Origin of the sequence: Legionella jamestowniensis (genome assembly GCF_001467745.1) — a bacterium.
In the GTDB taxonomy this organism is placed as follows: domain Bacteria; phylum Pseudomonadota; class Gammaproteobacteria; order Legionellales; family Legionellaceae; genus Tatlockia; species Tatlockia jamestowniensis.
The window spans coordinates 227,751-285,421 of record NZ_LNYG01000013.1; the positions used below are offsets into that span (position 1 = coordinate 227,751).

Sequence of the window (57,671 nt, forward strand, 5' to 3'; positions counted from 1 at the left end):
CTTGGCTGCTTGTACGTTTAACAGCATTAAACAACAGAAAAGGGCTGTTATGGTCGTAGTAAAAAAATGTCTTTCCTTTCTATGCATGATTTGTCCTTAAGCTAGATAATTTAGGTTAAACAATACCTCATTGTGTAGAGGTAATTAAGCGCTAATCCAGTATTCATGGTCTGCCCAAAAGCACGAGCTAATTCACTTCTACTCCAATCAGCAATTCATAACTCACCCTTTTCTGCCAGTGGTCGATATTATGGAATATTGAAAAACCATTTCAAATTAAGATACTTTGTTGCTGATTTAAAAGCAAAATCTTCCTTCACTTTTATTCTCCACCCCAGACATTTCACGATAGCGACAAGGTATGTTTTGTAATTGTTATCCTATTGACAACCATGCCAAACACTCGTTACAATGCAATATTGTTCTATTACGTTAATACGTTATTATGAAATCACATCCATACAAACAACATTCCATCCGTCATCTTATGCAAGCTATTAGTTCGATTAAGAATCAGGAAGAAGCGATTGCCTTTTTTACGGATCTCTGTACGCCTGCTGAAATTGAAGCAATGGCTGATCGGTGGGAAGTAGTACCGTTACTACGTAAAAATATTCCTTATCGAACTATTCATGAACAAACAGGAGTCAGTGTAACCACTATTACTCGTGTAGCTCGCTGCCTGACCTTGGGCAGTGGTGGGTATCAACTTATTGCAGATCGATTGGAGCAGTCGTGAAGAAACGTTTACGTATCGCCTTACAAAAAAAAGGCCGTTTGGCAGAAGAGTCCCTTAGTTTATTAAAACGCTGTGGTTTGAAATTTCGATTGAAAGAAAACGCCTTATTAACGCATGTAGAAAATTTTCCCATAGATTTGTTATTTGTTCGCGATGATGACATCCCTACCCTGATTTTTGATCAATTATGCGACGGAGGGATTGTTGGCGAAAATGTGTTATTTGAAGCAGCACTCGCTTCAAATGGGAGTTATGACGTTGTATTGCCTCTTGGCAGTTGTCGCTGCCGTTTAGCGATTGCTATTCCCGATACCTTTACCTATCAGGGTCCAGGAAGTCTCGAAGGTAAACGAATCGCCACCAGCTACCCTTATCTTCTCAATCAGTACTTGGAAAAACACAAAATTTGCGCAGAAAGTCTTGTCTTGTCAGGCTCTGTTGAAGTCGCTCCCAGAATGGGGATGGCTGATGTCATTTGCGATCTGGTATCAAGCGGCCAGACACTGGAAGATAATAAATTGGTTGAAGTGGATACCATACTGACAAGCCAGGCGACCTTTATTCGCACAACACTCCCACTGGAGCCACCCTTTCAAGACTTGTTCACCACACTTAAACGTCGCATTCAGGCGGTACAGCAAGCAATGGAACGAAAGTACATTCTTTTCCATGCCCCTAAATATGCGTTGGAGCGAATCTGTGAACGTCTCCCGGGTGCAGAATCACCAACTATCCTACCGCTATCCGCTAACCCAGATAAAGTTGCTGTCCATGTGGTTTCCAGCGAAGGGGTATTTTGGAACACCCTTGAAACAATTCAAGCCTTAGGCGCCAGTTCAATCTTGGTCTTGCCTATCGAAAAAATGTTGGAGTAATGTACATGTTGACTAGTTATTTTTGGAAAAACAGCGCATCCGATGAAAGAAAACGGTTACTTGCAAGACCACCTCAAAGCAAGCATTTTCAAAAGCAGGTTGAAACAATTATTTCTTGTGTAAAATCCCGGGGTGATGAAGCTCTGTATGCATTGACCCGTGAGTTTGATGGCATTGATTTAACCTCGTTACAAGTTTCACCATCGCTAGTTAATCGCGCCCAAATTAGTGCCTCTGCGATGGATGCCCTTACAACAGCGATAAATACAATAACCTCTTACCATCAAAGCCTATTACCTCAATCGTGTACGCTTACGACAATAGAGGGCGTCACCATCGAGCGGGTTTATCGGCCTATTAACAAGGTTGGCTTATATGTTCCCGGCGGTAATAACACACCCTTGGTCTCCTCACTACTTATGCAGGCCATTCCAGCCAGGGTTGCTGGCTGCCCTATTAAAGTGTTGTGTACACCTCCCAATTCAGCAGGCCAACTTGACCCTCACCTATTAGTTGCTGCCAAACTATGTAGCATCGAAGCAATTTATCAAGTAGGAGGTGCTCAAGCAATTGCAGCAATGGCCTATGGAACAGAATCCATCCCTAAAGTAGATAAACTGTTTGGGCCTGGCAACAGTTTTGTGACTGAAGCAAAAAGTCAGGTTGCAACAGATCCGCTAGGTGCTGCAATTGATATGCCTGCAGGCCCATCCGAAGTGATGATTGCAACAGATACACAGGCTAATCCCACTTTTGTCGCTGCAGATTTGCTGGCACAAGCTGAACATGGCGTTGATTCACAGGTAATTTTGCTTTGTGAAAATGAGCAATTTGCCAATCAGGTCAAAGAGGCTGTGGCGCAACAACTCGTCAATTTATCCAGAAAAACGATTATTGAACAAGCATTGAAGCACAGCCGAATTTTAATTTGTGAAGATATTGAGGAACAATGCAACATTATTAATAACTATGCTCCAGAGCATTTAATTATTAATCGGGCTGATGCCGTCTCTTGTGTACCGAATATCCAATCAGCAGGTACCATTTTTGTGGGTCAATGGGCCGCAGAAACACTGGGTGATTATGCAACAGGTAGCAATCATGTATTGCCAACCAATGGTTATGCCAGAAACCACAATGGTCTTGGCACAATGGATTTTCTAAAAACCATCAGTGTTCAGCATGTTAGTCCTCAAGGTCTAACTCATTTAAGTCATACCGCACAAACGTTGGCCTTCATCGAAGGACTGGATGCTCATGCAAATGCTGTTAAGCTTCGTATGGAAGCGTTGGAATAATTATTGATGGAGATGGCTATGTCTGTTTTAGATTTGATACGTCCTGATTTACTTGATATTAAACCTTATGTGCCAACTGGTGATGAGTTAACAATACGTTTGCACGCTAATGAACTTCCCTGGTCGCCTATAAATTTTAGTCACGTGCCCCTCAACCACTATCCTAAGGCATTAGAACAACAAGAAGTACAACAGCTTATGGCCAATTATTTTGAAGTTAAGCCAGAACAATTGGTGTTGACTCGCGGCAGTGACGATGGCATCGATTTGATCATGCGGCTATTTTTGCGCACGGGATTGGACAGTATTTTACAATGCCCGCCTACTTTCCCTATGTATGCTTTTTATGCTCGTCTACAACAAGCTCAAGTTATTAATTGCCCACTCGACATTGATAATAGTTTCGAGTTATCGACAGAAAAATTGATGGCGGCCTGGCGGACAAACTGCAAATTAATTTTTTTATGCCAACCCAACAACCCTACGGGAACTATCCTATCGCTAAGAAGCATCGCTCAATTATGTGATTATTTTACGGATAAAGCAGTCATTGTTGTTGATGAAGCTTATATTGATTTTTCTGAGACAAAAACAGCCGCAAGTTTACTTGACTCTTTTGACAACTTGATAATACTACGAACCCTCTCTAAAGCCTGCGGACTTGCTGGACTACGTTTGGGTGGTGTTATCGCCCAACCACAAGTTATTCAAGCCTTACGGAATGCCATGCCACCTTATACACTCTCCAGCGCAGTGATAGCATTGGCAAAAGAGGCATTAGCCAATCAAGAATGGTTCCATGGCAATATTAAGCGTATCGTTACGATGCGTAAAAATCTTGTTGCGCAACTTAAGGAATCACCTTGGATAGAAACCATTTACCCCAGCCATACCAATTTTATTTTAGTGGCAAGCCCTCATGCACCCGCTTTAAGTGCTTGGTTTTCACAGCATGAGATTGCTGTCCGCCATTTTGCAAACAGTCCTTTAGAACACATGATGCGTATTACTGTAGGCGATGAGCGGCAAAATATGCAGTTAATACACGTTTTAGAAAACTTTAACCCCGACAGGATCTAATGATGCAAAAAGTTTTATTCATTGACAGGGACGGTACCCTGATTGAAGAACCTGAGGATTTTCAGGTTGACCGGCTGGAAAAAATTAAACTGTGTAAAGATGTTATACCGAACCTTCTTGCCCTAAGCAATGCAGGTTTTCAATTGATCATGGTCACTAATCAAGACGGTTTGGGTACAGACAGCTTCCCTCAGGAAGATTTTCAACGTTGCCATGATTTTACTCTTAACCTCTTCCGCTCTCAGGGCATTCATTTTAGCGATATTTTTATTTGTCCACACACAGAAACCAATAACTGCAGCTGCCGTAAACCCAAAACAGGTTTATTGCTCGATTTTCTGCGCGACAATCCTGTTGACAGAGACAATTGCTGGGTTATTGGTGATAGGGAAACAGATAAGCAACTGGCAGAAAAAATTGGCGTAAATTTTTTACCGGTAGCGAACAACCATGGTTGGTACAACATAGCAGAGGCTATCTTGTTTCGCGAGCGAAAAGCCTATGTGAATCGTACGACGAAAGAAACAACCATCACCGTCCAACTAGCACTCGATGGTAATGCCTGTACACAGATTGAAACCCCTATCGGCTTTTTTAACCACATGCTGGAGCAAGTGGCTAAACATGGCGGATTTGGTTTACAGATAAAAGCGAAAGGGGATATGGAAGTTGATGAGCATCATCTTGTTGAAGACACCGCGTTAGCATTAGGTGAAGCATTGAAAAAAGCATTAGGTGATAAATGGGGCATTGCCCGCTATGGGTTCACCTTACCCATGGATGAATCATTAGCCACTGTTACCCTTGATCTTTGCGGTCGAAATTATTGTTGTTTTGAAGCGCCGTTCAAACGTGAATTTGTAGGAGACATGGCTACGGAAATGGTCTCGCATTTTTTTCATTCATTGGCAAGCAGCCTTGGCGCGACGATTCATGTAACCGTCACAGGAAAAAATCACCATCACATGATTGAAGCCTGTTTTAAGGCTTTAGGGCGCGCTTTACGCCAGGCTATTACCCGATGTGATAACAATCTACCCTCAACCAAGGGACTATTATGATTGCTGTAATTGATATAACAGGTAATAACTTAACGTCGTTAACCAATGCCATAACGCAATTGGGTTATCACAGCATCCTTACCCATGACAAGAACCAAATACAAGAGGCGAGTCATGTTATTTTGCCGGGTGTAGGTGCAGCTTCCACAGCAATGAATGCACTTATAAAGCACGAATTGATTGATGTGCTATCAGAGATTTCCCAACCTTTATTAGGCATTTGCCTAGGTATGCAATTACTCATGGAATATAGCGAAGAAGATAATGTTCCTTGTTTAAAACGTATTCCTGGCCAAATAAAAAAACTTGGCCACAGTGCAAATCATCCTGTTCCCCATATGGGATGGAATCAATTGATTTGGACAAAAGACTCACCTCTGGCGCAGGGATTAACAGCCCAAGACTATGTCTATTTTGTTCATAGTTATGCATTGCTTGAGGCAGAACATGCCATAGCACGTTGTCAATATAGCCAGGAATTTACGGCAATTGTGCAATATCAGAACGTTTTTGGCATGCAATTTCATCCGGAAAAATCTGCAACGGTGGGCTTAAAACTACTTAATAACTTTTTGCAGTTGGAGAATTTATGTTAGTGATTCCGGCAATTGATTTACAGCAGGGTCAATGTGTGCGTCTACGCCAAGGGAAATTCGAAGAGGTTTCCATTTACAACAATCCACCAACCATGCTTGCCAAACATTATTTAGAACAAGGGGCTTCTCGGCTACACATTGTTGATCTGGAAGGTGCTCAAGATGGGAAAGTGACACAGCTTTCTTTGATCAAACGATTAAAATTACCAGGATTATCCCTTCAGCTGGGTGGTGGGATTCGTAGCCTGGCTTGTGCTCAAGCTTGCCTTGATGGTGGCATTGATAAACTGGTTATTGGCAGTATTGCCATAACAAACCCCGACCTGACATCACAAATGATTAAATTAGTCGCGGCAAGGAACATTGTGTTGGCCTTGGATGTCAATATTCAAAACGGCACACCAAAAACGGCGATCCATGGATGGCAAACAACAACACAAAATAGCCTCTGGCAAGTCGTTAGTTACTATCAGCTGTTAGGTGTTCGAGAAGTCTTATGCACGGATATAGCCCAAGATGGGATGATGGCAGGTCCAAATTTTAAATTATACGAAGAGGCAGTTAACCGATTCCCTGCCATTTCCTGGCAAGCTTCTGGCGGTATCCGTCATGAAAAGGATTTAAAAGACTTAGAGTTCTTAGGTGTGTCAGCGGCCATTTTGGGGCGCATGTTGTATGAAACCGATTTTAATCTAGAGGATTATCTAAGGAGGAATACTTATGTTAGCTAAACGTATTATTCCTTGCCTGGATGTTCGTAATAATCAAGTGGTGAAAGGGGTTCAGTTTCGCAATCATCGTATCGTCGGAGATATTCTCACGCTTGCTGAAAGCTACTCTCAGCAAGGTGCAGACGAATTGGTTTTTTACGATATTACAGCCAGTAGTGATGGGCGATGTGTGTCTTTTGAATGGATAAACCAGGTTGCTTCAAAAGTGAATATTCCATTCACCGTTGCTGGTGGGATTCGCCATTTGGATACCGCTAAAGCGATTTTACATGCGGGAGCTGATAAATTATCACTCAATAGCCCTGCCCTCGAATCACCCGATCTGATTGATCAATTGAGTCGTGTGTTTGGTAGCCAATGCGTAGTGATAGGTATCGATACTCAATGGATTGAGGATGATTTTTACGTGTATCAATACACAGGCGATGAGTCTAAAAGTAGAAACTCGCGGCGAAAAACACGCGAGTGGGTGAAAGAAGTACAACAAAGAGGTGCAGGAGAAATTGTTCTTAATTGCATGCAAGCAGATGGTGTGCGCAATGGTTATGACCTTGAGCAATTACACTTTATCCGCTCAATAACCAATGTCCCTCTCATCGCTTCAGGCGGTGCGGGTAAATTGTATGATTTTATTGAGGTATTCAAGAAAGCAAACGTAGACGGTGCCTTGGCCGCTAGTGTCTTTCATGACCAACTTTTAAGTATCAATGAAGTTAAACGGGCGCTAGCAGAAAGCGCTATTGAGGTGCGACTGTGAATGAGAAAATTAACAATTTAAACTGGAAAAAAATGAAAGGACTTATTCCTGCAATCGTTCAAGACAATAATACAGGAAACGTACTCATGCTCGGCTACATGAATGAAGAAGCCTTATCCATCACGATGGAAACGAAACTGGTCACTTTTTTTAGTCGCAGTAAACAACGGTTATGGCGTAAAGGTGAGACCTCAGGAAACACCATGCAAGTAGCTTGTATTAAAACCGATTGTGATGGCGATAGTCTTTTAATCCTGGTTAAACCAGCAGGCCCTAGCTGCCACCTGGGATACAACTCTTGTTTTCAATCTACTTTTATGCCTAAATTTCTTTTTTTAGACAACCTGATTAAGGTTGTCGCAGAGCGGTCAATCCACCCTAAAGAAACCAGTTATACCACCCAACTACTTACCACAGGCATTAGTCGCTGCGCGCAAAAAGTAGGGGAAGAAGCCGTTGAAACCGTAATTGCAGCTGTAAAAAAGGACAAAGAGGAATTGATAAATGAAGCATCCGATTTATTTTTTCACTTGTTAGTTTTACTTCAGGCTTGTGGGTTAAATTTTTACGAGTTGTTAGCCTGTTTGCAACAGCGCTCTACTTTATGAGTGTTGACTTCCCCATCAGGAGAGATCCCTCACCATTTCGTTGATCGACTAAAGACTCAATTATTCCTGGGAGGAATCCCACTCTTCCCAAAATTTCGTTTAATAAATCAAAACAAATTGTTTAAAATTAAACCAGTTTTAATACTGGAGAAATAACCTTGAAAGCACGTACAGAAACTACGCAGCCTATCCCTTCACTGTTCCAATACATCTGGGTAGGTGGTCCAATTAATGCAGATGACTTAACTCAAATTTGTGAATTAGCGACCACGAGCCGCGATTCCCAGTTCAAAACCATTCTTTGGACAGATGACGAAAAAAATATACAGAAGACGCTTGAGAGGATCAATTTAGGCGCTTCGATATACCAACAAAAACGCTTCGGTCCCCGCTTATGGCGTAGAGGTCCAGACATAGCAAATCCTAATTCTGCTGCCTCTTTAGGGATTGAGGTCAATGCTAAACAATTCAACATTGAAGTAAAATCTATTCATGAGTTACTGGCACTTTTAAAAACAGATCCTATTTTTTCTGATGAAGAAACGAACCAGTTCATGTTTAATGTTTTGCGTGAAGCAATTGGACATCGGAATTTAGCATCCGTTAGTGACTTAATCCGTTATTGTAGTTTGTATTATTTTGGTGGTTATTATTTAGACACAGAGCTGAGAGCGCACATAAGCCCTAGACCATTAACAGCAGATACATCTTCATTGGGGATCATTGGGAATTTTTTTATTGGTTTGGCAGAAACAGAAAACATTAAAAGAAGTTTTAGATTGCCTTATGAAGAGAAATATGAAATTTATGGTAATAATGATGCGTTCGGAGTTACGTCAAGACATCCCATTTTACGCGTTGCAATCCAAAAAACGTTGAATTTTTATAAAAAATTGGATAGAGATTCTATTATATCTAGCGAGTACATTGCTTTGTGGATGGAGCAAAACCACATTCCGTTAGATCCCTTCGATAGGGCTTTTATAGAGAAGCTCTCTCTGGATGAAAATAAAACGCTTAAAGCAACCTTCATGAATTCTCTACTCGATATAAGTTTCAGTTTGCGTCTTTTAAAGAATACAAAAATCGATTCTAAGGAAGACCCTAATGAGATTCAAAACAAGCAAGCCGATTTAATAAAGGCTCTTGAGGAGCTAATTGAAAAAACAAGTAGTAAGCTAGGCTTAGATCCAAAAAAATACACCGTCCCCACTGCAAAAAAAGGATTCATTGCATCCATCCAGTCATTAATACATGGAAATAAAAACAATACTGTCGTATCTGTCTTAAGTAAAAAACTCCTTAAGCATATTAATTTAGAAATTAAACAACATCAAAAACAATACGGTTTTGGTTATGAAAAGGCCACAGAAATGGATGCCAAACGATATCCTTACCAAAAAGGTATCAAAGAAACGGGAAGTAAGAGAAGGAAACATACCGTAAAAGCCGCTGTAAATTCGTTCTGCGATGCCGTAACAGAATTCCTACATTATCATGATAATAAAGGGAACTCTCCTTATACCCCAGAGGAGATGGCAAAATTCCCCACAGAGACACTTACAGAAGCAAATTTTAAGGAGAATGCTTTAGAATTGGGAGCCTCCCTGGGAGAGTCAACAATAATGTTGGCGGACTGTTCAATTCAAATGGCCTATGCAAACAGTTGGCTTAAGGTTGATAGGAGTACAAAACCTTCTTTTGACGATAGTGAGTTACCTTCTAAAACAAAGCATTCCTTCTTCAAAAAGAAAGAGTCCAAGGTCGCATCGACGAAGGAAGAGACGGGACCAGAGGTAGCCATTAACGTCATCTAGTTTGCTGAAAAGTTACTAAGTAAAAGGTCTTATTCGTGTGAATAAGACCTTTTTATACAATTGCTAATAATACTGCGGTCAAATAATTACCTTCTGGAAAAGCTGGTAGTGTGGGGTGGCAACTGGCCGGGCCAAAGATCCCGAGCACACGAGTATTCTTGCCAACTGCTGTCGCCTGGCTAGCCACAAGAGTAGTAAATTCATCCGTGGATAGTGCAGAAGAACAATTGCAAGTCATTAATAATGATCCAGGGTGCATTGCCTTGAAAATTTCCCGGTGTAAATACCGATAGTAATTTTTTGCGCGTTGCAAATGTTGTTGGGAAGGAACCAATTTAGGCGGGTCAAGAATGATCAAATCATATTCCCCAGCCTGGCTAAGGTAGTCTCGGGCATCTGCTTCAATAAAATCAATGGTTTTAATCTGGTTAAGGGCTGCATTTTGTTTTGCCTTAAGAATTGCAGGTGCAGAACTATCAATAGCAGTTACCTTCACAGCCCCTGCCTTGGCAGCATGCAGGGCGAAACCACCCGTGTAGCAATAAAGATCGAGCACTTTTTTTCCTTTTGATAATGCCGCAATCCGCTTGTGATTTTCGCGCTGATCAAGAAATAATCCTGTTTTTTGTGCCTGTGAAAAATCAATGTGATAGGCAATGCCTTCTTCCAAAACTTGAGTCTCTATGGATGTTGGACCTTCATGCAACGATTCCCAGCCATCTTGAGCAAGTGGTTTAGGTTGAGCTAGCCATACCAACTCACCTGATAATTGTTCTCTGACACATTGTGTAATGATTTCTTTATTTGCCTCAACCCAATAAGCTGAGCTGGCTATTACTGTAATTTGATTGAACCTGTCAATTGTAAGCCCCGATAAACCATCTGCTTCGCTATTTAATAAACGAAACGCATTGGTATGTTCATTGGGAAGGTTTAATTGCTTACGTATGGCCAACGCTTGCCTTAAGCGGTGTGTAACAATTGTACTTAATGAGGAGGTCTCAATTTTTTCACAGGCTAAGGCTAATACTCTGACCCGGTATAAGGAATGTTCATTATAAACACCTGTTCCCAGTAATTCGCCATCGTCACTAAAAATTTCAACGATCTGCCCCGTAATTAATTTACCTTTTGTTTTAGCAATGGCTTTTGGAAATATCCAGGGATGCCCTCTTCTAATTGCGTTTTGCTTTGCTTTATGTAAATAAATCGCACTCGTCATAAACTATTTCCCAAATGCTAAAAGTCGGCTAATCTACACTACTGTCCTTCGAAGCTGCAAGGTGATTTCAGAATGTTTAAACATTTTATTCGTGTATCCATTACAGGATTATTGGGTTTTGGTTGTTTTTCTTCAAACATTGCGTGGGCGGGTCCCTGGTTTACAGGTCCTTTATTAGCTCCAGCAGGACATACCATTCCACGTGGACATTCAAACCTTGAGCTCTATGGCTTTTATACCGATAACGAAGGTATTTATACAAGACACTGGAAACTCGTTCATACACCGCATAGCGAAAGCATTATTGGTAATCCCATATTCAGTCATGGTTTAACGGATAAACTTGATATTCAATATGGCGTGCCTTATGTTTACAATAAAAATAAAGGTCGCCAAGCCCAAGGATTAGGGGATACATCCGTAACATTAGGCTACCAATTGCTTGAACAGAAGGAGTCCAAATGGCGGCCTGACCTACGTGTGACTGTGCAGGAAATATTCCCCACCGGAAAATTTGAAGCGCTAGACCCTTTAAATAATGGGGCGGATGCCACTGGTTTGGGAAGTTATCAAACTGGCGTTGCACTTAACTTCCAACATTTATTACCCGTTGGAGAAACCCATTATTTACGCACTCGGTTAAGTTTAAACTATCTGTATGCCAACACCGTTGACATACAAGGGGCGAGTAGTTTTGGTGGCACGCCGTTCACCCAGGGAACCATTGATCCAGGTGATTTGTTTACTGCGGATTTGGCTGCAGAATTTACACTGACACAAAATTGGGTTGCAGTCATGGAGGGCTATTATGCATCCCGGGCAGCCACCCAATTTAGCGGCTTTATTGGCAACAATGCTCAAGGTATGCCCGCTCCCATAGGACACGGCAATATTGAAGAAATAACCTTAGCTCCTGCTATTGAATATAATTTCTCACCGAATATAGGCATTATTGCAGGTCCATGGTTTACCGTAACCGGACGAGAAACGACGCAATTTATTTCTTATGTCGCAGCTTTTAACGCTTATTGGTAGGCTTTGATACCTCGACAATTAAATTGTCGAGGGGCAAAAATTAGAAAATAGTAATAATAAGAAATAAATAGGACTTTAGTTCTTGATTCTATTATTGTGAAAATAGATAACTATGGGTATCTCTACCCATAGCGAAACACTACTTCCTAAACTAGGCTAATGAAGTTTAGGATGGGATGTCTTAGTATCTTTTCGAGAAATATTGGGTGTTTTTTTTGTTAATTCAGATATTTCCTTATCACTCTGCATCGAGTCTTGAACTTGGTTTTCAAGCCAGATTAAAAATTTCCCTTTTAAATAATGCATCTTTTCTTTGATAATAAGCGCTTCATTTTCTGAGAGCACTTTCTTGGCCTTTCTAAATATTTTACCCTCTTCATTAACATGATGATCCACAATGTCCTTCAATTTTAATACAGCTTTCTGCCAAGTTTTACCGGTTTTCCCATTTAGGGAACCGATTTGTTCTTCAATTTCAACGTGTTCCTTTTTTCCATGCTCAGCCAAATCCTTCGTGGCTGGATGTTGAGCCAGATATTTATAAAATGTTTCTTGTTCAGCATGCGCATGTACCAATAATTCTTTGCTAATTAAAGCCACAATTTGTTGTTGGCGTTCTATCGATTCAGACTTTTCAAATAACTGAAATAAATGGCTAACCTTGGCATGATCCATTTTTAGATAGTCATAAATATCCATTTTAAATCTCCTAAGGCGTGATTACGACTTTAATGCATCCATCATCCTTTTCCGCAAACGTTTTATACGCTTCAGGGGCTTCATTAAGTTTAATGCGATGCGTGATAATTTTTGAAGGGTCTATCTCACCTTCCATTATTTTTTCCAAAAGTTTTGGTAAATAACGTTGGACATGAGTTTGCCCCATTCGAAACGTCAGCCCTTTATTCATAGCAGCACCAAAAGGAATATTATCCAGTTTATCCAAATAAACACCTGGAACTGAAATTGTCCCTCCTTTTCCACAACATTGAATCGCTTCTCTTAAAACATGGGCCCTATCGATGGCCAAATAAGTGACTTGTTTGACACGATCAACGAAAGAATCGAACGTTGGTCCTACATGTGCTTCACAACCTACAGCATCGATGCAGCACTCAGGCCCTAAACCTTTTGTCATTACCATTAAAGCATCAAAAACATTTTCCTCCTGGAAATTAATAATTTCGGCCTTGCCAAATTTTTCGGCAAGTTTTAAACGCTCTGGGACACAATCGATGGCTATAACCCGCCCAGCCCCTAACATCCACGCACTTTGTATTGCAAACTGGCCAACGGGCCCACATCCCCAAATTGCGACAGTGTCTCCCGCTTCTATGTTGCAATTTTCGGCAGCCATATAACCAGTAGGGAAAATATCAGATAAAAATAATACTTTTTCATCCGCGATATCGGTAGAAACTTTGATTGGTCCTACATCTGCAAATGGGATCCTGACATACTCTGCCTGCCCCCCTGAAAAACCACCCAACAGATGGGAGTAGCCAAACATACCAGCAGGTGTTTGTCCCATCTGCTGCCTGGCCATTTCAGCATTTGGATTTGATAATTCGCAACAAGCATATAACTTTTTCTTACAAAATTTACACTTACCGCATGAAATAGTGAACGGCACAACTACCGTATCGCCCACCTTCAATTTTTTATTGGCAGATCCTACCTCTACAACTTCTCCCATAAATTCATGGCCTAAAATATCCCCTGACTCCATGGTAGGCATTAATCCACCATAAAGATGAAGATCCGAACCACAGATTGCAGAAGCTGTGACTTGAATGATTGCATCTTGCTCGTTAATAATTTTGGGATCAGGCATGTCATCGACTCGTACATCCTTTTTCCCATGCCAACATATCGCTTTCATTTTATCTTCCTTGTTCAATGCAGGTGCGAGAGAAGGAACCTTTATTAGTCTATTAGTCCCTATTTAAGAGATAGGCCATTTTCAAAGTTCTTTCAAATCGAAAGAAAAGATGCGGATACGAGCGATTTAACAAAAATTTATTACCGTTTGAATTCATTAAAATTTTCCAATGAGTAGGAGTATTTACATCGCAGAGCCTTAAGAATCATGCTAGCATTCTTCTTTTTTTAAATGAGGAATTCGCATGTGGTTTAGTAATGCACTTGTTTATCAATATGAATTTAAAGAGTCTGTGGATTTAACAACAGCCTTAGCTGAGGAGGTATTGAAGCCTTGCCCGCCTCATGCTCGTTTTATTTATGGCTGGTTGTCCGCTTATGCGGATGAGCTTGTTCAGGAAGTAGCAGGGTGCTCCCTGATTTGTCTGGGAAAAGAAGAAAGAATTCTACCTCGAGGCGTCATCAAACGTTTGCTGACAGAACGTATTCAGGCTTTGGAAGTGCAACAGCAACGTACTGTTAAACGTGCCGAACGCGCCCAGCTTGCAGAAGATTTGGAATTTGAATTATTACCCAAATCATTTTGCGTACAAAAACAACTCTTTGCTTTATTGGATACGGTAAGCAATCGATTAATAGTTAATGCCGCGAGTAATAACCAGGCTTCGCAACTTACTTCTTTATTACGAAAATCTATCCCTGGTATTCATATTGAACCACTAGCATGTCAGGAAAATTTGGCGATGCGTTTTGCCCAATGGATTAGTGACCCCTCATTACTCCCTTCTTCTTTTCAACTTGCATCGGATTGCCTACTTTTCTCTTTAGATGATGATAAAAAAAGGGTCAGTTGCAAAGGCTATGAATTACCCGCAGAAGAAATTTTGACCTTATTGTCCCAAGGCTTGGCGGCCGCTGAAATTTCATTGATTTGGAATGACCGTATTCAATTTACGTTAACCCATGATTTAACCTTTAAACGCTTAAAAAGCTTGGACTACCTCATTGATGAGTTTGAAGACATACGGCAATTAGAAGAAGAGTATCAGCAACGGGATGCAGCCTTAACATTATTGAGCGGTGAGCTAAGGGCATTAATAAACGATGTATTATCTGGGTTAAGCATCCCTCATCAGCAAGTACAAATTGCATCGCAAGAAGAGGAATGTCTCGCTTAAGTCTGTTGACATTTCACCATTCCTACCTCCGCAGCTTGCCCTCAAACTCTCGCAAGTAGCCCGGTTGCTTGCAACCGGGATCATCGATAGAAGAAGCTAAGCGAAACGATGATTTGATACTTTGAGCATTGAATAGAACCTCCCGGCTGCAAGCAGCCGGGCTACGGTTGACATTCCCTGGGAGGCACCGAACGATTTAAATAGGCTGTCAAGCTAATTTCTAAACCACCTCTACGTCTCGCAGCCTGTCCGCGAGCTCTAGAAACATCTCTACATTAAAAGCTAAACCACTACATTGGGCGGCTGCTTATGATAAGTAGCCTGATAAACCGTCAATGCATCCTCTGCAGCTTTCTTTAATCCAAGTGCTTTGTTTGAATAATAAATAATTGCTAAGGCCTCCTGGGCACTGGGGGCTTGAGGGTAATTTTTTATCAGATAACTTGACCGCTCCGCAGCAGCCACATACATTTTACGTTGATAATAGTATTTGGAAGTATTTAATTCACGCTGGGCAAACATATTTCTCAAGTAGATCATACGCTGCAACGCGTTGGCCTTGTAATGGCTGTCGGGAAATTTTTGTATTAACGTAGCGAAATCAGAATATGCTTGGGCTTGGGTGCCTGGATCACGCCATGACTCGTTGATAGGCAGCTTATCGGCAAAAGCCCCGCGAGGTTGTTGGAAATTCGCGAGCCCTTTCATGTAATAAGCATAATCAACGCTCTTGGAACGCGGGTAAAGGTGAATAAAGCGTTCTGCAGTAGCTGCAGCAGAAGGGTAATCATCTTTTTTATAATAAGCATAGATTAAATCCATTTGTGCCTTCTCTGCATAATCACTGAAAGGATACATGGATTCCATGGCTTCAAGACGTTTGGCAGCACTTTCATATTGTCCTTTATCAATTGCTTTCTCAGCTTCAGTTAATAATTGTTTAGCTGTCATTCCTTGATAAGGATTATAGTCATCATCATCTTTTTTCCACCATTTGGAGCATGCTGTTAAAGATAATAAAAAACCAATAAGAAGTAGCGCTTGAATTCGTTTCATATAAACACCTATTGTTATGAACGCTATCGGTAAAGAACTCATCAATTATGCCTTAGCGATTTAATCGATTGATGACCTCTGAACCAATAAAGAAATTACAGCGTTTTAATTGAGAGCAGCTTTATCGTAAACCGGCACATTATACCCATCCTACATCATTTTGCGAACTGAAAAACTTAAAATGACAACTAAAAAAGATAAGTGAAAAATTATTTGCAATGCAACCAGTGTTGATATATATTTCGCCCTATCGGAGAGGTGGCTGAGCGGTCGAAAGCGGCGGTCTTGAAAACCGTTGAAGGGCAACCTTCCCAGGGTTCGAATCCCTGCCTCTCCGCCAAGTCTTTCATATCACTCTCTTAATAAGCTATAAAAAAATTATTAAACTCTCCTCTATACTTATAAGTAATTTGCTTTACACAAGAGCAACTCCATGAAAAAAGGCAAAAAAAAATCGAATCAAAAAAAATAAAAAACTCCAAATCGACAAATTAAAACAAAACCTCAAGCGGTTATTTTGACCTTCCCTCTCAGGAACTTATTGAAAAGGCAAAGAAATTATTGAGTTTCTAAAGAATAACCCTGACTTAAAAGAGAATTGAATTGTCTAACAGGTCGCTTTGATAATTACACAGGGTAATCATCAAAGCTATACTTAAAAAAATGTTATGGGGTTAAAGCCCGGACGCAGCGAACCGCAATCGTTCCGCCCTTACCCACAGGATACTGATCAGGAGTAGTATCGAAAGTTTGTTGCCACATCCCAAACTGAGGATCCGCTGAATTTTCGGTAGAGCTATGGTGTAAACTTGTCAGATTGCCAATGTTGCCATTATCAACCAAATTGGATTGCATATTTTGCAAAGTTGGGCTTAATTGGGTACCGCAACCGGCATCAACCAGTTCGGTTCTATATCCCATTTCGCAAATCGCTGGCAGATACCAGTCGGTGAAACCCCCACCAGTATACTGTACGCAGAGTCCCGCTGCATAAAAAGACAAATTAATTGTCGGGTAAAAGGCAACAATGACCTGGGTATTGCAAGCTCCATCGCTATTTCCATCGCAGGCATCGGGTGGAGTAGTTGAGGTATCATAGATTCCAGGTATATCATTAAAAACAACGCCACCGCCAGCGTTCGAACTCCAGATTATCCCTGGAAAAGGATCAGCTTGATCTGAAAGTGCTGCTACCTTGCCACCGATACTCCCCGTATTAGGCGTAGTATCGTCTACGGCAAATAAAAATCCACTTTGATAAATGCAACCGTAACCCAATACCAACACGTTAATAGTCGTTTGCGGCGCATTATCAGCCGTTACAGTAACAGTGGTAGGCACAGGCTCAGTACCCGGCGCCATGGTACAAGCATTGCCACCATTGCTTGAGCTTGCTGTATTGCCAGGGGTGATGGTAATGTCGCAGGTATCACCGGCATTGAGTGTGCCCGTACAGGTGTTGCTGGTGATGGATGTTCCAGTAGGAAAACCGGACGCACTAACCTGCACGCCATTTGCCGGTACTGAGCCCATATTTTCTATCCTGATAATGCGCGGAGTCCCTAGCAGTGCTAAGTTAGTCACCGGGTCATTGACCGATAAAGCCAATTCTTGAGTAAGGGGGGAAAGCGTTGTCTGCCAAAACGTTACCCGTACCGTATGATTGGCCTGTATATTGTTCAGCTGATAGCCGGTGCCACCCGTTTGTACTACGTTTCCATCGAGCAGCCATTGGTTGATGCCGAAGTTCGCATTGGGTATTGCCGTAAAAGTAAGACTACTGCCCGCATCAACCACTTGTGGTGTTGAAGGTGAAATGGAGCCGTTTGCACCTGCTGAGGGTGTGACAGTGAATTGTTGTACTGGCTGATCCGTCAGATGGATACGCAGGATATATTTTGAATTTGGTTGGTAACATTGCAGCATGTTGTCCTGCTGGCACAACAGCGGACCGCCTATTACATCACCCTTTAGGGTTGAACCATTAACGTTCAAAGTAAGCGTACAACGTCCTTTGCCCGGAAGCCGGCAGACGTTGCTCGTGATTCCAGCGATGGCTTTCATCACCAGGATTTTAGGTCTGGATGATTGATTATATACGGTATAGCGTATCTGTTTACTGGTATTTTTGGCAACCGCAATGTCTATCGGTGTTTGTGGGTCGAACGTCCATAACGGTTTCCCCGCCTGCGCTATCGATAGCACCAAACAGGATAAAAAAATAGCTAGAATCCTGTTCATTAAAATGTTTCTGCTTTTTTGCATGGTTTTAGTCCTTAAATCCGCATGAATCAAGGTATACAGAATTAACGTCATTGCAAATGTTTTGCATGATTAGGAGACTATACCATGAAAATTGATTTTGACGTTCCGTTAATTTAATAACGCTCTTTGGAGGGGCCAGAACGAATAAGTTGGGTCATGTGCGACCCAACGCAAACCATGTTATGTCCCTATATATACCTGTTTTATCAAGTGATATTTTAAAAGAGGATTAACTAATGACGGTAAGACTCTCCTTCGCCACCCTATCAATAGCCATTAAACTTTCAAGCAACGGTTTCATTTTATCTAATGGCCAACTGTTTGGACCATCACTTAATGCTTCATCAGGGTTGGGGTGTGTCTCCATGAAAATACCTGCAACGCCTGCAGCAACCGCAGCCCTTGCCAAAACAGGGACAAATTCTCTTTGGCCGCCGGAGACACCATTATTTCCACCAGGCAATTGTACTGAATGCGTGGCATCATAAACAACTGGACAATTGGTATCACGCATTATCTGTAGCGAGCGCATATCTGACACTAAATTATTATAACCAAAACTAACCCCTCTTTCACACACCATAATCTGCTCATTACCAGAAGCTTTGGCTTTAGCAACGACATGCTTCATTTCCCAAGGGGAAAGGAATTGTCCTTTCTTAATATTAACCGGTTTATTCATTGCCGCTACTTTTTGAATAAAATTTGTTTGACGGCATAAAAAGGCAGGAGTCTGTAGAACATCAACTACACTAGCAACCTCAAACAAAGGTGTGTCTTCGTGTACATCAGTTAAAACTGGAACACCAATCTGTTCTTTTACTTTTTCTAAAATCATCAATCCTTTTTCAAAACCAGGTCCGCGATAACTATTCATCGATGAGCGGTTAGCTTTATCAAATGACGACTTATAGATAAAAGGTAAATTTAATTGCGCACATAACTCTTTAAGATAACCTGCAGTCTCCAAGGCAAGCGCTTCGCTTTCAATAACACAAGGGCCTGCTATCACAAATAAAGGAGCCGATATTCCTGCTTCAAAACCACATAATTTCATACTGTCTCCTTTTGCTGATGGTGTTTACGTGCTGCCCGCACAAATTGTTCAAAAAGAGGATGCCCATCACGGGGTGTAGAGGTAAATTCAGGATGGAATTGACAAGCTACAAACCAGGGGTGCTCTGGTAATTCAATCATTTCAACCAAATTGCCATCCGCAGAATGACCTGCGATAACAAGACCATGTTCTGTCAAGGTTTCCAAGAATTGATTGTTAACTTCATATCGGTGGCGATGCCGTTCAATAATTTCTGGTTTTTGATAAATATTATAGGCCAATGAATTCGTATTCAAATGACAAGGCTGTGCTCCTAAACGCATTGTGCCGCCTAAATCTGAATGTTCATCCCGCAGGTTAATCTTGCCATCCGCTTCCATCCATTCACTGATTAAACCAATAACAGGATAAGGTGTAGTCTTATCAAATTCGGTTGAATTGGCACCTTTAAGCCCCGCTACATTGCGTGCATACTCAATTACTGCCGTTTGCATTCCTAAACAAATGCCAAGAAACGGTACTCTCTGCTCGCGAGCATATTGGACTGTTTTAATTTTACCTTCGATTCCTCGCTCACCAAATCCCCCTGGAATTAATAGCGCATCCACGGAATTTAGAATATCGGCACCATTTTTTTCAATCAATTCGGCATCGATGTAGGCAATTTCTACTTTGGTTTGTGTATGAATACCCGCATGAAGTAGTGCTTCGTTGATAGATTTATAAGCATCATTTAATTCAGTATATTTGCCCACCATGCCGATTTTAACTGTCATGGTTTGAACTTTCTGTGCAGCCACGACTTTTTCCCATTCACTTAAATCAGCTACCTTTACATTTAATCCTAATTTTTTTACAACAATTTCATCTAGGCCTTGCTCATGCAGAATCATGGGAATTTGGTAAATACTTTTAGCATCTTGTAAAGAAATCACTCCTTCTTTTTCTACGTTGGTGTACAAAGCAATTTTGGCTCTATCGTTGGAGGAAAGCGGTTTTTCAGAGCGACAAATTAAAATGTCAGGTTGTATCCCGATAGAACGCAACTCTTTCACAGAGTGTTGGGTGGGCTTGGTCTTTGTTTCGCCAGAAGTAGGAATATAAGGGACTAAAGTAAGGTGAATAAATAAAGCCCTCTGTGCCCCTAACTCAATACGCATTTGTCGAATAGCTTCCAGAAACGGTAAGGACTCAATATCTCCCACCGTTCCTCCTATTTCAATCATTGCCACATCGAAATTGTCAGCGCCTTGTTTAATTGAACGCTTAATTTCATTGGTAATATGAGGAATGACTTGAACCGTTCCCCCAAGATAATCACCACGACGTTCTTTTTTTATAACGGTTTCATAAATTTTGCCTGAGGTGAAATTATTACGCTTGGTCATTGTAGTGCGTACGAAGCGCTCATAATGCCCCAAATCAAGATCAGTTTCTGCCCCATCCTGTGTTACAAATACTTCCCCATGTTGAAAAGGACTCATCGTACCTGGATCCACGTTAATGTAGGGATCAAGTTTGATTAAGGTTACACTTAAACCTCTGGCTTCGAGGATGGCTGCAAGAGAGGCAGAGGCAATACCTTTTCCGAGAGAAGAAACAACCCCACCTGTGATGAAAATATAATTTGTCATAAAGACCCCGTTTGGAATGCTCCGCACACGTAAGGCGGAAAATAAATTTTGCACATAAACGGGGTTTTATTGTACCAAAAGACGCGCAGAATTAATATATTATTTCCACAGTTTTTCTCTATATTGTGCAAAATGCTACCCCGTTCAAGTCATTTGCTTCTATCGATTATTTAACAGATTATAGTAAGTTGAGCATTTGACCCAACGCAATCCTGCATGAGCTTCAATGTGAATAATTAGTTTTGCATGGCTGGGTCAAATGAACCCACCTACTGTTGCAATGCCTTATTTTTGAAACAACGTCTCTAGTCGACGCGTAATTTGATACATTTCAAGAGCACAATCCGCGGCATCGCGACCTTTATGACCATGGGCGCCGCCCAATCTATCCCAAGCCTGTGCTTCATTTTCTGTCGTTAATACCCCAAAAATCACAGGAATATTATAATCTAAAGCAACCCGCTGACAGCCATTGCTGACTTGCTCACAAACATAATCATAATGGCTTGTATCACCACGGATTACAGCACCGAGGGCAATAATTACTTTAACTTGGGCGCCCATTGCGATTTGTTTAGCGATTAAGGGTATTTCTACAGCGCCTGGTACTTCAATAATGCTGATGTTATGGGAAGCAAAGCCAAATTCTTGTAACCGCTCCACGGCCCCCCGCTGCAATTCCTTTGTAATGTCTTCATTAAAGCGGCTAACCACAATCGCTACCGGGAAAGAACTGACAGCGTCAGTAACATCAATTTTAATATGTTGCATTGCCCACCTCTAATCAATGGCTAATAAATGCCCTAGCTTTTGTTTTTTAGTTTTCAGATAATGGCGGTTCTCGTTCGTAGGGCAAACCATTAACGGAATACGTTCCTTCACTGTAATACCATATTTTTCAATCGATTCTACTTTCTTCGGATTATTGGTTAGCAAGCGAACGGCGTCGAGTCCTAAGTGCTTTAAAATTTGAAAAGCTACTGCATACTCCCTGCTGTCTGCAGGAAAGCCAAGCTTAATATTTGCCTCAACAGTATCATAGCCTTGCTCTTGTAGCGCATAAGCTTTCAACTTATTGGCCAAACCAATACCCCGTCCCTCCTGGCGCAAATAAATTAAAATCCCACCTTCTTCGGCTATTTTCTGTAGTGATTGATTTAATTGAGCACCGCAATCACATTTACAGGAACCAAAAACATCACCGGTGATGCATTCGGAATGAATACGGACTAAAGGTAAACGATTTGGAATTTTTGGAGCTTTGATTAAAGCAAAATGTTCACGGGAATCAAGGATGTTTTCAAACACCGTCATTGCAAAATCACCATGTTCTTGTAAAGGAAGCCGGGTCGTTGCAATTTCTTCCACTAATTTCTCATGACGAATACGATAATCAATCAAATCCTTAATAGTTACCATAGGAATATCATGTTCTTTTGAAAAGCGGGATAAATCATCCCTGCGGCTCATTGTGCCATCATCATTGATGATTTCACAGATAACAGCTGCAGGCGTTAGTCCAGCAAGAACAGCCAGATCAACACTCCCCTCCGTTTGCCCTGCCCGCTCCAACACGCCGCGTGGTTTGGCGCTTAATGGAAAAACATGTCCTGGCGAAATAAGATCTTGAGGGCTACTTTCTGGATCGATGGCTACGCGAATGGTATGAGCCCTATCTTTTGCCGAAATGCCTGTAGAAACACCGCAAGCAGCTTCAATAGAAATGGTGAAAGCCGTTCCATAAGGTGAGCGATTATTCCTGGCCATCAGAGGGAGTTGCAACTTATTTATTAATGTTTGTGCCATTGGCAAACAAATAAGCCCTCGACCATAAAGAGCCATAAAATTAATCGCCTCAGGTGTCACATGTTGAGCAGCTATTACCAGATCACCTTCATTCTCGCGATTTTCATCATCAATCAAAATAATCATACGGCCGGCTTTTAGAGTCTCAATAGCCTGCTCGATAGTTGCGAAAGGACTTGTCATACTTCAACCTCTTTATTTAATTGTCCCGCAATTTTGAGCTGGTGGGCTACAATACGAGTCAAATAATCAAATTCCACATTTAAACGCTGGCCAATACTTAAGTGACCCAAAGTCGTTTTTTCAAGCGTATGCGGCACCAGCATCAATTCAATCTCATTTTCCATTACCTTATTTATGGTGAGGCTGACACCATCTAGCGTAATACTGCCTTTGGGCAGCAGGTACATTTTGGCACAAACTACGAAATCACCTACGGTTATTTTCAGATACTCGCCTATTACCTCGGTTGACTTAAGAAAGGCTGTGGTATCCACATGCCCACTTACATAATGTCCTCCAAAACGCGCAGAAGCAGGCATTGCACGTTCCAAATTAACCAACTCTCCCTGTTGCAATTGCCCTAACGTTGTTAAGGCTAACGTTTCAGGAGATACATCAAATGCAAGGTAATTTCCTTCTGTAGGCAACAAAGTCAAGCATACCCCGTTTACAGCGATACTCTCGCCTGTTTGCAACCGCTCAAAGGAGGACTTCACAAGAAGTCGATTTGCAGCTTGATTTTGAGTATTCGAAATGACTTCCCCACACGCCTCAATTAATCCAGTAAACATCAATTCTCCTGCCAATCCAGACACGCAATGACATTATCAGTTTGTATTTGCCATGAAACCTTTTTTTTGCTGGTGAATAGAGAATCACCATAAAATGCTGGTGTAGTATTTTCACCCAAAACAGTCGGTACCAGGTAGAGATAAGTTCGCTGCACCAAATTCTCCCGATGCAACGCTGAAAATAAATTACCGCCAGCCTCAACCCACACATCATGAAATCCAAGATGACCGAGATAATTGATTATAATCTCAAGGTTAAGCTGCCCTTCTCTAGCAGGCACAGCATGATAGCTGCAATTGGGTACAGTCTTTTTTATTCCATGTCCTTCATGATAGAAAATATGACAATGCTTTGCATTGTTGAAAATTCTTTCCTCTCCAGTAAGTTTTAGGCTGCTATCAATAATTGCCAATGTTTTGCTATATACCTTATTTTTTAAGCGTACATTAAAAAGCGGGTTATCGTTAAGTACTGTCCTCGCCGTTGTCAAAATAACATCGGAATGCAAACGATTTTGATGAGTAAATACACTACAATCGGCATTCGATAACTGACAAGGCACACCATTTACACCAGCAATTTTACCATCCAGGGTTTGTGCAATTTTAGCAGTAATCCAAGGCTTTTTTGTGGTTATCCAGTAACGGTAACTCTGATAAAAACTATCAATCTCCTCCATAGGATAATGCAATACCTCGATCCCTGCATTGAATAAAAGCTCCGGCGTGTTATTGGCAGCTACAAGTGGATTAGGATCAGAAAATCCATAAACAACCTTGGCGATTTTACGATGAATAATCGCTTCAACACAGGGCGGCGTTCTCCCCCAATGATTGCAAGGCTCCAAAGTCACATAAAGCGTAACATCCGTTAAATTGTCAGGAACTTGTTCCAATACCAATTGTTCTGCATGAGGATGTCCTGCCCCTGGGTGCCAAGCACGGGCTATCATCTCTCCACGGTGCACAGCCACAGCACCCACACTTGGATTTGGCGCACAAGTACCCCGTCCGAGCCAGGCTTGTTCGAGGGCAGCCAGCATAAAGTAGTTGTGCATAGTTAAATCAATAATTAAAAATCGGAATATGTTAACAAATTATTCAATTTTTGAGTAGCCCAAGATTGAATCTCTCAACCTGTAGAAAAATTTAAAATCCGAAATTTGTGGTGGATAGTGGACAAAGCGAACTATACAGTTGGGAATGAACTGTGGAGCCTTGCTGATTTAACAAATCTTGCCGATTCGTAATCATTCCATGATATAATAGCTAATTCTTGCGTATGAAAGCCATCATACCGACGCCTTTTAACCAATCCAGGCAGACTTATGAATCTATTACACTGTTTTAAACATGTTTTAAAGCGCTGTATGCCCTTACTAATGTCTACCCTGTTATTCCCAATATTGTCAGCCAATGGGTACGCACTTTCCCCTTATTCAACCCGGGAACTTGAAGAGCTGGAAAAAGAATTTATACAGTTGATTAACCAATCCGACAGTATTGAACGAAACCCCTTAGCCAATCAGTATATTAACCATCTTGGAAAAAAACTTGCCCGATTTGCCCATATCCCAACGCCCTATTTTTTTATCGTTAAATCCGGCGAAATTAATGCGTTTGCAGGTCCTGGCGGCTACATTGGCATTAACACACAATTAATTTTGGCCACTAAAAATGAAAGTGAACTTGCCGCGGTAATGGCTCACGAAATTGCCCACGTGCGCCTGCATCACCTTTATCAGAGAATCCAACACGAAAAGCAAATGCGAATCCCTATGTTAGCCTCTATGTTAGCTTCGATAGCCCTGGGTGTAATTAATCCAACCTTGGGAAGTGGAGCGATGATGGCTTCCTTAAGTGGATTTGCGCAGGATAATATCAATTTTACACGGGCTAACGAAAAGGAAGCCGATCGTATTGGTATTGATATGCTGATTAAAGCCGGCTTTGACCCAAGAGGAATGGCAGGTTTTTTTAAAAAAATGCAAGAAAGCTCCCGCTACTACTACACTTCCAATATCCCAGCTATTTTGCGGACCCATCCCCTTGATGATGATCGTATTGCTGAGGCTGAAAACCGTAGTCAACGCTTAGCCCCTAAAAACCACTCTGATGCACTGGATTATCGCCTGTTTAAAGAACTAATTCGCGTCTCTGTCGCCAGGAACAGCAAACAATTACTTGATTATTACCAAGTTGAGTGTCCTAAAAAAAATAGTGATACAGCTTGCCAATACGGGCATGTATTAGCCTTTCTTGGTATCAATCAATTTGAAAGAGCCAAAGTACATTTAACACCCTTGCTAAACTATGATTCAGATAATCTTTTTTATCAGATCGCCATGGCACAAGCTGAAACAGGCAATCAACAATTTGAGGCAGCGCTGAAAAGACTTACTAATTTGCAAGCCAACTATCCTGAAAATTATGCTGCCCTAATGGCTCTCGCCCAAGGATTGTTGGCAGCGGGAAAAACAGAACAAGCAGCCAGCGTTTTGTTAAAAGGATCAAGACTATTCAAACAGGATTTACCGTTGTGTGAGGCATTAGCACAAGCGCAGGCAGCCTCTCGCCGTAAAGATTATGCTTATTTCACTGAAGCGCGTTGTCAACTTTTACAGGGGCGAAAAAGAGAGGCCATGCGTCAATTAAAGCAAGCCAAACTGCTGGCTACAAAAGATCAATATCTACAAGCTCGCATTACAGCAATGATGGAGGAGGTTAAATTTCTATCGGAGGATTAATTCGCCATGCTGCCATGCTTTATCCCATAGTACAGGATGAAATTTTTATATCGTCGTTGCGAACGAAGTGAAGCAATCCAGAATAGATCTCTGTTCAAAGAGCGGACTAGATTGCTTCGCTGCGCTCGTAACGACGCGATTCTAAATTTTTGTCCTTTATTCTTTTATTCTGATGGTAAAGCACGAAGCTTTATAATTGAACCCCAAACCAACCACCAGTGTCACCTCCAGCCCAACATTCTATATGGTTACAACTTGGGATTTTCTCGGAACATAACTGTTTAAATTGGCTCGCAGCACTGATGTCTTTATTAACATACCCCTCAGGTTGGCATATTCTTCCCTGATATTGCCCTTTTACGCGAATTTGTCCCATGACATAAATAGACGCTGAAACGGGATATACACCTTTATTATGAGAATAACAGGCAATATAACATCCAGGCACCCCTGTATAACTATTATCAGTGGGCAAAGATGCAGGTTTTGTCCCAGGATAAGGACGATTAACTACACCATAATTGTCCATCACAAAAACCGGAAAGGGTGAGGGTAATAGTTGTTCATTTGGATTTACACTATTGCCTTGCATCGTCAGACTTGTATTGGATGCGGCATAGGAAATAGCAGAAAAGCACATTAAAATAGGGATAATAATGTTCATGATTGCGTCCTTTCTAAACAGTGCTTCTTTAGTATAGTCTTTCTCACGCTTGGCAGACGAAGAGAAGCTTAACCCAATGGCTATTAAGCCAATAGCGTTATGCTTGGTGTGGAGTCGAAATGACCTAATCTTGTGTATTGCTAAGATTCTCAGAATGTTGATTTATTTTCCGGGGCAATTTCAGGAAGCATATTTTCAAGCTTGGAAACATTTTGGGCTGTTTGTGGTGCAAAAAAGAAATATCGCCCATTAATGGTGCGATTAATCATTAATGCAACCCCATAAAAAATACCTATCCCCGCAATAGCCAAGACAATATTCCCAATGATTTGTTTCAATTGTCCGTACTCATTACGATGCCTTTCCAAAGTAGGTTGATGTTTTTCAATAGCCGCAAGGCTTTGTTGGTTAAATCTTTCAAATTCTTTTGCACCAGGGCTTTTAACGAATTCGTTAAAAGCCTTATAAAGTTCATTATACAAAGCCTCAGCATCGTTTGCGGCTCTTTTATAATTCAAAAAAGGGCGTCTTTTCTGTTTGCGTTCTTCTGCCTTTCCTCTAAGCTCTTCTGCCTTTCCTCTAAGTTGTTCAAGTTGTTGGTAAAATTTCTGTAGCTTTGTATTACTTAAATCTTGCGGATTAATTGTTTCAGGCGTTTCATTTTCAGGGGGTTCTTGAATAGTTTCACCACTATCCACTGCAACAGACAACGGATCACGCTGATCACTTACCTCCGTCAAAGTGAGTGGACGCGTACTATCGCCCTTTTGTGTTGTATTTTCAAGAACTTCAGAAGGTGGGGGGGGTTCTTTCCCCTCACTTGCAGAAGAGCTTCCCACGTCTTCTTTCTGCGAGGTTTGCCCAACTTTTTGTTTTAGATTTTCTAAAAATAAGGGGAGTTTTCCTAGAAGGAAATCTAGAGGCGTTCCGGAGTCTAGAGCGCTTTTGGGGATAATAGCTTCAACAAAGACCGTATCCTTTATAAGATCTTTAGCTGGCGCTTTTCGAGCCAAGAAGGCTTCTCGGTTCCTTAAATAATGTTCTTTTTGGGAAGGGTAATGTTGCAATAACTCAATGGTTTTTGGATTAGTCAAAAGCTTATAATGCCCTCCGTCTAGACGACCAAAATCGAGAGCCAACTCCATGGAGGCGTCTAAATTACCCACTAAAAATGAACCATCTCTTTCGCTATAAATTGCATATGGAAGGTGAATGAGGTTTGTTAAGATAGGATCAACGTCAGCATAAGATATTTTGGTATTGGATAGATTTAAAAACTTACAAAAATTTTCATAACCTTCTTTATGCCAATATTCTTGGATAAATTCCAAGTCTTTATTTAATAGCGTTTCATTAAAAAAATGCTTATTAGCGATATAGATGGGAAAATCATAATATTTCATCTCCACCGTGACCAAAGCACTCTGTTGTTCTATGACTAAATCGCAATTAAGCGATTTTTTAGCTTCATTGATTGCGTCAATCAAAGGGTTATGGTGTTCTGGTTGTAACTTCTTTTTAACTTCTTCTAAAATGTTTATAGTACGTTTAAGAATTTGTTCGGCATTTTTTAAAGACTCAACAGATTTTAATGGATTTTTTTCATCGGCCTGCAATGTGGCAATAGAAGCTTCAATTTCAGCAGGCAGCAGTTGTTCAAGTGCTCTAGAAACATCTTCAGGCACATCTGCGGACTCCTCTAACAGATGCTGCCATGTAGGAAATTCTTTTTGCAAATTCTGGAAAAGACTTCTTGTTTTTGAAACAGGAGTGAATAAAGCATCTTGATATTCGCTGGCCATTCGCAAGAATGTAAAAACACGAATATCACCGTTATAAGCATCACCCTTAAAGTCAAAAAGAGCATCGCGACCAGCTTCACTATGAAATAATTGTGCACAAAACCAACTACGAAATAAAATACCTAAAACTAATGTCTTTTCGAACAGATAATCTGGTGTCGAGGCTGTAGTGAGTTCATGTTGTAATACGACATCCTTACTTAACATCTCTTTTAGGGTGACAATATGCTCTCCATCAAATTCAGTTAAATCAAATAAATTAGGGGGAAAGACATGTTGGTTACTTAAAAGATGTAAGGCATAAGCATGGAAAAAACAATTATTAAGCGCTGCTGAAACATCAACCGCCTCATTAATTCGCTGTTTTCTTTGTTCAAGAATTGCTCCGTTTTCTTTTTCCTCTAATACAAGCTTTTCGGCTTCAACTGGACTTAACATTGCATTCTCAAAATAACGCTTTAATTTAATTAATAGTACCAAGCAATCATTAACTAAACATTAAATTTTAAAAAATAACTAACATACAGAGAAAACATTAATCACTTGTTACCTGGTATCTCTCTTTTTCCTATTGACTGAAACAATAAATGCTCATATTATAACTTATTGGCGATATTTTTTACTGGAAGTATAATATGCGCAAAGCCGCCCGCTTTTTTTTCAAGAATCTCTTTTTTCTCCTCCGCTGAGGCGGAGTAAATATCTGATTAAATCAAGTAAATCTCTACGTCCTCTAATTAAATATTAGCAGGGTATCGTTAACCCACTAATGAAGTAAATGTTATGAATAAATCAATCACACGTGTAGTCGCCTGGGGAATATGGCTCATTGCCTCCTTGTTTTATGCCTATCAATATATTTTGCGCGTCATGCCCAATATTATGCTTGACAACTTCATTCAACAATTTCACATAGACTCTGCCGTTTTTGGACAATTCTCAGGCGTTTATTATATTGGCTACTCCCTGATGCATTTACCTATTGGCATTATGCTTGATCGCTTTGGCCCAAGAAAAGTCATGACAGGCTGTATTTTACTCACAGTGCTAGGGCTATTACCTATCATTTTTGCTGAACACTGGGTTTATCCCATGATCGGGCGTGCCCTGATAGGCATGGGTTCTTCTGCGGCAATTTTAGGTACCTTTAAGATAATTCGCATGGGATTTAAAGAAGAACATTTCACCCGAATGCTCAGTTTTGCAGTCACTATCGGCTTAATTGGCGCAATATATGGTGGTGGTCCAGTCAGCTTTTTGTGTACTGTGTTAGGCTACAAAGTTGTTGTCGAACTTTTTGCCATTTTCGGCATCCTGTTAGCTGCTTTTACCTATTTTGTTATTCCGGAAATTGATAAACCCACCTCTACAAGCAGTGTTATTTCAGATGTAAAAAAAGTTATTACCAACCGCCAAATTATCGCATTGTGTCTGTTGTCCGGTTTAATGGTAGGACCTTTGGAAGGTTTTGCAGACGTCTGGGGCTCAGCCTTTATAAAAGAAGTTTATGGATATAACCGCTCACTTGCCAGTTACCTGCCTTCAATGATTTTTATAGGAATGTGTTTTGGCGCCCCAGTCCTTAGTTATATTGCGGAAAAAACACGCAACTATCTAGGAGTAATCATTGGTGCAGGCTTGTTAATGATGGTGATATTTATGGCTTTGATTTCAAAACATATGACCAGCGAAACCATGGCATTTGGTTTTTTATTGGTAGGTGTCTGTTCGGCCTATCAAATTCTGGCGATTTATAAAGCCTCTACTTATGTCCCTGAACAAATCGCAGGCATCACAACTGCGGTAGCCAATATGATAATCATGAGTTTTGGCTATGCCTTTCATACAACAATTGGAGTGGTAGTTAACAGTTTTGGTGGAATTAAGGTTGCTTCCGCCTTCATTTATGGCCTGGGTATCATCCCAATTACTTTAGGTGTGGCAGTAATTGGATTTTTTATTCTCTTTTATCAGGAAAGAAGAACACTGTCTGCAGTGGCCACGGCCTAAATTATCTGCATAATCTGGTTGGCTTGGCGGCAGCCAGATTATCTACATCCCTTTATTAATCTAAGGTGAAATTAACTTGTTCTGCGAAATCATTGATCGCAATTGCTTCTTTTTTGGTTTTAAATAAACTGTAAGCTGTCATAGCACCAGCCATCAAGCCTATGGTTCCACTTGCTGCCATCGTTGCTTTTGCAAAGGAAGCACCTGTTAAAACACCAGTAATAAATGCACCAGGGCCAGTCCATAAGCCTGCAGCAAAGCCAAGTCCAAAGCCAATTAATCCCGCAATAATCGTCACTACTGCTACAGCAGCTAAGGTCAATACTGTATTATATAGGGTTGGATAGTTACCCCCTAAAATCCTTTGGCAGTTGTCACTAAACGTTTGGATTGCTTCTTCTTTTACCGTAATATCTACGGGTTGTTCCAATGCAATTTTTAAAGTTTCCATTTGTGCAGTTATTGCCGAAAATTTCTCATAAGGCAGATCTGCAATTTTCGTTTTTAACTGGCACATTGCCTCTTCTAAGGGGGGTAAAGAACGAATTTGTTCTTTCTTTTGTTTTGCCCGGTCGGCGAGTTGCTCGTTGAGCTGTAATTTTTTAATTAATCTGTCAAGACTATCGTCTTTCTCGGATATCGCAAAGCTTGAAACATTTAACTGCAGTTCATCCCTTATGGTTTGCAGCTTCTCTTTTCCATTCTCTATATCAAGGGTGTCATTTAAACCCACCAATATTACATCAGAAAAATTGCTTAACTCTTGAAACTCATGAATCTCCTTAGCAATTTGTTGATAATTGATCAATGAAGCTGATAAATCAATACAATAAATGCCAATACGTTTAGGTCGATAATAAAAATTTCGAAGCGCTTGGAAGCGAGGGTCGTTATTAACCATCCATATGTCGAAATATCCTGCTCTTGCAAATTGCGCAGCCGTCATATCTAGCGTCAAGTCGCTCGTTTTTTCTTTGAAATAGTTTTGAATTAAATGAAACAGTTCAATTTCTGCTTCTGCATTACCGAAAAAAACAAGGGACATAAATCAAAACCCTACCTAGTAAAGAACAAAAATTATACTTTTCTTTCCTTAAGGGAGGCTTAAATCACATGATTTCCTTGATATTAATTCATTAAGAATCAGATTATACTTGGGTCAATTCCACTTAACCCTTAGAACGATGAATACCCTTTTTCATTTGGCATTCCCTGTCCATGATTTCACCCAAGCAAAAAATTTTTATCATCATCAATTGGGTTTCAACCTAGGGAGAGAGTCAAGGCAAGCCTTAATTTTTCAATGTGGTGCTGGCCAAATTGTAGCTCATAAAGTGGAAAATCCAGTTCCTGAGCAAAATGGAATTTATCCACGCCATTTTGGCTTGATTTTTCTTGAGAAGAAAGAATTTGATGAGTTTATTACCCGTATAAATAGTCAAAAAATAAAGTATGAGATAGCCCCTAAAATTCGTTTTGCTAATACTCGCATTGAACATTATTCTTTTTTTTTGAAGGATCCAAGTAATAACTTACTCGAATTTAAGCATTACACCTATCCCACTGCGATTTTTGGTGAAACAACGTTTAAGCAGGTTGGAGAAACGGATAAGTCTGCCAGGTAAAGTTCGCAAAAATACAGTACACCTATTAAATCACTGAAATCCTCTGTAGGCCACAGGATCAGCCCAAATACTTTTATTTGACAAATAACGACCTCAAAACTACACTTTTATTGTGCAGTGCAACATTAAGGAGGCATCATGCAACAGGATTATATGGAAAATTGGAAGGATGCATTTAACCAATTGCAAAAACCCTTTCGTGAAATGATAGAATTGAATGTTAAGACATTGCAAAAAATAGCTTATTTAAAACCCGATGAACTGTCACACATAAAAAAGCCAGGAGATATTTTGGAAAAAAATGTGGATATCTTTATTCAAAATGGCCATAGAGCGCTTGATTACATGCAACAGGCTTTTGGCATTTTTGAAAAACATTTACTCACTGCGGCTAGAGATATCAATGGTAAACATGAAAGAAGTCATTATTACCACCATTAATAATGGTTAAAAGAAAACGCTAATACAAGCAATCCAGAACTAAATTTTCTGGATTGCTCTCTACACAAGGCACAATCTCCTTCTGACTAAATTAAACAAACCTCATTTCAAGTAATGTTAATCCTCGCATTGGTCTAATTCGCTTATAAACCCTATTTTTAACCGTAAATTCAACATAAAGGGGTATATTATTCAAACTTCAAAATAATATTTACAGAAATTACATTTTTCGGTCATAGTGAACTATATTTAACTCATAAGGAAAGAATAATAATTAACCGAATGCAATCAAGGAGATATCATGAAGAAAAGCCTGCTATTAATTTTAGCAGTCACTTCGACTTGTTTTTCCCTGACTTCAGCCGCCCCCCCAAGGGAATTACACCCTCAGAATAACTCAGTGGCTAAAATTTTCTATTCTATTGTTAGTAATCAATACCACTACCCTAAAATGACCACTATCCCTTTAAGTGCGATTAGAGAAATGCTGCATAAGGAAGCTCCTACCTTGAATATTTCAGTGATTAATAAGGTTTTAACATCAGTAAAATGTGCTGAACAGTTCGATGTACCACACAATAATATTCTAACAATTATTGATTATTCACTGCCTTCCAGTAAGAAACGTCTATGGGTTTTTGACATGGATAAGAAAAAATTATTGTTTCATACCTATGTTTCTCATGGTATTCGTTCAGGGAGTCTCTTAACCAATTATTTCTCCAATAAGCATAATAGCAAAGCCAGCAGTATTGGTGTCTATTTAACCGATCAAACTTATTATGGACGTGACGGTCTCTCTTTAAGACTAACAGGGTTAGACAAAGGCTTTAATGACAATGCGACGAGCCGTTATGTGGTTATGCACGGCGGTTGGTATGTTGATGAAAATTTTATAAAAAAATATGGCAGAGCAGGCAGAAGCTGGGGGTGTCCTGCTTTACCGCTTGATCATACCAAAGACATTATTAACACCATTAAGGATAAATCATTGTTTGTAATTTATTACCCAAACGAAAACTGGCTTGAACAATCCAAATTTTTAAATTGTGAACGCTATTCTCCCAGTTCGGATAACAAACAGCTTGCTGATAATTTCCCTCAAGAAAATGACATGCGGGAAGAGATTCTTTTTGCTGATTTAAATCAAAACAAGTACCGCGAGGAAAGCGACCCTGTGGTGGTCGTATCTGCTACGAATTATGAGCGTTTATTTCATACCACACCACCAGTTGGCCGTATGCTCAGGCGCCAGATTAATGATGTAGAGTATATTGCCCTGAGCGAACCAGAATTTAGAAAAATATTAATCCTTAATAACCAAAATATTGAATATCGTAATATCTGGGATGACGTACATTTTGTTGTTCCCGATGTACAACTACAAAGAGGATATTATATTACCCGAATGAAAATTGTTCCTCTGGGCAAAATAAAAGAAGTCAAACTGAATGTTGAAGACATAAGCAATTCTCAGCAGCCGAAAACTTATTCTGTACAACTGGAAGACAAGAATATTCAATTAAAAGCAACCAACCAATTTATACGTTGGTTAGGATTGTAAGTTCTCAAGTAAAAAGTTTGCATAAACCGATCTTTAGATTTTATGTGTTTTAGTTATGACTGAGCACGTTCCAAGGTGAAATTATGTTAAGTGAACCAATTGATATCGAAGAAGTTTTTGCAGGATTACCAAACGATGATTTCTGGAAGTTAATCATGGATTGGGAGCATTGGGAATTAAACGATCCTCTATTATTTGATAAACAAAGTTCCCCAGGATATTTGAAGAATGCCTCCAGGGCACTTCTATTTCTTCTGGAAACGATTAATGAGCCAGTCACTTTAGAATTTATTATTCAATTACATGATATTGCCTATCATGAAAATAATGATGATTATTTGGGATTAAAACCCTTTGGATCATCCGGTTTAGCTGCTGACGCTGTGTCCCTTGAAGGAATACGGGAATTATTAGCAAAGGTAAAACATCGTCCAAAAAAAGATCTCTCGCTCTGTTATTATAAGGATGGAGATTCTAATACCATCTATAAAATAGATGCGGAAAGCATTTCAGCAGAAGAAATTTTAATGAATCTAGAAACCGGATTTTGGGATCAGCTACTTATTGATCGTAGGTCCTCTATCCAAGATGTTGTACTTGAGGTTAACGCTTTACTCGCTCAGTTTCATGTCTCTCTTTCTGAAGCCCAAACGGAACAAAACCAATTAGAATCGATCACAACTCTCATTAGAGAACTTCATCAATACCATCCTTTTAATGATGGTAATGGTCGTACCTTTATATTTCTCTTACTTAATAAACTTCTAATAATGAATGCTCTCTCCCCTTCGACAGTCGAGAAACCAGAACGGTTTTCAGGCTATAGTATCCAGGAATTGGTGGAAGAAATTGAAAAAGGGCAAGTTAATTTCAGGGATATCTGCACTCAGCCAGAAGAGAAAACCATTAGCTTGCAACAATACCTTAAAAACAAGATAGCGAATTATTCATTACCAGATAAATCGAATGTTGGCGAATTAGGTATATTTTCTACTGAAAAACCAAAGTTTAAAAACAACGCCTCACCTGAAAGTCATAATAAAAAAATATAGTTCTATTTACAGAATGTTTTCATCTCAATTCATTTGACCACTCCCGAGATAACCCATTTTACTCCGACTAAATGGGTTATGCGTCATCATCAAGGTAGATTAGTTGTCCTGCTTTGGATTTTTATATTGCAGCCAAAGCAGTATGAATCCGATGATTGGTATAAGAATATCACTCCAAAAAATCGAACCCGCATTTCCGGGGGCAAAGTTATTGGCGGTTACCATTTGATAGATATGCCCACCGGCAGCCCCCCATAAAAACATTGCAGGACCAATGAGTGTTGCAGCACGAAAACCAAACCCACTCCAAAAACTTAAGATTCCTACTATCGAAAATCCCAAACTGGCAAAACCGACCTCAAGCTGGAAGGGACTTTGCGCCCAACCAATAAATTGTGCAGTAAAATCGCCAAAAAACACATGCATGATAAAATTATAGAGGTAGCTAATACCCACATTAAAAAGCAAAAAGTAAGAGAAAAAAATGTCGATTATCTTCGCCTTGCTTAAAGGTTTTGGTTTAAACAGTAACACCAGACAAGCCACTATCATGCTTAAAATAAATAAAGTCCAGGTAAAATTGCGAAGAGCCAAACTAATTATTTCTTCCATATTTTTCCTTATCATTGTGAAGTTAAAAAAATTTCTTTCAGCACTTTATTAACTATAAATGACTGAATTACAAGATTCTACAGGTTTTTCTTTTAGAGATACTATAGGATTTTCTAAATTATTGACTTTGAACAAACGGTAAACTTCATAAGAACATTTTTTACTGTCTTTCTCGCGATGCATCTGTTGATAACTGTCAAAAAATCGATAGATCACATAAGAAACAGTTAGCATAGAAGCAATAGGGAAGGAAATGGCCGCAGCAGTGATAATGAATGAAGTTGCTACGGTATTAAAAATTAATGTTTTCCAAAAAAATCTGTTGGCCTGCAAGCATTCAATATGTAATTGATTAAATAGCTTATAATGGCCTTCATCTTTTAATATTTCACCATTAATTTTTTCCCGTTTGAGAGAAACACTTGCCTTTTTATACTTTTTGTACTCATCACCAGTATTATAAAAAGCATTACCCAACATGCTGAGTGCGGACAGAACTCCTAAGGCAAAGGGGCCAAAATAAATAAATGTAGCGGCAAAAGCTATGGCCAATATACTAGCTGCGATAATATTAAACTCATAATAGGCGCACTCAACCCTCCATTCATCATGTAAAATATCAAGCTGTCGAGCAATAACAGCCTGTTCAAAAGCAGAATTTATATTCTTTTTTTGTTGCTTAAGCTCCTCTATGCGTCTTACATAATCGCTTCTATCGAATAACCAATGCACAATGAACAATCCCAGGTCAAACACTAAAAATGCTAAATTTATCTGTGCAATAATCAGAGAGGATAATTGGAAAAATCGATTATAATTACTTAATAAATTTACTACTCCCCAAACCATATCGTTGGCCATGGTAAATCCGCGCTTTTCAATTTCCTGGGCAAGCACTTTCGTACTTGATAATTTATTGCTTACTGCAGCATTTATGACGTGTTTGAGTAAAACGGCCAAATTAGTTGTAAATCGAAATATATAAAGGACCACACTGGAGAAGCGTAAAAATTTTTGCGGCTTATCCAGCAGTTTTACGAAATCCAGTACACTGTAATGAATGCCTAATTTTTCATTAACTTCCAGCATAAGGGAAGCAAATCCATTTCCCTGTAAATAAATGATAAGATAATTCGCAAGACTCCGACTGTAATTCCAATAAGAGCGATTTGTAATTAATGCAGATGTATGCTCACGAAATCTACTGGAACTGGTTAATACCGATGTATAATCTGAAGCGCTCCTCCTTGGTCCAACAAGTATAACAGGGCAATGGACCATTGTATTTGAATTACCATTAGCCGCTTCTTCTTTAATAAATTGTTCTATCTCTCTCTTCTTTAGTAATAACCTCTCTAGATCTTTTTCAACATAGTCAAGCTGATAATATTGAATCAGTATTTCGCATAAATAATTGAGATATAGAATAATTTCACGGTTTCTTTTAAGAATTTCTTTGTTGGAGATAACCAATTGATATACTGATAAAAATTCCCAATTAAGCTGCTTTAGATCGAAGTCGTTGTCTGTAAATAGAAATCCTTTAAATGAGTTTGATGATTTATTAAAGAAATTATGCTTTATTTGATTTATTTTTGACATGATAGGGGTTATAAATCTAGAGATGTTCCTCCCCTGCATTTTATACCATTGCAATTTTTTAAACTAATTTTTCTAATAATTATCAACCGGATAATAAGAAAGGATAATAGAGCAAGAATAATTCAATGAGAATTTAATGTCATTCCCACACAAGCGGGAATCTGTCTAGCCATTAAAACGATTTACTCTCTTGATCTTGCATACAACAAGTAGGGTTAGGTCGTTTTTACCCAACCCCTATATTGTGCGTCAAGGTTAAATCGTAAAATAACCTAACTTTTACTAAAATCGTGGAAAACCACCCGAAGAAATAGGCCCATCCTGATGTGGATGATGGTGTGTGGTGGGAGGAGGATTATGACTGTGATGATTATGGTTATTAACTACAGCAGTCGTATGATGATGCCCGTGATGGTTTCCTCGAGGTACACTGTTGGACGAAGGGCTAAACATAACCCCCGAATAACCGTGATATTGACCCGGGTAGCTGGAATGAGCCGAATAATCTGAGTGGCTGGCGTGACCATGAGATGACTTCTTGCTCAGCATAATTTATCCCCTTGTTTATGTGTAAGGCTTTACTATACGACAACTTTTTAAGGGAATAAATTAGGATTATTCATCTCATTAGATTTCATTTAAACTTCTTTGCTTATTTTTTACGCGCAGTTGGCCTACAAAATTCTATAATTAGGAAACCATGATGAAAAAGGAGATGTCATGAAGACACGTTCTATGCCCTTCTCAATATTATTAGGACCTCTTGCCTTTGGCGCCCTGCTATTTCTTGGTGTATTTTATTCATCAACCACAAATGCTGCCCAAGGGTGCGGTTTTGGCTACCATATGACCATTAATGGCAGATGCGTACCCAACCATCCAGGTCCGGGAGCGGTAATGGTGCCTGGACGTCCAGATTGCTGGATTAATTACAGAGGCCAATTTCGGTGCTGGAGATAACAAGATCTGGCGTCACCAACGCCAGATCTATACTAACAATTCTCTTTAATTGGCATCAATCATGCTAATCAATTAGTTATTTCATAAAGAATAATAGTGCAAGGAAATAAAACATGGAATCGTTGTCACCCTCCAATACTCACAAAAGAGGATTATTCACTCCTCTTAAAACACTGTTTTATGGTGAGTTCCCTTTATGGGCTACCTTTTGGATATTTGGGGTTCTTGTTATCACATTAATCAATATTGGTTTCTATTTCATCATTAGCAATATAATTACCATTGTTAATAAAATAGGTACTTTTCCGATTTATGGCCTGATCTTGCTGGCAATGATTTACATAATTTTCATCTGGATTGCTATTTGGAATAGTGCTAGTAACTACCAAGGTTCCAAAATTCTAGCTATTTTAACTAAAGTTATTGTCATACTCAGCGTTGCTTTCACCTTACTATTCTTTTACTTGAATTCACGATTTAATGCCCAGAATACCGATCAAAAGTTAAATGCTATTGCTACCCTGCTTAACAAAAATCTACCTGCAAAAATCGATAATCATACTGAACTCGTCAAAGTAGCATCAGATAAAAATAAATTAATTTATTATTTTCAACTAATTAACTTTAACGCAAACGAAAAGAGTTCTATTTTGAGCAATCGGGAGGAAGCCTTAAAAAAACTGGATACCTCAATAAAAGAAAACGTTTGCTCAAGTCGCGAAATGAAGCGCTTTATCGATCAAAACATCGAACTTGTTTATAGCTATTCCCTGGATGGGCAGCAATTATTTTCAATTCCTGTTAATGAAGGCACTTGCAATTATTAAGGAGCGATGTGATCTATCTGGGACTCTACGGAATGAGTGACAACCCAGATTTCATCTGACAAATTTAAAATGCTGCTTATAATGTTAGCATGTTATTTTTGCTACCGGCCATCCTTCGTTGCAGGATAAATGCCGGTTTTCAGCGTTCACACTTTACAATTTTGGTGCGGTATAACCCTCTTCAAATTGGGTAGAAAAATAATACAGTAAGGCGGCCACGTAGATCCCTGCGACAGCTACTCCACCAAGTAAAGCACGGCGGTTTGAAAAGAAAGATTGAAGCGAAACTTGTTTGTTTGATTGCTCACTCCCTGCTTTTGTAGAAAAAGAAGCCACCTCATGCCATGTATGTTTTGAGGTAAATAAGCACGAATCAGGTGTTAATCCTTGGTAGCGTTTAAGCAAAGTAGTAAGTTGACCTTTATGTTCAGCTGAACGCGCCCATGCCTCTTCCTTTGTTAAGGAAGAGAACCGTGCTTTCAATGGAAGGCCTTCTAATACCTCTTCACATTGTTGGTGAAGCTCGTCAATTTCGTTGGCTAATTCATGATACCTGGTAAGGGCATTTCTTCTTAAAATAACTTGTGCATGTTCAGGTACTTTTGGATCAAACACCATACTAGGATTTTCTCTTACACTCTTGGCCAGTGTTAATATAAAACAGGCAATTTTGGCACTATCGTACTGGCACTGTTTTTGTATCTCTGTAACAGGTTGCGATGCTACTGAAAGATCAATATCCGCATGCTCCGCAATTTCAGCTAAGGCATGTAGTTGCTTTGAAGTACGCTCATCTACTGTTGCATGTATGTTGTTATCATCCAAAAGTCTACCTGCATAAGCACGCAGTTGTTCTTGTTCAAGATAAAATTTTACTTGATCGAAAATAGTATAAAAAACCGTATAATCAATGCGATCTGCATCCACATTTGACTGAATTTCATCCAGCAACAGGTTAGCAAAGAATAAAAGCTCCTTTACTTCATCATACACAAGCGCCGCATTTAACCGGGCATCAGGACCAACCCCTCTTGAGGCAAGACTGACATATTTTTTAATTTGAACATCAATGAGCTCGGCTAAAAGCTCAAAAAGCATTTTATTTTTATTCATAATTCTGACTTATTAAAACTCAAACTTAAATGGAGAATATCTTATTCCCCTCTTTCAAATACAACCAAAACCTCAGCACTCATACCAGCACCTACAGACAAGGTTCCTTGTGCCTTACCCTGAGTTGGTGAAAAATGACCTGCTAAATTTCCATAGTTAGTCATAATTGTCACGACACCATCAATACAGGACCCCTTAAGTTCCTCATGGGCATGTTTTGGACACAACACACTACCAGAATCCTTATCTGCAGTCACTTCTATTCTAAAATAACCAGAACTATCGAGACTACTTAATGAGCCACGGCCGTGATACTTGCATTCCCCTATTAACCAGTTAGTTGCTTTTCCGTGGCCATGCCATCTCCCTGGGATATCCTCACAAACCGTAGGAGAGGCTGAACGCAAAATAAAATTAGCGTATATCTGAGAAGTAAACGAGAGCGCTGCCAGCATAAATCCTATTAATAAATATGGTTTCATTCTTATCCTTAATCTCTTCGTTAATAAATAAGGCTTCCTAAAGTCTTATAAAAATGGTGGTTTGATTATTACGTTATAATTTTATGATTGCAATTAAATATGATTACGTAACATTAGCTCTTCAGGATAAGGCGCCAAATAACTTTGGTTCTCTAAATAGGGTTTTGGATAGTGTTTTAAATGATGATTTAGCAGGGTAATTGGAACAATTAAGGGAAGTAGTCCTTGACGGTAATTATCAATCGCTTTTAATAATTCCTCTTTGTCAATACCGCTTAAATTTTTTTTAAAATAACCAAAGCAATGTTGTAAAACATTCGCATGCTTTTTGGGCGTTGCTATATAAGAAAGTGCTTGCATTAAACGCTGAATATAACGTGCAGCAATCGGTTCAATTGTTTCTTTTTTGAGTTGGCTAATTTCTTGTCCAAGCAGGCGATAGGTTGTCGGATGGTGCGCAAGAAGCGTTAACTTGTGGCGCGTATGAAAAGTAATCATCGTATGAACGTTCAAACCATTGGCCACCATATTCTGCCAATCCTTATAAATAAACAAACGCTCAATAAAATTTTCACGTAAGCGAGGATCACTTAGCCTACCTTCCTCTTCAATGGGTAAATTAGGGTAGTGCTTTTCAAGAACCTTTGCATAAAGACCGGTGCCTGACAGCGGTTGTCCTTTCTCTTGATAAACCTTAACACGTCTCCATCCGCAGGATGGGGATTTACTTTTTAAGATATAACCACTGATATTCTGCAGCAGCCCCATAGTATCGTTTGCATAATGTTGCATTCGAACAGTGTAGTCTTTGTCTGGATTTTTAATTTCTACCATACGAGGGTTTTCCGGATTACCCTCAAGATGTACTGCAGGTCTTGGAATACCCATACCGATAGCAATTTCAGGGCATATGGGTAAAAATTCCACATATTTTCCCAATAAATCGCAAATATAATCATCTCGTTTATGGCCTCCGTCAAAACGAACTTTTTGCCCTAAAAGACAGGAGGATACCCCGATTTGAATCTTTTGAAACATAGAATTAGAACTCTTTATTAATACGCACAGCGTTTGTTAAACAAACTTTAGCATCAATCACGATTAAACAGAAATAGGAAGGCAAACTGATTTAGTCAGTTTTTTTACACCCAATACTCTTTTATACAAAAAAAGTTGACTCCACTTGCCAAGAGCACGAAGATTATCTCTCGAATAGCCTTTAGACTTAGGGAGAAACTCATGGCAATTACAGAGCAGATAAAAACCAATTATAGTTTTATCTTAAAATGCATGGCTGCATTAGCGACAGGCGCACTATTAACTTTGGGAATTGTGGCCGCCTTTATGATGAAAACAACAGCTCTCGTAGCCCCTATCCTCTTTTCAGCCGTAGCAACCGGGGTTGCAGGAGGAATGGCTGTGGCAGCCGCGCCTATTTTACCCATTGTAGCCATGTTAGCCATCCTTGGCGGCATTTGCTTACTGCCATTTTGCTTTGGAAATTCCTGTACAGCATCAAGACACGTCCACACCGCCTCCTGGGGTACCCCTTTTAGCTTTTACCCCCCAGCCTCTTCCCACGTTCATAGCGGGAGCATACTTACAGGAGGCCACGTCCACGGCCACTCGCAACCTCATTCAGGACCTTATCATAGTCATTCCCATTCCGGGAATCATCATGGGCATGATTTTGGTTCAACCCACCATGGCCATTTTTAGTTTCCGCAGGTTGGGTCGAAACGACCTAACCTACTTCACGTAGACAGCGTCCGCGACTTGTTCATGGGATCCCAAAATCTTGCAGCATGACTGGATTCCACAGATAAACTATGGATGTAAATCTGGATTTAACCAGTATGATCTTTGAGCAAAAAATGTTTTTTATTAAGTCATTTTGTTTGGTAAAAATCACATAAATTTTATCCTGTTTAGAAGTATGCTAATTTTTTTAATTTCTTAATTTTCACATAAGCTAACTCTGTTATGATTTGCAGCATTATTTTGATTAATGAGAAAAAAATGCATTATTCAAAGAGTTACCCTTACAAAAAAATAAAAAAAAGACATTTATTCTCCCTTATAAAGAAACAATTAGAAAAAACATGGCTCGACACTTGAATCTTAAAGTGGTAAGCCCTTTGTTCGCCCTTAACGCCGTTAACGAACAAATTTTGTCGCGCCCTAGGCGTCATAAGCGTTTACGTCATGACCTGGTTCGACATGATTTTTTGTTTAACACAGAGTATTTAATTAACCCTCTTTTTTTATTATGCTGCTTGCACTTTTAGGGCGGCTTTAATAACAAGAAGTTTGTTTTGATGAGGAGTGTTCTGTGCCAGCTAATTTTGAAAATAAGTACCTACAATCTTTATTCGACAACTTAACCGCTTCCTATGAAACAGAAACAAACTACACCCCCATTGAGGTTACTCTTGAGCCCCAACACATTAAAGAAGAGGACATTGATATCCTTCTGCAATTTGTTCAAGAAAAGCGCAAACGTCTTTTCCTTTTTAAACTTCCCAATGATGAAATCAATAGCAATATCCTCATTCTAAGCGCACGCAGGGCATTTTTGGATCAAACTGCAACGGACTTACTAAATACAACCACTGAACCTAAAATTAATACTTTAAAAGAGGCATTAAATAGTGCTTCATCGACAGTGCGTGCCAATATTCAAATTCAAAAAAGTATTCATCTTCCGAGACATTCAGTTGTTGCTGTCCAAAGACCACAAAGCGAACATATTAAACAACTTGAGATTTCAAACCTTGTCTATGTCCCCATTGATTTACCAGAACTACCTAATCTTGTAAAACAATTATCAGCACTAGGTATCCAGGCATTACAAGAAACAGCAGCACAAAAAATTAAAGAATATTCTCATGCCTTCACGGATGGTATTATCCCTAGGAATTTAGTGAAGGGCTTTTATATCGACAGTGAACAACATGCTCTATGCTACACTGACATGCCGCACAGGCTTCCCTCTGCCCTCGCACCAACTCTTGAAATACCCACACAACTTAAGCTACCTAGCCTTGGTGAGGCATTAAAGGTATCACCCAATCTGTCTGACATTATTTTAAGGCATCTCTTGGACACCAGTGATCCTTTGGCGCAAAAAGAGGGCTTAATTCATGCGTCACCTACGAGTGCCAAAGAAATATCAGCCCTTCTTAATGCATGTAATCCCGCTGATGCCGAATTTATTGTGCCCATGCTTGCCAAATTATTCATCCTTGGCGGTGAAACTCACACTAGATTATTTATAAAACTTTTACGAAATTGCCTGAATAAAAACTTAAGTATTGCGTTTTTGAAAGATCCTGTTGCCCAGGATGCTTTTTTAAGCCCGCGCGGTATTAAAAATCTTCAGAAACTTCTAAAACTTCCAGCCGAACAAAAAGAATGGTGGAACACATTGGCTATTGCCCATCTTAAACATGAGAAACACCATTTTGATTTTAATAATTTTTTCGAAGCTTACACTCAAATTTTTCTACCTCGTATTGCCGATAAGAATCTTACTCTTCCTAATCCCTGCCCTATTAATCACGAAGGTCATCTTTTAGTCACATTAAATCGCGTATTGGATGTTTTAGAGCACGCTCAAAATCCACAAGAGCAATGTTTAGCATTAGAAGATCTTGATTGGGGCCCTACCGGCGTTCATTATGCAATGATACAAGCTCCAACATCGGAGCGATTTCTACAAGTAGCAGCCTGCATGCATCTCGAAAAAGCTGAGGATGTAAAATTCAACCTTGAGACTATATATAACCATCTCAATGGCGATCCAGAAAAGTTGAACATGCTGCTGTTTCGTTATCTGGGACAGCATTGGAAAAGCAGGATTAGATTAACAGACATTGAAGCGCAATTTGTAGAGATCCAAAACCAGGCAACATGGAGTGCTGAGCAAAAGAATCAATTGTTGTTTATTTTAACCTGCACTTTTGCTAACGAAGAAAATCTTACCGCTGAGCACTGGCAGAAAATGCTAAAAAATAGCATCAATTTACTGCAACCGCTTAGCCATGAGGAGAGGGCTGATTTACTTCAGGGACTTTCACGTTGTTTCAAATTCAAGCCCATTCCCTCTTTTTTGCAAATACAAGGCCTTCTATTACGATTGCTTGAACTCAAAACGTCTTTTCCTGACAAGAATTTTAAAAATGAACTCATTGCCCCCTATATTTCTTGCCTAGAAAATGAAGGATTTGAATTAATCGATACCCTGCAAGAGCGCATGGAAAAGACAAATAGCTCTCCTGAAAACAATTTGTCGGTTGTAGCATCCTTTGCAGTACTTTTGCAAAATAATCGTCAGAATCTCACACTTGATGCTATTAAATTATTGGCAAGAATAGATGAGCCTGACTTATCCCAAAATGACATTGATGAGTTGATGTTAGCGATTAACAAACTCGAAATGAATAAAGGTAGCGTCTATTCTGATGTTTTGTTAAGTCTTTTAAGCAAAATTAATGTTTCAAAATCCCAGCCCTTACCCAAGCGTCAGCAAATTCAAGCATTGATCAATTCAATTATAGAGTCCATCTATCTCCCTGAAGAGTCTACGTTAGAAAAACAGGAAGAGTGGTTAAAAAACAGTATTATTGAAAGAAATTTATTACCCGGATGCGTTTTCGGTAATGGTGATATTTCTAAACTTGATGATCTGATAGTTGATGCACTAATTACTGCAGTGAAAAAACGCAATGATGTTCTGCAAATAAAAAGCCTTAAAGCATCATTGCAAGAAAATCTTCAAAGTAAGCTAGTCCCTGATCAGTTAAAAGAGCAATTAAACCAGGAATTATTTCCGCTTTTTGACGCTTTAGCTGACCTTGTTGAGCTACTGCAGACCCCTAATCCATGCTTTGAAGAAATCCTCAATAAATTTGGATATTTCGAAGAAAAAATGCCAAAGCTTCTTAACTCAACTTATAGTTTGCGAGGCTTGGGAGAAACCAAGGGTGAATATATTTTAAGCTTTATCCTTACCGGTCAGCGCCTCGCGACAGACAATCAAACAGGAAGGATATTTTCCGGCATTTTAACGCAACTGCATGGACTTATTAACCGCGAAATCCATGCATATTTCAATGATGAGCGTAATAAAAACAAGGTTACTGATTTAGATGCGAACACCTGTCTTGAATGGCTAGCGAAATTCAATGACACTCACTCGCTTACCTTCTTATTCAAAGAAGAACTGGTACAGAAAAAAGTATTGCCAGCACTCAAAAAAACATTGCAACAATTAAATACACAGGATCCAGACTTTGAAAATAGTATTCTGGAAGCCGCGGGCAACCTTGCTGAAGATCAACCTGCCGACCAATCACTGCAAAATTATAAAACCACGATTGAAACGATTGTTAGTTATCTTAATTTTCTCATTGATGTTAAAGACAAAGCATCAGATCAGTTTTACACAATCTATAAACAGCTACAAACCCCCCCTCTCTCGCGTTTAAACTATCGGCAGAAGCAGGTGCTGGTTAATACGCTTCTTCGTGCCGACCCAGCATCTTTGAATTTATATCTAAAATTAACGACTCAAGCTTTTGAAGAGAACCCTTTAGCGGATACAGCGGCTATTGATCGTGCTTTAAATGGTTTGGAAGCTCTTTTTGAGTTAGCTGATCTGGAAGCAGAAACCCAGACTTTATTTTTTAAGATGAGCGTGGCTCACAATTTAAAAAACCCCACACCGTTTCCTTTAGCTACCTTAAACGAGTTAAAAAAATCCCATATTGAGGAGGAAACAAAATCTTTAATTCTTAAACAAATTATTCAAATCTTAAGTCGAATGACCGTGAATGATTCTCAAGATTTAGTTCAAGACTTAGTTCACCGCACCCAATCTTTTCTATCAGAAAATCCTGTCCATGCTTCCCTATGTATTGCTTTGCTAAAACGTATCTCCCTCGACAATCTAAGCCGGGATTTAAGTACCTATGCCAATATTTTAACTCAACTGGCTTCAATGAATGAGGAAAATAGAGAAAAACTTATTGCAATTTTGACAGGTTTTGCAAACAGCAAAAAGGATGATACCGTTAATTTACCCATCTTACTCGACATTTCCAAAGGGTTAGGCAGGCGTTCTGCAATCGATTTAGATCAAGTCAAGCAACTCTTTGCAACGCCTCCGTACCCAATTGCCCATACACTGAATTCGGCACTACTAGCCCACGGCTCAGAAAAACTTCAGGCTTATTGCTCAAGCTTTGATACTAATCCATTTGCAAAAACAGGAGAAACACGCCCCCTTTCAGAGCACTTTACAACCGAAAGAATTCAGGAAGCCTTATTAAGCCTGGAAGATTTACTCCATGAAGTTAAACTGCCCCCATTACTACAATTGAAACTGGCTAAGCAGCTTACTTATATAGAAACCTTAGGATACACTGATCCCTTAAAACCCTACGATTATAGTGAACTTAAAAAGTTAACCTCCAGTTCTCGTCAGCAATTAAAGGAGCGGGCAACCCTATTGCTCAATCAGCTGCGTTCACATCAAGTTCCTGAAGAACAACTTGACTTGATCCAAATGGAGCTTCTTGCACACCTGCGAGAAATTTATTTTCGTACTACAGGCTTGTTCCCCAATACCACGCAAATGCTCATGTTGTTGCTCTCCCTACATACTCCTTATACAAATTTACTCATGCGCATTAATACAGGAGAAGGTAAAAGCTTAATTGCACCAATTCTTGCAGTTTTACAGTGGGCACAAGGAGGGACCGTTGATGTATGCACTGCAAACAGAACCTTATTAATCAGGGATTATGAAAACAGTTGCGAACCCTTCTTTAAATTTTTAGAGATTAAGTCATCCCTGATTCAATCAGATAGTCAGCCAAAGGATTATCAATTGAACGGCATCAACTGCTCTACGCTAGAAGACATGGCTCTTTTCCGTCTGGCAGCCAAGGAAGCGAAACAAGAGGCATTCATTCAAAATGAGCATGCTATTCATCTTGTTTTAGATGAAAGCGATGATGCCTTACTTGATCAAATTACACTTTATAAGTTAGTTGCAGAAAACCCTTCATCTGAAGCAAAAGATATTCATGCTCAATGGATTTATCCACTTGCTTACCAATTTATTAATCTTCCAACATTTCGCAATACTGATTCTGCCAAAGGTAAAGTTTGGGATGAAGATGAAGATGTCGAACAGTTTCGTCTTTACATTAACAAAACGATTAACGAAAAATTTAATGGTGATGCTGATAAACAAAATTTTATGCTTGCAACCAGCAATACACAACTCAGACAATGGATCAATGCCAGTTGCAAAGCCGCCAAACTTGTTGAGAATAAACACTTTATTGTTCGCCCCCTTAAAGAAAAAGATGAAACCGGTAATGAAGTAACAAAAAAAATGGTCTGTATTCCGCTGGTTCGCAGTACACCGAAAACCGGCTGTATTTTCACCGACGGTGTACAGCAAGCTTTACAAGCGCGACTGAAAACAGAAAATAATGCCCAGACACATTATTTTTTTATTGACGCTGATCCACAAGTTTTAGCAAGTCAATCTGCCCGTGGTTTGGTGCGCTTTTACCAAAATACGGGAGGGCGACTTGTTGGGATTTCAGGCACCCCTGGCGATTCAATCGAATTGCAGTATCTAGCCACACAACTCGGCACCCAAGCAATCAGTGTAGCACCCTATGCAGGTGATAATCGCAAAAAACATCCCCCAGTTTTTACATTTTCACGTAATGAAACGATTAACGCTATTCATAAAGCAATCGATGCCGTTAAACGCCCTGTTAAAAAACCAAGATTGGAATTTGATTCCGATATTCCTATCCAAACTTTAGAAGAGCGCGAAGCTTTTATTCTACAAACTAAGGATGCTCTTGAAAAATGGAGTCAAACTCAAACTCAACCCATTCTCATTGTAAGTGAGGATTTTGATGATGCCCAAGCCATCGGAAAAAGTTTTGAAGCTTATAAAAAAGCAGGATTTAAAATTCAAATTGTCACTGGTAAAGAAAGTCCGGAAGAGTTAGACCGCATCGTTAAACAGGCTGGTAAAGCGAATACGATTACCATTGGGACAGCGATGCTTGCAAGAGGCATTGATATTAATCCTGGTACCCACCCTGAGGGTCTATTTGTTATTCAGCCTTATACTGACAGCGAGAGAATGACCATACAAATTGCAGGTCGCGCGGCTCGAAACGGGAAACCTGGACAGTGGCTTCCGATTTATCAAGTCCCAGCACCTACCAGCTGGTTTACTCGATTCATGTATTTTCTTTTCCCTCGCTATCGTCAACTACAGTCTGAGAAGACTATTAAAAAACTGCAGGATGAAATTAAATTACAAGCCACACTGGATAGACTTTATACCCAAGCAATTGATAGGGCACAGCAGACATTGATGCAACAAGTCCATGCTTGGGAAAGTTTATTACTTGATCTTTATCCAAACGATATCAATTTGAAAAATGATCTTTATCAATGGCGTCAGGTACTTTTAAGTGAATTGTCAAATGTACAAGAAACCAGCATTTCAGCAGATACCTTGAGCTTAAGCATTGCTCAATTCCAAAATGCAATTTGCAAAATTTGGGAGAATATCCGGGAAGAAAAATGGATAGCAAAGGCCCAACAAATAGAAAGACTTACCGCTTTGCAGCGTTTAAAACTTAATTATTTAAAACAGTTAGATCTCGCCAGGGAGTTAACTATTCAGGATGCGTTACAAGAAAAATCCCCTTCCTTTACAACCGCGGCTACTGCATTAACCTATCAAAATTTGGAAGCAGTGATTCTCGACAAGGCAGGGGCTGCTCTTGAATTTACCCAACCTGAAGAAGATGCTAAAAAACAACTGGAATTAGCCCAAAGCCAACAACTGCTTCCTCATTTAATTGGAGAACTCTGTGCAGTTTATCCTGAAGCCATTAAGACACTAAATACCGACGAAAGATCGAGATCATCTTCATTTTTCCCAACCCTCTTGGTCTCACTTGCCGAGAAAGTTATTCAACAGAAAAATAAAGTACTACGCCAGGAAGATACAACGCAAATTACTCAATCAACCGTTGCGTTTTATCAAAACAAACTCAGTCAAGCCAGTGCAGCTGCCATTCAAGAGTTACTTGTAAAAATAAAGCCATTGCTCCTTGCACATACCCAAACCCTGGCTTCAATGCCATTGATTGATAAATTTAAAATGCAAGGGCTGGTTCTTACCTTTACTAAACTTTATCGACAAGCCGGTCTTGAGCTAGACGAGCAATTAATTGCCCTGAGTATTCAATATGGTGATGAAATCATGAAAATGCTGGCTCATCATCTTATGAATGAGTTTGCCTGGGTCAATCAAAATCCTCAACCTTTGCATGCCCTTCTGGAACGAACTGTTGCTAAAGAGGCTGCCAGCAAGATTTATCAAGTGGCTGAGGAATTAAGACAAGCCCCCCAGGACAAAGCTAAAATTCAAGCTCTCTATATGGTTCTTCAAGAGCAACGCGTGAAATTAAACGATGAATATCTCTTTTCATTGACCCATAAAAATCCGCGCAGTGTGATTAATACGGCCTTGACCGCGATTGAATCGCTAATTTTTGCACCTCATTGCGACCAGGAGTTTCAAGAGAGCTGCAATGATTCGGTATTATCTACTTATCATCTTGGTCAATTTCGCACCCAACTTGACGATATTTCACAACAATTTAATGGAGATACAGTATGGAATTATCTTAAAACAACCTTGATTAATATAAGTGAGGATAATAATCAGATTTATCTTATTGAGGAATTATATGAGACTGTAAACCGCTTCAGCTCTTATACGGCGTATCAACCTTATAGTAATGCCCTGAACACGTTAAAACATCAATTGAGTCACTCCATAAAGTCACTTAAAAAAGTCGATGGTTTCAAGCAAGACACTCAAGACAGCCTCTTTGCCCATAAAGCGTCTCAATTTGCCGCTTTATTTCAGGTGTCAGAAGACCAGGTACGGATTCGAAGTGGTTGTGATGGGATTCAATCCTATATTGAAGTACAAATTGATGATTCCCCCTTAAGAGAAGGGTTTACCGGGTATCAGTCATCTACCTTGCCAATGCTTGAAAAAGAACGCGCACAACTCATGTTGCAAAAAGAACAATTTGACCGTCATCGAGAGGCTCTGCTCCATTTAAACGACCCAAAAGCCTGTGAGATACTCCCCTTAGAACTACAAGAAAAATTTAAAGAGCTTTGGACATTAAAAAATTTGCTAAACCTGGATTGGACGACCCTCAATCGTTCGAGTGTGGTAGGTTTACCTGAATCTATTCTCACTATTCATCAACATATTCATCGTCTTGCTTACTGGGATTGGACGTCACTGCCTGATTTCGATGAAATAGAAAAATTTTCGGGAAAAACAGCCGGGGATTTCTATGGTGATTTGCCAGAAAAGCACGCAGTTTTAAACAGGTATGCCAAAGAAATACAACTCAAAAAATCTGCAGCAGAACAAGTTATTGAAGAGAAAAAACGTGAGATAGCGGCTGAAGAAGAAAAACTCTCTAAAATTAATACTCAACTAAGTCTGCCAGACTGTAGTTTAAAAGATAAGCTTCTTCTAAATGGCCAACTAGTGCTGATTAAAGCGAATATTTCCATTCTTCACACTAAACTTTCAGATCCAGTTAAAACCTTAGCAGCCATCACAGAAGAAGAAAGGATTGGGCAACTTAATCAGGATAAATTAACTCATACCCTGAGTTTAAAAACCAAAAATGTTATCGCTATTCTACAAGAGAGGGCTCAACATCTTCTTTCAGACTACTTAAACGAAGCAAGTAAAAGGCTCATAGCTACTTATGGACAAGAGTTACATACAGTAACTACAACATTGGGGCAATTGGAACAAGTAGAATCTAAAAAATCCCTCTACCAAACCCGTCGTTTTTTTAGTACCCAAGAATTGTTAAATTATGAAGCAAGCGTGAAACAAGAAGAAGCAATGATTCCCACGAATCCGGCAAGGGAAGTGAGGCAACCGACTATGTTGACACGATTTTTCTGGGAGCCTGTCAGGCAGGTTACAACACAATTAGAAGCGTTAAACTTGCGCCTATAGTAAGTTAATTAACGGTTATCACCTGGTTGGCACTTTGACAACCAGGTTCATCTTGAAAATGCAATCACACACTAGGTTAATCTAAAGTCTATTAGGTAATAGCTTCAGCACCACAAGTAGCATTGCCAGGACTATAGGAATAAGCACCACTCCCTGCAAGTTTACCGCCATCAACAATTAAATAGTCTTCTCGAATAGGTGTTTTCGCGAAATAGCATTCCAGAATTTCTCGAACACCAGCAGCATATCGTGCCTGAGCAGACAAGGAGGTACCTGAAATATGAGGCGTCATTCCATGATGCGGCATCTGTCGCCATGGATGATCTTTCGGCGCAGGTTGTGGAAACCAGACATCCCCCGCATACCCTGCAAGCTGGCCTGTTTCTAATGCTTTCACTACTGCATCACGGTTACAAATTTTGCCCCGCGCAGTATTAATAAGATAAGCCCCCCTTTTCATCGTATGAAGCAGCCTTTCATCAAATAAGTTTTCTGTTTCCGGGTGTAATGGGCAGCATAGACACACAATATCACATTGGGACACCATCGCTTCTACTGAAGGGTGGAAACACGTCTGTAATTCTTTTTCCATCGCTGTCGATAAGCGATGTTTATCGGTGTAATGGAGTTTAACGTCAAAGGGCTTTAGTCGTTTCATAGTCGCCAAGCCAATTCGCCCCGCCCCAACAATCCCTACGCTCATGCCCTCAACATCATAAGATCTTGAAACACAATCTGCGATGTTCCAGCCCTTATCCAGTACCCATTGATAGGAAGGGATATAATGACGCACCAGTGTTAAAATGAGCATTAGATTATGTTCAGCTACGCTGATACTGTTGCTATAAGTTACTTCCGCCACTGTGATTCCCTTGGCCATTGCAGCCTCGAGATCAACGTGATCTGAGCCAATTCCAGCAGTGATTGCCAATCGCAACTGCCGTGCTTTTGCAATTCGCTCAGCAGTAAGATAAGCGGGCCAAAATGGCTGCGAAATGACTATTTCGGCATCCATCAACTCACTTTCAAAGCGTGAATTCGGTCCTTCTTTATCAGAAGTCACAATAAAGGTATGGCCTTCCTTTTCCAAAAAGCGGCGCAAACCTAACTCACCTGAAACAGAACCTAATAAATGCCCTGGCGTAAAATCAATGGCTTTAGGTGCTGGTAACCCCTGACCATTTGGATAACATTCGATTTTCGGGAGCTCATTCCGAGCATAACGTGGAGGATAGCCGCTTACTGGATCCTCATAAAGTACACAGAGAACTTTTGCCATTCACTTTCCTTGTAATGACTGAACAATGTCCAGAGTACAATAGGAAAAAGCAGCAAGCAACGCTTTTAAAGACCTCTTCTATAATTAATAAAAATAGTTTAAGGAAAGTTATGCTTTTACGTGTAGCTATTTTAGGTTGTGCTATTGGTTTTTCGTTCGCCCAGGCAACGACTGTAGCCCAACCACAAGTTATTTTAGACTTTGCGCTTCAGGTGATGCAGCAATGTTATGAAGTAAAACATCAAATGGGAGCCCAGCTAGCGGAGTGTATGAATAATACTTTTAAAAACATACCCAATCCTGAGCATTATAAAATCAATCTGAATGGAGACGTGCCCGGTGATAGTAAATTATTCATTTATAATCAGGCAGGTTATCGAATATATTGTGATCTCTTTACTGGAAAAACCCTAATCGTTAAGCAATGTTTTGATTTCCAAGGGAAACCTTTAACGAAAGGACAAACTCTCTCAATAACCCCCCCTTCAAATTAAGTCATTAAAAATCATGGTATAGGTAACTTTACCCATATAACCCCCGTTCAGCTTGGATTATAATTGAGCAATAAATTCATAATTAACTCTAATTAGATAGCAATGAAAATCGAATACTTACAAAAGAAAATTGACTTTATTAAAGAGGTGTATGAGCTCTTACAACAAACTTATGATTCTTTATCTATTATTAATGATGAAAATAAAAAGCAAAAAGAATTTAATAAGCTATTAAAAATTAATGAAATTATAAATAATAAGACAACAGTTATTAATTCCTTGGAAGAAAAACTTAAGACGAAAAAATCAAAAAATGACCAATCTTCTGCAGAATATATTGATTCACAAGTAAAACAGTTATTAGACCATATAATCTCTGTTAGCTGCCCAGACTCTTCCCATAGTGCATTGAAAAACACTTACAGGATGCTTACGAAGACATTGTCCACATCTTTATTAGGGTCGATTTTTTCTTCGCCTTTAAAAAAATTTGATGCAGATTTAAAGAATTATTGTTCTCATTTAACCAAAGCTTTTCGTTTAGGACAACGTACGATTGAACAACAATTGCCAGAACATGAACAAAAAAAATTAATGCAGGTACGTGCAGGGGAATTTCAAAAATTGCCCCAAGACATTATAGGGTTTATTACGTCTTTATTGCCCACACAAGCGCTCTGCAAGCTTTCTGAAACAGGCCACTTTTTTAAAAAAATGACTTTCGCCTCTCGAAAAATTCAATCCGAAGTAGCCCCCCGAAAAGCCCCTCAAATTAATGTCACTTTAATTGGTGACTCAAGAATTGGCATAAGAAGCCTCATTTCTCAGCTGACAAAAGGCATATTTCAAGAATTCCACATAGGTGCTCTTGAAGAAAAGCATTTTACAGGGGGTTTTTTATTAAATTATCAAAGTCCTCTTATAGGTGGTCGTGATTACTCTGCAACAATTAATTCCGACGCCTACATTAACAATCAATATAGGCGCACTAATATTTTCCTTCTCTGTTTTGATATTAGTGCTCGTGCAAGCTTTGATAATTTGGCTTATTGGTATAAAGAAGTTGTAGCACGTCATACAACTTGCCAATTTTTACTTGTAGGACTTAAAAGCGATCTCGCCGGGGAGAGGGAAATTACCCAACAGGAAGCTCAGAAATGGGCAGATACCTATCAGATGGATTATATAGAAACATCGGCAAAAACAGGCGTTAACCTCCACGAGTTAGAAAACAAAATTATTAAAATGCATAAACAGGTTTCTCATTCCATGAAAGAAGAGACCAGTAGATTTAAATTTCGCTAAACATAAGGTTAATGTGCAAGTTACTGCTAAGGGTAGGTGCTGTTTAAAACAGTATACCCTTAGCATTTTCTTTTAATTGAATTGAAATGAATCAGTAAGGCTTGGATCTACTCTATCTTTCGATTTATTACCTCCAAACACTGTCATCGTACTACTACCTGGTTTTGTTGTTTTTTCCAGGGCGATGAGTTTACGCAACTCTTCATTGAGTGAGGCTTCAGAATCCAGTAGCTCCTGCTCCTCCCTGGAGGGCAAAGAAGCAGGATCCACCCCACGAATTTCTGTTTTATTACGCAGTTCGCCATAGTAATCCAATCCCATGCCGACTACAAAAGCATCAGGTGGAATCTCAAACCCCACATATTCAGGTCTGTAATTGTTGATTCGTGGTTGAACCTTTTCAACAAGTACAATTAAAGAAATTTGTTTGGGACCAAAATTTTCAAGTAACTCTTTGATTTTTAAATAAGTTTTTCCAGTATCACAAATATCATCGATTATAAAAACTGTTCGTTCACCCAAATTGATCTTTGGCATGGAGCTTATTTTCAATTCTCCAGAGGTTAATTGATTCCCATAACTACTTGCTTGCATGGTGGTGTAGGAGTATTTATAACCAAATTTATTTAATGTAGTTTGCAAAAGACTGGCAAAAGGATGAGCACCATCCATTAAACTAATTAACACAGGATTGGCATTACGATATTCTTTAATTAGGCGTTCAGCCAACAATACAGTACGTTGTTCAATAGCTCGTTCGGTTAGGGCTTCCCCTTTTTTGTTAAATTTTTCTTCATCAATTTCTTGAATAGGACGAGCATTTTGCCACACTCTTTCTGTGATCTCTTCCTTTAACTTCTGAATAGTCCGTAATTTTTTGAGAATTTCATCCTTACTCACAATGCACCTCATGTACTGGTATTAAAGTGTTAGCGCTTGATTCTGTTTGAGAAGAGAAAAAAATGCAAGAGATGCTAGTTATAGAAGATGGTATTTCATAGCTTGTATCTTTTCATCTACAATAATTTGAATCCTTCCCTGGCTAATCCTCCTCAGATATATCAACTCCCCATTACTACATACTTTCGATCATTTGGAGAATAAGGGATTGTCTCAGTATCTTTAGAATTTGAAAGCTGTTGCTTCAGTAACTCTAGATCCCCCTTTTCTCGGGCAGCTGCATAATCAGCAAAGAACCGATATGTTGTCGCGTTGTAATTGTTAAGGGCATGAGAAGCAATAGTTTCTACCATTTCGTTGGGTAACCGTCCCAAATAACAAATATTATTTTCTTCATTGCCCTTTGTCGCTTGATTCCAGGACCTCTGCGCCTGCAAGAACAAACGCGCCAAGCTTAGACTATTTATCGCGGGGATTTTCAGTTTATTTCTATTGCATATTTTTGCAATAGTATCTAAAAACTTATCATCTATATATTCCTCATTGCAACGCACATCAAATTCAACAAGCGTAGTATTGTTAATTAAAGCATCAAGAAGTGACTGACTTATTTCTGGATTAATATCTAACCTAAATTTTGTAAGAGTTCTACTATTGGCCAACGCTATTGCGCCTAATCCTATATTGTTATCATAAATATCCAGACAGGTAATTGTTTCGTTGCAAGCCAATGCTTGAGCACCATTACGTCCGATTCGGTTATGCGAAACTACCAAAGAAGTAATCGTTTTATTACTCGCCAATGCCTGCGCTCCTTTGTCACCAATACGGTTAAAAGAAGCATTTAATGTGGTAATGGTGTTATTGGCAGTTAATGCTTTTATATCTTTATCTCCAATTTCATTATCAGCAATACTAAGACTGGTAATGGTCTTATTGTCGGCAAAGTACTGAACACCGGTTCCAATCTTGTTACAAGCAACACTTAAAGAGGTAATAATTTGATTATTGGCCAGATATCGGGCGCCACTAGCCCCCAGATTATTTTTCGCAATGTATAAAGAGGTTATCGTTTGATTCATAGCCAGTGCTTGAGCACCTTCATCTCCAAGTTGGTTGAAAGAAACATCCAGGGACGTGATGGTGTGATTACGCGCCAATAATTGAGCACCGGCCACTCCAATGTTATTAAAGCAGAGATTCAAGGTAGTAATTTGTGGATTCTCTTTTAAGAAATCACAAATTAAGGGCACATCATCGTCATTAATAGACAATCTCTGTAAATCAAGCCGATTACCGCTAACACGTACTTTAATTCGTTCAAGGGTCAAAGACATAAATAATTCTCCACAAACTGATTAATCTCAATGATGAGGATAAGCACGTAAAAAGAATTATTTAGAAAAGAATAGGTTACCCTCGCTGAAATAAATCAATTACATGATTACCTCAGCGATGAACCCGTTTAAAATTGGTTTAAACTAGACAACTTGTCAGTCCTCTGGCCTTTTCCAGAGAAGACACACCGCGTTAGACCAAAAATTATATAACAAGCATTAATTAAGTTCAACAAGAGTCAAATT

47 protein-coding genes and 1 tRNA gene are annotated in these 57,671 nt (G+C 39.5%); 25 read left to right on the top strand and 23 right to left on the bottom strand.

Features of this window, described 5'->3' with window-relative positions; translation table 11 throughout:
- Positions 1-445: 445 nt before the first annotated feature.
- From Ljam_RS05440 to Ljam_RS05485, 10 genes are all read left to right on the top strand, one after another.
- Positions 446-739, top strand: coding sequence for a YerC/YecD family TrpR-related protein (locus Ljam_RS05440; protein WP_058449114.1), 294 nt, complete (start codon positions 446-448; stop codon positions 737-739).
- Positions 736-1,614: an ATP phosphoribosyltransferase gene (hisG, locus tag Ljam_RS05445; protein ID WP_058449115.1), complete on the top strand. Its 879-nt coding sequence runs from the start codon at positions 736-738 to the stop codon at positions 1,612-1,614. Before Ljam_RS05440 ends, hisG begins: the two co-directional genes overlap by 4 nt.
- Before the next feature lie 5 nt (positions 1,615-1,619).
- Complete coding sequence (gene hisD / locus Ljam_RS05450; RefSeq protein WP_058449116.1) at positions 1,620-2,912, top strand: histidinol dehydrogenase; 1,293 nt, start codon at positions 1,620-1,622, stop codon at positions 2,910-2,912.
- 18 nt (positions 2,913-2,930) lie between these two features.
- Positions 2,931-3,992 (top strand): histidinol-phosphate transaminase, encoded by a 1,062-nt coding sequence (gene hisC / locus Ljam_RS05455; RefSeq protein ID WP_058449117.1) that lies wholly within the window; start codon positions 2,931-2,933, stop codon positions 3,990-3,992.
- Positions 3,993-3,994: 2 nt separating this feature from the next.
- The gene (hisB, locus tag Ljam_RS05460) at positions 3,995-5,053 is read left to right on the top strand and encodes a bifunctional histidinol-phosphatase/imidazoleglycerol-phosphate dehydratase HisB (RefSeq protein ID WP_058449118.1); all 1,059 of its coding nucleotides are present in this window, start codon (positions 3,995-3,997) and stop codon (positions 5,051-5,053) included.
- On the top strand, positions 5,050-5,649 hold the full coding sequence (gene hisH, locus Ljam_RS05465; RefSeq protein WP_058449119.1) for an imidazole glycerol phosphate synthase subunit HisH: 600 nt from the start codon (positions 5,050-5,052) through the stop codon (positions 5,647-5,649). Before hisB ends, hisH begins: the two co-directional genes overlap by 4 nt.
- Positions 5,643-6,380: a 1-(5-phosphoribosyl)-5-[(5-phosphoribosylamino)methylideneamino]imidazole-4-carboxamide isomerase gene (locus Ljam_RS05470; protein ID WP_058449120.1), complete on the top strand. Its 738-nt coding sequence runs from the start codon at positions 5,643-5,645 to the stop codon at positions 6,378-6,380. Before hisH ends, Ljam_RS05470 begins: the two co-directional genes overlap by 7 nt.
- On the top strand, positions 6,370-7,137 hold the full coding sequence (hisF, locus tag Ljam_RS05475) for an imidazole glycerol phosphate synthase subunit HisF (RefSeq protein WP_058449121.1): 768 nt from the start codon (positions 6,370-6,372) through the stop codon (positions 7,135-7,137). Before Ljam_RS05470 ends, hisF begins: the two co-directional genes overlap by 11 nt.
- Positions 7,134-7,745, top strand: a complete 612-nt coding sequence (gene hisIE, locus Ljam_RS05480; protein ID WP_074881722.1) for a bifunctional phosphoribosyl-AMP cyclohydrolase/phosphoribosyl-ATP diphosphatase HisIE — start codon at positions 7,134-7,136, stop codon at positions 7,743-7,745. Before hisF ends, hisIE begins: the two co-directional genes overlap by 4 nt.
- Before the next feature lie 158 nt (positions 7,746-7,903).
- Positions 7,904-9,562, top strand: a complete 1,659-nt coding sequence (locus Ljam_RS05485) for a glycosyltransferase family 32 protein (protein ID WP_058449122.1) — start codon at positions 7,904-7,906, stop codon at positions 9,560-9,562.
- Between the two features lie 52 nt (positions 9,563-9,614).
- Here the strand turns inward: Ljam_RS05485 and Ljam_RS05490 are convergent, their stop codons facing one another.
- Positions 9,615-10,784, bottom strand: coding sequence for a class I SAM-dependent rRNA methyltransferase (locus tag Ljam_RS05490; protein ID WP_058449123.1), 1,170 nt, complete (start codon positions 10,782-10,784; stop codon positions 9,615-9,617).
- A gap of 72 nt (positions 10,785-10,856) precedes the next feature.
- On the opposite strand from Ljam_RS05490, the gene Ljam_RS05495 reads away from it, so the two are divergent.
- Entirely contained in the window at positions 10,857-11,819 is a 963-nt protein-coding gene (locus Ljam_RS05495) for a hypothetical protein (protein ID WP_058449124.1), read from the top strand.
- A gap of 156 nt (positions 11,820-11,975) precedes the next feature.
- Here the strand turns inward: Ljam_RS05495 and Ljam_RS05500 are convergent, their stop codons facing one another.
- Positions 11,976-12,518 (bottom strand): hemerythrin domain-containing protein, encoded by a 543-nt coding sequence (locus tag Ljam_RS05500; protein WP_058449125.1) that lies wholly within the window; start codon positions 12,516-12,518, stop codon positions 11,976-11,978.
- Between the two features lie 10 nt (positions 12,519-12,528).
- Positions 12,529-13,701, bottom strand: coding sequence for a zinc-dependent alcohol dehydrogenase (locus Ljam_RS05505; RefSeq protein WP_058449126.1), 1,173 nt, complete (start codon positions 13,699-13,701; stop codon positions 12,529-12,531).
- Between the two features lie 244 nt (positions 13,702-13,945).
- Between Ljam_RS05505 and Ljam_RS05510 the strand changes: the two genes are divergently transcribed.
- Positions 13,946-14,878 (top strand): recombination-associated protein RdgC, encoded by a 933-nt coding sequence (locus Ljam_RS05510; protein WP_058449127.1) that lies wholly within the window; start codon positions 13,946-13,948, stop codon positions 14,876-14,878.
- A gap of 282 nt (positions 14,879-15,160) precedes the next feature.
- Here Ljam_RS05510 and Ljam_RS05515 read toward each other — a convergent pair whose 3' ends face one another.
- On the bottom strand, positions 15,161-15,934 hold the full coding sequence (locus tag Ljam_RS05515) for an outer membrane protein assembly factor BamD (protein WP_058449128.1): 774 nt from the start codon (positions 15,932-15,934) through the stop codon (positions 15,161-15,163).
- 252 nt (positions 15,935-16,186) lie between these two features.
- Between Ljam_RS05515 and Ljam_RS05520 the strand changes: the two genes are divergently transcribed.
- Positions 16,187-16,274 (top strand) — tRNA-Ser (locus tag Ljam_RS05520).
- Between the two features lie 326 nt (positions 16,275-16,600).
- On the opposite strand, the gene Ljam_RS05525 is transcribed toward Ljam_RS05520, so the two are convergent.
- The 7 genes from Ljam_RS05525 to ribD all read right to left on the bottom strand — a co-directional run bounded on the left by Ljam_RS05525 (position 16,601) and on the right by ribD (position 24,548).
- Positions 16,601-18,199 (bottom strand): InlB B-repeat-containing protein, encoded by a 1,599-nt coding sequence (locus tag Ljam_RS05525; RefSeq protein WP_058449129.1) that lies wholly within the window; start codon positions 18,197-18,199, stop codon positions 16,601-16,603.
- A 229-nt stretch (positions 18,200-18,428) separates the two neighbouring features.
- Entirely contained in the window at positions 18,429-19,256 is an 828-nt protein-coding gene (gene kdsA, locus Ljam_RS05530; protein ID WP_058449130.1) for a 3-deoxy-8-phosphooctulonate synthase, read from the bottom strand.
- Complete coding sequence (locus Ljam_RS05535; RefSeq protein ID WP_058449131.1) at positions 19,253-20,890, bottom strand: CTP synthase; 1,638 nt, start codon at positions 20,888-20,890, stop codon at positions 19,253-19,255. Before Ljam_RS05535 ends, kdsA begins: the two co-directional genes overlap by 4 nt.
- 285 nt (positions 20,891-21,175) lie before the next feature.
- Complete coding sequence (gene ribH, locus Ljam_RS05540; protein ID WP_058449132.1) at positions 21,176-21,661, bottom strand: 6,7-dimethyl-8-ribityllumazine synthase; 486 nt, start codon at positions 21,659-21,661, stop codon at positions 21,176-21,178.
- A 9-nt stretch (positions 21,662-21,670) separates the two neighbouring features.
- The gene (locus tag Ljam_RS05545) at positions 21,671-22,879 is read right to left on the bottom strand and encodes a bifunctional 3,4-dihydroxy-2-butanone-4-phosphate synthase/GTP cyclohydrolase II (RefSeq protein ID WP_058449133.1); all 1,209 of its coding nucleotides are present in this window, start codon (positions 22,877-22,879) and stop codon (positions 21,671-21,673) included.
- Positions 22,876-23,490 carry a riboflavin synthase gene (locus Ljam_RS05550; protein ID WP_058449134.1) on the bottom strand — a complete coding sequence of 205 codons (615 nt, stop codon included), beginning with the start codon at positions 23,488-23,490 and terminating at the stop codon, positions 22,876-22,878. The genes Ljam_RS05545 and Ljam_RS05550 overlap by 4 nt, the downstream gene beginning before the upstream one ends.
- Positions 23,490-24,548 carry a bifunctional diaminohydroxyphosphoribosylaminopyrimidine deaminase/5-amino-6-(5-phosphoribosylamino)uracil reductase RibD gene (gene ribD, locus Ljam_RS05555; RefSeq protein ID WP_058449135.1) on the bottom strand — a complete coding sequence of 353 codons (1,059 nt, stop codon included), beginning with the start codon at positions 24,546-24,548 and terminating at the stop codon, positions 23,490-23,492. Before ribD ends, Ljam_RS05550 begins: the two co-directional genes overlap by 1 nt.
- Before the next feature lie 312 nt (positions 24,549-24,860).
- Between ribD and Ljam_RS05560 the strand changes: the two genes are divergently transcribed.
- The gene (locus Ljam_RS05560; protein WP_162262926.1) at positions 24,861-26,237 is read left to right on the top strand and encodes a M48 family metalloprotease; all 1,377 of its coding nucleotides are present in this window, start codon (positions 24,861-24,863) and stop codon (positions 26,235-26,237) included.
- A 190-nt stretch (positions 26,238-26,427) separates the two neighbouring features.
- On the opposite strand, the gene Ljam_RS05565 is transcribed toward Ljam_RS05560, so the two are convergent.
- Complete coding sequence (locus Ljam_RS05565) at positions 26,428-26,901, bottom strand: hypothetical protein (protein ID WP_238583698.1); 474 nt, start codon at positions 26,899-26,901, stop codon at positions 26,428-26,430.
- A 149-nt stretch (positions 26,902-27,050) separates the two neighbouring features.
- A complete protein-coding gene (locus Ljam_RS05570) occupies positions 27,051-29,141 on the bottom strand; it encodes a hypothetical protein (protein WP_058449137.1) in 2,091 nt (696 codons plus the stop codon).
- 345 nt (positions 29,142-29,486) lie between these two features.
- On the opposite strand from Ljam_RS05570, the gene Ljam_RS05575 reads away from it, so the two are divergent.
- Positions 29,487-30,713 carry an MFS transporter gene (locus Ljam_RS05575; protein WP_058449138.1) on the top strand — a complete coding sequence of 409 codons (1,227 nt, stop codon included), beginning with the start codon at positions 29,487-29,489 and terminating at the stop codon, positions 30,711-30,713.
- 55 nt (positions 30,714-30,768) lie between these two features.
- Here the strand turns inward: Ljam_RS05575 and Ljam_RS05580 are convergent, their stop codons facing one another.
- The gene (locus Ljam_RS05580) at positions 30,769-31,758 is read right to left on the bottom strand and encodes a hypothetical protein (protein WP_058449139.1); all 990 of its coding nucleotides are present in this window, start codon (positions 31,756-31,758) and stop codon (positions 30,769-30,771) included.
- A 139-nt stretch (positions 31,759-31,897) separates the two neighbouring features.
- Here Ljam_RS05580 and Ljam_RS05585 point away from each other — a divergent pair, with 139 nt between their 5' ends.
- The 4 genes from Ljam_RS05585 (at position 31,898) to Ljam_RS05600 (ending at position 35,395) form a co-directional block, all read left to right on the top strand.
- Positions 31,898-32,338, top strand: a complete 441-nt coding sequence (locus Ljam_RS05585) for a VOC family protein (protein ID WP_058449140.1) — start codon at positions 31,898-31,900, stop codon at positions 32,336-32,338.
- A 138-nt stretch (positions 32,339-32,476) separates the two neighbouring features.
- The gene (locus Ljam_RS05590) at positions 32,477-32,779 is read left to right on the top strand and encodes a hypothetical protein (protein WP_058449141.1); all 303 of its coding nucleotides are present in this window, start codon (positions 32,477-32,479) and stop codon (positions 32,777-32,779) included.
- A 301-nt stretch (positions 32,780-33,080) separates the two neighbouring features.
- Positions 33,081-34,343: a murein L,D-transpeptidase catalytic domain family protein gene (locus Ljam_RS05595; protein WP_058449142.1), complete on the top strand. Its 1,263-nt coding sequence runs from the start codon at positions 33,081-33,083 to the stop codon at positions 34,341-34,343.
- A gap of 83 nt (positions 34,344-34,426) precedes the next feature.
- On the top strand, positions 34,427-35,395 hold the full coding sequence (locus Ljam_RS05600) for a Fic family protein (RefSeq protein ID WP_058449143.1): 969 nt from the start codon (positions 34,427-34,429) through the stop codon (positions 35,393-35,395).
- Positions 35,396-35,494: 99 nt separating this feature from the next.
- Here Ljam_RS05600 and Ljam_RS05605 read toward each other — a convergent pair whose 3' ends face one another.
- The 3 genes from Ljam_RS05605 to Ljam_RS15140 all read right to left on the bottom strand — a co-directional run bounded on the left by Ljam_RS05605 (position 35,495) and on the right by Ljam_RS15140 (position 38,158).
- The gene (locus Ljam_RS05605) at positions 35,495-36,007 is read right to left on the bottom strand and encodes a DUF6790 family protein (RefSeq protein ID WP_058449144.1); all 513 of its coding nucleotides are present in this window, start codon (positions 36,005-36,007) and stop codon (positions 35,495-35,497) included.
- 48 nt (positions 36,008-36,055) lie between these two features.
- Positions 36,056-37,609 (bottom strand): hypothetical protein, encoded by a 1,554-nt coding sequence (locus Ljam_RS05610; RefSeq protein WP_058449145.1) that lies wholly within the window; start codon positions 37,607-37,609, stop codon positions 36,056-36,058.
- A gap of 282 nt (positions 37,610-37,891) precedes the next feature.
- Positions 37,892-38,158, bottom strand: coding sequence for a hypothetical protein (locus tag Ljam_RS15140; RefSeq protein WP_131762455.1), 267 nt, complete (start codon positions 38,156-38,158; stop codon positions 37,892-37,894).
- Between the two features lie 171 nt (positions 38,159-38,329).
- Between Ljam_RS15140 and Ljam_RS05615 the strand changes: the two genes are divergently transcribed.
- On the top strand, positions 38,330-38,569 hold the full coding sequence (locus Ljam_RS05615; protein ID WP_065235526.1) for a GCG_CRPN prefix-to-repeats domain-containing protein: 240 nt from the start codon (positions 38,330-38,332) through the stop codon (positions 38,567-38,569).
- Between the two features lie 113 nt (positions 38,570-38,682).
- On the top strand, positions 38,683-39,396 hold the full coding sequence (locus Ljam_RS05620) for a hypothetical protein (protein WP_058449146.1): 714 nt from the start codon (positions 38,683-38,685) through the stop codon (positions 39,394-39,396).
- Between the two features lie 153 nt (positions 39,397-39,549).
- On the opposite strand, the gene Ljam_RS05625 is transcribed toward Ljam_RS05620, so the two are convergent.
- The 3 genes from Ljam_RS05625 to Ljam_RS05635 all read right to left on the bottom strand — a co-directional run bounded on the left by Ljam_RS05625 (position 39,550) and on the right by Ljam_RS05635 (position 42,029).
- Positions 39,550-40,509: a hypothetical protein gene (locus Ljam_RS05625; RefSeq protein WP_058449147.1), complete on the bottom strand. Its 960-nt coding sequence runs from the start codon at positions 40,507-40,509 to the stop codon at positions 39,550-39,552.
- Positions 40,510-40,550: 41 nt separating this feature from the next.
- Positions 40,551-40,991: a hypothetical protein gene (locus tag Ljam_RS05630; RefSeq protein WP_058449148.1), complete on the bottom strand. Its 441-nt coding sequence runs from the start codon at positions 40,989-40,991 to the stop codon at positions 40,551-40,553.
- A 93-nt stretch (positions 40,992-41,084) separates the two neighbouring features.
- Complete coding sequence (locus Ljam_RS05635) at positions 41,085-42,029, bottom strand: YbgA family protein (protein WP_058449149.1); 945 nt, start codon at positions 42,027-42,029, stop codon at positions 41,085-41,087.
- Positions 42,030-42,230: 201 nt separating this feature from the next.
- Between Ljam_RS05635 and Ljam_RS05640 the strand changes: the two genes are divergently transcribed.
- On the top strand, positions 42,231-42,710 hold the full coding sequence (locus Ljam_RS05640) for a hypothetical protein (protein WP_058449150.1): 480 nt from the start codon (positions 42,231-42,233) through the stop codon (positions 42,708-42,710).
- A 613-nt stretch (positions 42,711-43,323) separates the two neighbouring features.
- Positions 43,324-52,110 carry a preprotein translocase subunit SecA gene (locus Ljam_RS05645; protein ID WP_058449151.1) on the top strand — a complete coding sequence of 2,929 codons (8,787 nt, stop codon included), beginning with the start codon at positions 43,324-43,326 and terminating at the stop codon, positions 52,108-52,110.
- 91 nt (positions 52,111-52,201) lie between these two features.
- On the opposite strand, the gene Ljam_RS05650 is transcribed toward Ljam_RS05645, so the two are convergent.
- Positions 52,202-53,389 (bottom strand): NAD-dependent formate dehydrogenase, encoded by a 1,188-nt coding sequence (locus tag Ljam_RS05650; protein WP_058449152.1) that lies wholly within the window; start codon positions 53,387-53,389, stop codon positions 52,202-52,204.
- A 110-nt stretch (positions 53,390-53,499) separates the two neighbouring features.
- On the opposite strand from Ljam_RS05650, the gene Ljam_RS05655 reads away from it, so the two are divergent.
- Both Ljam_RS05655 and Ljam_RS05660 read left to right on the top strand, forming a co-directional pair.
- Entirely contained in the window at positions 53,500-53,883 is a 384-nt protein-coding gene (locus Ljam_RS05655; RefSeq protein WP_058449153.1) for a hypothetical protein, read from the top strand.
- Between the two features lie 102 nt (positions 53,884-53,985).
- Positions 53,986-55,188 carry a GTP-binding protein gene (locus tag Ljam_RS05660; RefSeq protein ID WP_058449154.1) on the top strand — a complete coding sequence of 401 codons (1,203 nt, stop codon included), beginning with the start codon at positions 53,986-53,988 and terminating at the stop codon, positions 55,186-55,188.
- A 72-nt stretch (positions 55,189-55,260) separates the two neighbouring features.
- Here the strand turns inward: Ljam_RS05660 and Ljam_RS05665 are convergent, their stop codons facing one another.
- On the bottom strand, positions 55,261-56,088 hold the full coding sequence (locus tag Ljam_RS05665) for a phosphoribosyltransferase (protein WP_058449155.1): 828 nt from the start codon (positions 56,086-56,088) through the stop codon (positions 55,261-55,263).
- Between the two features lie 161 nt (positions 56,089-56,249).
- Positions 56,250-57,425, bottom strand: a complete 1,176-nt coding sequence (locus Ljam_RS05670) for a leucine-rich repeat domain-containing protein (RefSeq protein ID WP_058449156.1) — start codon at positions 57,423-57,425, stop codon at positions 56,250-56,252.
- Positions 57,426-57,671 lie beyond the last annotated feature (246 nt).

Bases quoted from the DNA above. Each gene is read 5' to 3' on its own strand.
- Ljam_RS05440 (WP_058449114.1), top strand. From the start codon at position 446: ATGAAATCACATCCATACAAACAACATTCCATCCGTCATCTTATGCAA.
- hisD (WP_058449116.1), top strand. From the start codon at position 1,620: ATGTTGACTAGTTATTTTTGGAAAAACAGCGCATCCGATGAAAGAAAA.
- hisC (WP_058449117.1), top strand. From the start codon at position 2,931: ATGTCTGTTTTAGATTTGATACGTCCTGATTTACTTGATATTAAACCT.
- hisB (WP_058449118.1), top strand. From the start codon at position 3,995: ATGCAAAAAGTTTTATTCATTGACAGGGACGGTACCCTGATTGAAGAA.
- hisH (WP_058449119.1), top strand. From the start codon at position 5,050: ATGATTGCTGTAATTGATATAACAGGTAATAACTTAACGTCGTTAACC.
- Ljam_RS05470 (WP_058449120.1), top strand. From the start codon at position 5,643: ATGTTAGTGATTCCGGCAATTGATTTACAGCAGGGTCAATGTGTGCGT.
- hisF (WP_058449121.1), top strand. From the start codon at position 6,370: ATGTTAGCTAAACGTATTATTCCTTGCCTGGATGTTCGTAATAATCAA.
- Ljam_RS05490 (WP_058449123.1), bottom strand. From the start codon at position 10,784: ATGACGAGTGCGATTTATTTACATAAAGCAAAGCAAAACGCAATTAGA.
- Ljam_RS05495 (WP_058449124.1), top strand. From the start codon at position 10,857: ATGTTTAAACATTTTATTCGTGTATCCATTACAGGATTATTGGGTTTT.
- Ljam_RS05500 (WP_058449125.1), bottom strand. From the start codon at position 12,518: ATGGATATTTATGACTATCTAAAAATGGATCATGCCAAGGTTAGCCAT.
- Ljam_RS05505 (WP_058449126.1), bottom strand. From the start codon at position 13,701: ATGAAAGCGATATGTTGGCATGGGAAAAAGGATGTACGAGTCGATGAC.
- Ljam_RS05510 (WP_058449127.1), top strand. From the start codon at position 13,946: ATGTGGTTTAGTAATGCACTTGTTTATCAATATGAATTTAAAGAGTCT.
- Ljam_RS05515 (WP_058449128.1), bottom strand. From the start codon at position 15,934: ATGAAACGAATTCAAGCGCTACTTCTTATTGGTTTTTTATTATCTTTA.
- Ljam_RS05525 (WP_058449129.1), bottom strand. From the start codon at position 18,199: ATGCAAAAAAGCAGAAACATTTTAATGAACAGGATTCTAGCTATTTTT.
- kdsA (WP_058449130.1), bottom strand. From the start codon at position 19,256: ATGAAATTATGTGGTTTTGAAGCAGGAATATCGGCTCCTTTATTTGTG.
- Ljam_RS05535 (WP_058449131.1), bottom strand. From the start codon at position 20,890: ATGACAAATTATATTTTCATCACAGGTGGGGTTGTTTCTTCTCTCGGA.
- ribH (WP_058449132.1), bottom strand. From the start codon at position 21,661: ATGCAACATATTAAAATTGATGTTACTGACGCTGTCAGTTCTTTCCCG.
- Ljam_RS05545 (WP_058449133.1), bottom strand. From the start codon at position 22,879: ATGACAAGTCCTTTCGCAACTATCGAGCAGGCTATTGAGACTCTAAAA.
- Ljam_RS05550 (WP_058449134.1), bottom strand. From the start codon at position 23,490: ATGTTTACTGGATTAATTGAGGCGTGTGGGGAAGTCATTTCGAATACT.
- ribD (WP_058449135.1), bottom strand. From the start codon at position 24,548: ATGCACAACTACTTTATGCTGGCTGCCCTCGAACAAGCCTGGCTCGGA.
- Ljam_RS05560 (WP_162262926.1), top strand. From the start codon at position 24,861: ATGCCCTTACTAATGTCTACCCTGTTATTCCCAATATTGTCAGCCAAT.
- Ljam_RS05565 (WP_238583698.1), bottom strand. From the start codon at position 26,901: ATGAACATTATTATCCCTATTTTAATGTGCTTTTCTGCTATTTCCTAT.
- Ljam_RS05570 (WP_058449137.1), bottom strand. From the start codon at position 29,141: ATGTTAAGTCCAGTTGAAGCCGAAAAGCTTGTATTAGAGGAAAAAGAA.
- Ljam_RS05575 (WP_058449138.1), top strand. From the start codon at position 29,487: ATGAATAAATCAATCACACGTGTAGTCGCCTGGGGAATATGGCTCATT.
- Ljam_RS05580 (WP_058449139.1), bottom strand. From the start codon at position 31,758: ATGTCCCTTGTTTTTTTCGGTAATGCAGAAGCAGAAATTGAACTGTTT.
- Ljam_RS05585 (WP_058449140.1), top strand. From the start codon at position 31,898: ATGAATACCCTTTTTCATTTGGCATTCCCTGTCCATGATTTCACCCAA.
- Ljam_RS05590 (WP_058449141.1), top strand. From the start codon at position 32,477: ATGCAACAGGATTATATGGAAAATTGGAAGGATGCATTTAACCAATTG.
- Ljam_RS05595 (WP_058449142.1), top strand. From the start codon at position 33,081: ATGAAGAAAAGCCTGCTATTAATTTTAGCAGTCACTTCGACTTGTTTT.
- Ljam_RS05600 (WP_058449143.1), top strand. From the start codon at position 34,427: ATGTTAAGTGAACCAATTGATATCGAAGAAGTTTTTGCAGGATTACCA.
- Ljam_RS05605 (WP_058449144.1), bottom strand. From the start codon at position 36,007: ATGGAAGAAATAATTAGTTTGGCTCTTCGCAATTTTACCTGGACTTTA.
- Ljam_RS05610 (WP_058449145.1), bottom strand. From the start codon at position 37,609: ATGTCAAAAATAAATCAAATAAAGCATAATTTCTTTAATAAATCATCA.
- Ljam_RS15140 (WP_131762455.1), bottom strand. From the start codon at position 38,158: ATGCTGAGCAAGAAGTCATCTCATGGTCACGCCAGCCACTCAGATTAT.
- Ljam_RS05615 (WP_065235526.1), top strand. From the start codon at position 38,330: ATGAAGACACGTTCTATGCCCTTCTCAATATTATTAGGACCTCTTGCC.
- Ljam_RS05620 (WP_058449146.1), top strand. From the start codon at position 38,683: ATGGAATCGTTGTCACCCTCCAATACTCACAAAAGAGGATTATTCACT.
- Ljam_RS05625 (WP_058449147.1), bottom strand. From the start codon at position 40,509: ATGAATAAAAATAAAATGCTTTTTGAGCTTTTAGCCGAGCTCATTGAT.
- Ljam_RS05630 (WP_058449148.1), bottom strand. From the start codon at position 40,991: ATGAAACCATATTTATTAATAGGATTTATGCTGGCAGCGCTCTCGTTT.
- Ljam_RS05635 (WP_058449149.1), bottom strand. From the start codon at position 42,029: ATGTTTCAAAAGATTCAAATCGGGGTATCCTCCTGTCTTTTAGGGCAA.
- Ljam_RS05640 (WP_058449150.1), top strand. From the start codon at position 42,231: ATGGCAATTACAGAGCAGATAAAAACCAATTATAGTTTTATCTTAAAA.
- Ljam_RS05650 (WP_058449152.1), bottom strand. From the start codon at position 53,389: ATGGCAAAAGTTCTCTGTGTACTTTATGAGGATCCAGTAAGCGGCTAT.
- Ljam_RS05655 (WP_058449153.1), top strand. From the start codon at position 53,500: ATGCTTTTACGTGTAGCTATTTTAGGTTGTGCTATTGGTTTTTCGTTC.
- Ljam_RS05660 (WP_058449154.1), top strand. From the start codon at position 53,986: ATGAAAATCGAATACTTACAAAAGAAAATTGACTTTATTAAAGAGGTG.
- Ljam_RS05670 (WP_058449156.1), bottom strand. From the start codon at position 57,425: ATGTCTTTGACCCTTGAACGAATTAAAGTACGTGTTAGCGGTAATCGG.